59 protein-coding genes (2 of these 59 only partly in view) are annotated in these 56,474 nt (G+C 48.0%); 18 read left to right on the top strand and 41 right to left on the bottom strand.

The features are described from left to right. From secA to fdxA, 13 genes are all read right to left on the bottom strand, one after another. Positions 1–1,407: the 5' portion of a preprotein translocase subunit SecA gene (secA, locus tag A1sIIB142_RS04655; protein ID WP_095693856.1), read on the bottom strand. It extends 1,266 nt beyond the left edge of the window; the window shows 1,407 of its 2,673 coding nt (coding positions 1–1,407); it begins with the start codon at positions 1,405–1,407; its stop codon lies beyond the left edge, outside the window. A 60-nt stretch (positions 1,408–1,467) separates the two neighbouring features. After that, positions 1,468–2,106 (bottom strand): ComF family protein, encoded by a 639-nt coding sequence (locus tag A1sIIB142_RS04660; RefSeq protein ID WP_095693857.1) that lies wholly within the window; start codon positions 2,104–2,106, stop codon positions 1,468–1,470. Between the two features lie 31 nt (positions 2,107–2,137). Continuing rightward, positions 2,138–3,706 (bottom strand): MtrAB system histidine kinase MtrB, encoded by a 1,569-nt coding sequence (gene mtrB / locus A1sIIB142_RS04665; protein WP_095693858.1) that lies wholly within the window; start codon positions 3,704–3,706, stop codon positions 2,138–2,140. Position 3,707: 1 nt separating this feature from the next. Next, a complete protein-coding gene (gene mtrA, locus A1sIIB142_RS04670; RefSeq protein WP_095693859.1) occupies positions 3,708–4,388 on the bottom strand; it encodes an MtrAB system response regulator MtrA in 681 nt (226 codons plus the stop codon). A gap of 17 nt (positions 4,389–4,405) precedes the next feature. Continuing rightward, complete coding sequence (ahcY, locus tag A1sIIB142_RS04675) at positions 4,406–5,686, bottom strand: adenosylhomocysteinase (protein WP_095693860.1); 1,281 nt, start codon at positions 5,684–5,686, stop codon at positions 4,406–4,408. 138 nt (positions 5,687–5,824) lie between these two features. Beyond that, positions 5,825–7,177, bottom strand: a complete 1,353-nt coding sequence (locus A1sIIB142_RS04680) for a phosphomannomutase/phosphoglucomutase (protein WP_095693861.1) — start codon at positions 7,175–7,177, stop codon at positions 5,825–5,827. A gap of 37 nt (positions 7,178–7,214) precedes the next feature. Further along, complete coding sequence (locus tag A1sIIB142_RS04685; protein WP_095693862.1) at positions 7,215–7,586, bottom strand: DUF3499 domain-containing protein; 372 nt, start codon at positions 7,584–7,586, stop codon at positions 7,215–7,217. A gap of 31 nt (positions 7,587–7,617) precedes the next feature. Then, positions 7,618–8,919 carry a DUF5719 family protein gene (locus A1sIIB142_RS04690; protein ID WP_095693863.1) on the bottom strand — a complete coding sequence of 434 codons (1,302 nt, stop codon included), beginning with the start codon at positions 8,917–8,919 and terminating at the stop codon, positions 7,618–7,620. Continuing rightward, positions 8,916–11,951, bottom strand: coding sequence for a glycosyltransferase family 2 protein (locus A1sIIB142_RS04695; protein WP_095693864.1), 3,036 nt, complete (start codon positions 11,949–11,951; stop codon positions 8,916–8,918). The genes A1sIIB142_RS04690 and A1sIIB142_RS04695 overlap by 4 nt, the downstream gene beginning before the upstream one ends. Positions 11,952–12,005: 54 nt before the next feature. Further along, positions 12,006–12,314, bottom strand: a complete 309-nt coding sequence (locus A1sIIB142_RS04700) for a WhiB family transcriptional regulator (RefSeq protein WP_223298131.1) — start codon at positions 12,312–12,314, stop codon at positions 12,006–12,008. A 142-nt stretch (positions 12,315–12,456) separates the two neighbouring features. Continuing rightward, the gene (locus A1sIIB142_RS04705; RefSeq protein WP_095693865.1) at positions 12,457–13,413 is read right to left on the bottom strand and encodes a nucleotidyltransferase family protein; all 957 of its coding nucleotides are present in this window, start codon (positions 13,411–13,413) and stop codon (positions 12,457–12,459) included. Beyond that, entirely contained in the window at positions 13,413–14,504 is a 1,092-nt protein-coding gene (gene dapC / locus A1sIIB142_RS04710; RefSeq protein WP_095693866.1) for a succinyldiaminopimelate transaminase, read from the bottom strand. The genes A1sIIB142_RS04705 and dapC overlap by 1 nt, the downstream gene beginning before the upstream one ends. Continuing rightward, positions 14,473–14,793 carry a ferredoxin gene (gene fdxA, locus A1sIIB142_RS04715; RefSeq protein WP_095675100.1) on the bottom strand — a complete coding sequence of 107 codons (321 nt, stop codon included), beginning with the start codon at positions 14,791–14,793 and terminating at the stop codon, positions 14,473–14,475. The genes dapC and fdxA overlap by 32 nt, the downstream gene beginning before the upstream one ends. 81 nt (positions 14,794–14,874) lie before the next feature. Here fdxA and cysS point away from each other — a divergent pair, with 81 nt between their 5' ends. Then, positions 14,875–16,449 (top strand): cysteine--tRNA ligase, encoded by a 1,575-nt coding sequence (gene cysS / locus A1sIIB142_RS04720; protein WP_095693867.1) that lies wholly within the window; start codon positions 14,875–14,877, stop codon positions 16,447–16,449. Position 16,450: 1 nt separating this feature from the next. On the opposite strand, the gene A1sIIB142_RS04725 is transcribed toward cysS, so the two are convergent. The 3 genes from A1sIIB142_RS04725 to moeZ are packed head-to-tail and all read right to left on the bottom strand — an operon-like array spanning position 16,451 to position 18,812. After that, positions 16,451–16,762: a hypothetical protein gene (locus A1sIIB142_RS04725; protein ID WP_095675102.1), complete on the bottom strand. Its 312-nt coding sequence runs from the start codon at positions 16,760–16,762 to the stop codon at positions 16,451–16,453. Then, positions 16,759–17,631: an N-acetyl-1-D-myo-inositol-2-amino-2-deoxy-alpha-D-glucopyranoside deacetylase gene (mshB, locus tag A1sIIB142_RS04730; RefSeq protein WP_095693868.1), complete on the bottom strand. Its 873-nt coding sequence runs from the start codon at positions 17,629–17,631 to the stop codon at positions 16,759–16,761. Before mshB ends, A1sIIB142_RS04725 begins: the two co-directional genes overlap by 4 nt. Continuing rightward, the gene (moeZ, locus tag A1sIIB142_RS04735; protein ID WP_095693869.1) at positions 17,631–18,812 is read right to left on the bottom strand and encodes an adenylyltransferase/sulfurtransferase MoeZ; all 1,182 of its coding nucleotides are present in this window, start codon (positions 18,810–18,812) and stop codon (positions 17,631–17,633) included. Before moeZ ends, mshB begins: the two co-directional genes overlap by 1 nt. 46 nt (positions 18,813–18,858) lie before the next feature. On the opposite strand from moeZ, the gene A1sIIB142_RS04740 reads away from it, so the two are divergent. Genes A1sIIB142_RS04740 through A1sIIB142_RS04750 form a run of 3 tightly spaced genes read left to right on the top strand, consistent with a single transcriptional unit; the run spans position 18,859 to position 21,096 of the window. Continuing rightward, a complete protein-coding gene (locus tag A1sIIB142_RS04740; protein ID WP_095685223.1) occupies positions 18,859–19,503 on the top strand; it encodes a TetR/AcrR family transcriptional regulator in 645 nt (214 codons plus the stop codon). 15 nt (positions 19,504–19,518) lie between these two features. Continuing rightward, entirely contained in the window at positions 19,519–19,770 is a 252-nt protein-coding gene (locus A1sIIB142_RS04745; protein WP_095675105.1) for a DUF3107 domain-containing protein, read from the top strand. Continuing rightward, positions 19,771–21,096, top strand: coding sequence for a DEAD/DEAH box helicase (locus A1sIIB142_RS04750; protein WP_095693870.1), 1,326 nt, complete (start codon positions 19,771–19,773; stop codon positions 21,094–21,096). Here A1sIIB142_RS04750 and A1sIIB142_RS04755 read toward each other — a convergent pair. From A1sIIB142_RS04755 to A1sIIB142_RS04765, 3 genes are read right to left on the bottom strand one after another with little or no spacing between them, the layout of a single operon-like run. Further along, the gene (locus A1sIIB142_RS04755) at positions 21,093–21,704 is read right to left on the bottom strand and encodes a MarC family protein (RefSeq protein WP_095675107.1); all 612 of its coding nucleotides are present in this window, start codon (positions 21,702–21,704) and stop codon (positions 21,093–21,095) included. The genes A1sIIB142_RS04750 and A1sIIB142_RS04755 overlap by 4 nt on opposite strands. Beyond that, positions 21,701–22,546 (bottom strand): PHP domain-containing protein, encoded by an 846-nt coding sequence (locus A1sIIB142_RS04760; protein ID WP_095693871.1) that lies wholly within the window; start codon positions 22,544–22,546, stop codon positions 21,701–21,703. The genes A1sIIB142_RS04755 and A1sIIB142_RS04760 overlap by 4 nt, the downstream gene beginning before the upstream one ends. Then, on the bottom strand, positions 22,543–23,463 hold the full coding sequence (locus tag A1sIIB142_RS04765) for a DMT family transporter (RefSeq protein ID WP_190283250.1): 921 nt from the start codon (positions 23,461–23,463) through the stop codon (positions 22,543–22,545). Before A1sIIB142_RS04765 ends, A1sIIB142_RS04760 begins: the two co-directional genes overlap by 4 nt. A 41-nt stretch (positions 23,464–23,504) precedes the next feature. On the opposite strand from A1sIIB142_RS04765, the gene A1sIIB142_RS04770 reads away from it, so the two are divergent. Further along, positions 23,505–24,824 (top strand): magnesium transporter MgtE N-terminal domain-containing protein, encoded by a 1,320-nt coding sequence (locus A1sIIB142_RS04770; protein ID WP_095693872.1) that lies wholly within the window; start codon positions 23,505–23,507, stop codon positions 24,822–24,824. A gap of 2 nt (positions 24,825–24,826) precedes the next feature. Beyond that, complete coding sequence (locus A1sIIB142_RS04775) at positions 24,827–25,321, top strand: DUF1003 domain-containing protein (protein WP_095694156.1); 495 nt, start codon at positions 24,827–24,829, stop codon at positions 25,319–25,321. Here the strand turns inward: A1sIIB142_RS04775 and A1sIIB142_RS04780 are convergent. The 9 genes from A1sIIB142_RS04780 to A1sIIB142_RS04820 all read right to left on the bottom strand — a co-directional run bounded on the left by A1sIIB142_RS04780 (position 25,292) and on the right by A1sIIB142_RS04820 (position 31,496). After that, entirely contained in the window at positions 25,292–26,410 is a 1,119-nt protein-coding gene (locus A1sIIB142_RS04780; RefSeq protein ID WP_095693873.1) for an Mrp/NBP35 family ATP-binding protein, read from the bottom strand. The two genes, A1sIIB142_RS04775 and A1sIIB142_RS04780, sit on opposite strands and share 30 nt — an antisense overlap. Then, positions 26,407–26,712 (bottom strand): sec-independent translocase, encoded by a 306-nt coding sequence (locus A1sIIB142_RS04785; RefSeq protein ID WP_095675112.1) that lies wholly within the window; start codon positions 26,710–26,712, stop codon positions 26,407–26,409. The genes A1sIIB142_RS04780 and A1sIIB142_RS04785 overlap by 4 nt, the downstream gene beginning before the upstream one ends. Before the next feature lie 20 nt (positions 26,713–26,732). After that, positions 26,733–27,851: a S1C family serine protease gene (locus tag A1sIIB142_RS04790; RefSeq protein WP_223299175.1), complete on the bottom strand. Its 1,119-nt coding sequence runs from the start codon at positions 27,849–27,851 to the stop codon at positions 26,733–26,735. A 27-nt stretch (positions 27,852–27,878) separates the two neighbouring features. Further along, a complete protein-coding gene (locus A1sIIB142_RS04795; RefSeq protein ID WP_095693874.1) occupies positions 27,879–28,505 on the bottom strand; it encodes an O-methyltransferase in 627 nt (208 codons plus the stop codon). After that, a complete protein-coding gene (locus tag A1sIIB142_RS04800) occupies positions 28,502–29,773 on the bottom strand; it encodes a leucyl aminopeptidase family protein (protein ID WP_236849853.1) in 1,272 nt (423 codons plus the stop codon). Before A1sIIB142_RS04800 ends, A1sIIB142_RS04795 begins: the two co-directional genes overlap by 4 nt. Before the next feature lie 224 nt (positions 29,774–29,997). Beyond that, positions 29,998–30,177: a DUF3117 domain-containing protein gene (locus tag A1sIIB142_RS04805; RefSeq protein WP_020045748.1), complete on the bottom strand. Its 180-nt coding sequence runs from the start codon at positions 30,175–30,177 to the stop codon at positions 29,998–30,000. Positions 30,178–30,275: 98 nt separating this feature from the next. Beyond that, on the bottom strand, positions 30,276–30,467 hold the full coding sequence (locus tag A1sIIB142_RS04810; RefSeq protein ID WP_223298135.1) for a sigma factor-like helix-turn-helix DNA-binding protein: 192 nt from the start codon (positions 30,465–30,467) through the stop codon (positions 30,276–30,278). Positions 30,468–30,507: 40 nt separating this feature from the next. After that, a complete protein-coding gene (locus A1sIIB142_RS04815; protein ID WP_095693875.1) occupies positions 30,508–30,957 on the bottom strand; it encodes an SRPBCC family protein in 450 nt (149 codons plus the stop codon). After that, positions 30,948–31,496: an LOG family protein gene (locus A1sIIB142_RS04820; protein ID WP_095693876.1), complete on the bottom strand. Its 549-nt coding sequence runs from the start codon at positions 31,494–31,496 to the stop codon at positions 30,948–30,950. The genes A1sIIB142_RS04815 and A1sIIB142_RS04820 overlap by 10 nt, the downstream gene beginning before the upstream one ends. 30 nt (positions 31,497–31,526) lie before the next feature. On the opposite strand from A1sIIB142_RS04820, the gene dapD reads away from it, so the two are divergent. Next, the gene (gene dapD / locus A1sIIB142_RS04825; RefSeq protein ID WP_095693877.1) at positions 31,527–32,444 is read left to right on the top strand and encodes a 2,3,4,5-tetrahydropyridine-2,6-dicarboxylate N-succinyltransferase; all 918 of its coding nucleotides are present in this window, start codon (positions 31,527–31,529) and stop codon (positions 32,442–32,444) included. A gap of 10 nt (positions 32,445–32,454) precedes the next feature. On the opposite strand, the gene A1sIIB142_RS04830 is transcribed toward dapD, so the two are convergent. From A1sIIB142_RS04830 to A1sIIB142_RS04845, 4 genes are all read right to left on the bottom strand, one after another. After that, entirely contained in the window at positions 32,455–33,522 is a 1,068-nt protein-coding gene (locus A1sIIB142_RS04830; protein ID WP_125898853.1) for a SpoIID/LytB domain-containing protein, read from the bottom strand. 109 nt (positions 33,523–33,631) lie between these two features. Further along, entirely contained in the window at positions 33,632–34,438 is an 807-nt protein-coding gene (locus tag A1sIIB142_RS04835; RefSeq protein WP_223298137.1) for an ABC transporter ATP-binding protein, read from the bottom strand. Then, the gene (locus A1sIIB142_RS04840) at positions 34,416–35,243 is read right to left on the bottom strand and encodes an ABC transporter permease (protein ID WP_095693879.1); all 828 of its coding nucleotides are present in this window, start codon (positions 35,241–35,243) and stop codon (positions 34,416–34,418) included. The genes A1sIIB142_RS04835 and A1sIIB142_RS04840 overlap by 23 nt, the downstream gene beginning before the upstream one ends. Before the next feature lie 30 nt (positions 35,244–35,273). After that, complete coding sequence (locus tag A1sIIB142_RS04845; protein WP_095693880.1) at positions 35,274–36,275, bottom strand: glycosyltransferase family 2 protein; 1,002 nt, start codon at positions 36,273–36,275, stop codon at positions 35,274–35,276. Positions 36,276–36,311: 36 nt separating this feature from the next. On the opposite strand from A1sIIB142_RS04845, the gene A1sIIB142_RS04850 reads away from it, so the two are divergent. Both A1sIIB142_RS04850 and A1sIIB142_RS04855 read left to right on the top strand, forming a co-directional pair. Then, a complete protein-coding gene (locus A1sIIB142_RS04850) occupies positions 36,312–37,412 on the top strand; it encodes an LCP family protein (protein ID WP_095693881.1) in 1,101 nt (366 codons plus the stop codon). Positions 37,413–37,457: 45 nt separating this feature from the next. Then, a complete protein-coding gene (locus A1sIIB142_RS04855) occupies positions 37,458–38,768 on the top strand; it encodes a UDP-glucose dehydrogenase family protein (RefSeq protein WP_095693882.1) in 1,311 nt (436 codons plus the stop codon). Here A1sIIB142_RS04855 and purE read toward each other — a convergent pair. The 3 genes from purE to A1sIIB142_RS04870 are packed head-to-tail and all read right to left on the bottom strand — an operon-like array spanning position 38,765 to position 41,157. Next, positions 38,765–39,280, bottom strand: coding sequence for a 5-(carboxyamino)imidazole ribonucleotide mutase (gene purE / locus A1sIIB142_RS04860; protein ID WP_095675122.1), 516 nt, complete (start codon positions 39,278–39,280; stop codon positions 38,765–38,767). The genes A1sIIB142_RS04855 and purE overlap by 4 nt on opposite strands. Then, a complete protein-coding gene (locus tag A1sIIB142_RS04865) occupies positions 39,273–40,433 on the bottom strand; it encodes a 5-(carboxyamino)imidazole ribonucleotide synthase (protein ID WP_095693883.1) in 1,161 nt (386 codons plus the stop codon). The genes purE and A1sIIB142_RS04865 overlap by 8 nt, the downstream gene beginning before the upstream one ends. Further along, positions 40,390–41,157, bottom strand: a complete 768-nt coding sequence (locus A1sIIB142_RS04870; RefSeq protein WP_190283251.1) for a biotin--[acetyl-CoA-carboxylase] ligase — start codon at positions 41,155–41,157, stop codon at positions 40,390–40,392. Before A1sIIB142_RS04870 ends, A1sIIB142_RS04865 begins: the two co-directional genes overlap by 44 nt. Before the next feature lie 12 nt (positions 41,158–41,169). On the opposite strand from A1sIIB142_RS04870, the gene A1sIIB142_RS04875 reads away from it, so the two are divergent. The 9 genes from A1sIIB142_RS04875 to A1sIIB142_RS04915 are packed head-to-tail and all read left to right on the top strand — an operon-like array spanning position 41,170 to position 50,970. Beyond that, the gene (locus A1sIIB142_RS04875) at positions 41,170–42,747 is read left to right on the top strand and encodes an acyl-CoA carboxylase subunit beta (RefSeq protein WP_095693884.1); all 1,578 of its coding nucleotides are present in this window, start codon (positions 41,170–41,172) and stop codon (positions 42,745–42,747) included. 2 nt (positions 42,748–42,749) lie between these two features. Beyond that, positions 42,750–42,932 carry an acyl-CoA carboxylase subunit epsilon gene (locus A1sIIB142_RS04880; RefSeq protein WP_095675125.1) on the top strand — a complete coding sequence of 61 codons (183 nt, stop codon included), beginning with the start codon at positions 42,750–42,752 and terminating at the stop codon, positions 42,930–42,932. After that, a complete protein-coding gene (locus A1sIIB142_RS04885; protein ID WP_095693885.1) occupies positions 42,932–43,534 on the top strand; it encodes a Maf family protein in 603 nt (200 codons plus the stop codon). The genes A1sIIB142_RS04880 and A1sIIB142_RS04885 overlap by 1 nt, the downstream gene beginning before the upstream one ends. Beyond that, positions 43,531–45,249, top strand: coding sequence for an acetyl/propionyl/methylcrotonyl-CoA carboxylase subunit alpha (locus A1sIIB142_RS04890; RefSeq protein ID WP_095693886.1), 1,719 nt, complete (start codon positions 43,531–43,533; stop codon positions 45,247–45,249). The genes A1sIIB142_RS04885 and A1sIIB142_RS04890 overlap by 4 nt, the downstream gene beginning before the upstream one ends. After that, the gene (locus tag A1sIIB142_RS04895) at positions 45,246–46,076 is read left to right on the top strand and encodes a purine-nucleoside phosphorylase (RefSeq protein ID WP_095693887.1); all 831 of its coding nucleotides are present in this window, start codon (positions 45,246–45,248) and stop codon (positions 46,074–46,076) included. Before A1sIIB142_RS04890 ends, A1sIIB142_RS04895 begins: the two co-directional genes overlap by 4 nt. Beyond that, complete coding sequence (locus tag A1sIIB142_RS04900) at positions 45,994–47,712, top strand: phospho-sugar mutase (protein ID WP_223299177.1); 1,719 nt, start codon at positions 45,994–45,996, stop codon at positions 47,710–47,712. The genes A1sIIB142_RS04895 and A1sIIB142_RS04900 overlap by 83 nt, the downstream gene beginning before the upstream one ends. Next, positions 47,709–48,656, top strand: a complete 948-nt coding sequence (gene deoC / locus A1sIIB142_RS04905) for a deoxyribose-phosphate aldolase (protein WP_095693889.1) — start codon at positions 47,709–47,711, stop codon at positions 48,654–48,656. The genes A1sIIB142_RS04900 and deoC overlap by 4 nt, the downstream gene beginning before the upstream one ends. Positions 48,657–48,669: 13 nt before the next feature. Continuing rightward, positions 48,670–50,118: an aldehyde dehydrogenase family protein gene (locus A1sIIB142_RS04910; RefSeq protein WP_095693890.1), complete on the top strand. Its 1,449-nt coding sequence runs from the start codon at positions 48,670–48,672 to the stop codon at positions 50,116–50,118. Continuing rightward, positions 50,119–50,970, top strand: coding sequence for an aldehyde dehydrogenase family protein (locus A1sIIB142_RS04915; RefSeq protein WP_095693891.1), 852 nt, complete (start codon positions 50,119–50,121; stop codon positions 50,968–50,970). A gap of 5 nt (positions 50,971–50,975) precedes the next feature. Here A1sIIB142_RS04915 and A1sIIB142_RS04920 read toward each other — a convergent pair whose 3' ends face one another. The 6 genes in view from A1sIIB142_RS04920 to A1sIIB142_RS04945 are tightly spaced (each overlapping or abutting the next) and all read right to left on the bottom strand, a layout consistent with a single transcriptional unit that may run on beyond the window. Continuing rightward, a complete protein-coding gene (locus A1sIIB142_RS04920; RefSeq protein WP_095693892.1) occupies positions 50,976–52,070 on the bottom strand; it encodes an adenosine deaminase in 1,095 nt (364 codons plus the stop codon). Continuing rightward, positions 52,067–53,356: a thymidine phosphorylase gene (locus A1sIIB142_RS04925; RefSeq protein WP_095693893.1), complete on the bottom strand. Its 1,290-nt coding sequence runs from the start codon at positions 53,354–53,356 to the stop codon at positions 52,067–52,069. Before A1sIIB142_RS04925 ends, A1sIIB142_RS04920 begins: the two co-directional genes overlap by 4 nt. Then, complete coding sequence (locus A1sIIB142_RS04930; protein ID WP_095675135.1) at positions 53,353–53,751, bottom strand: cytidine deaminase; 399 nt, start codon at positions 53,749–53,751, stop codon at positions 53,353–53,355. Before A1sIIB142_RS04930 ends, A1sIIB142_RS04925 begins: the two co-directional genes overlap by 4 nt. After that, complete coding sequence (locus A1sIIB142_RS04935; RefSeq protein ID WP_095693894.1) at positions 53,751–55,040, bottom strand: ABC transporter permease; 1,290 nt, start codon at positions 55,038–55,040, stop codon at positions 53,751–53,753. The genes A1sIIB142_RS04930 and A1sIIB142_RS04935 overlap by 1 nt, the downstream gene beginning before the upstream one ends. Continuing rightward, positions 55,028–56,197: an ABC transporter permease gene (locus A1sIIB142_RS04940; RefSeq protein ID WP_095693895.1), complete on the bottom strand. Its 1,170-nt coding sequence runs from the start codon at positions 56,195–56,197 to the stop codon at positions 55,028–55,030. Before A1sIIB142_RS04940 ends, A1sIIB142_RS04935 begins: the two co-directional genes overlap by 13 nt. After that, positions 56,194–56,474, bottom strand: the 3' end of a protein-coding gene (locus A1sIIB142_RS04945; protein WP_095684954.1) for an ABC transporter ATP-binding protein. 1,219 nt of this gene lie beyond the right edge of the window; only the last 281 of its 1,500 coding nucleotides appear in the window; the start codon falls outside the window, past its right edge; the stop codon is at positions 56,194–56,196. Before A1sIIB142_RS04945 ends, A1sIIB142_RS04940 begins: the two co-directional genes overlap by 4 nt.

Genomic DNA, 56,474 nt, shown 5'->3' on the forward strand with positions numbered 1-56,474 from the left:
CGCTTCCCGCTCGTGATGCTTAGCATTGAGAACTTCGTGAGGGACGCCTGCTTTTTTGAGGAATGCAGAAAGTTCTTCCGATTTTTCAACGCTGACGGTTCCAACCAATACCGGTTGGCCCTTGCGATGACGCTCAACGATGTCGCGAGTAACAGATGCAAACTTTCCAGCCTCAGATTTGTAGACTAAATCAGCTTCATCAATACGTTGCATCGGGCGATTTGTTGGGATAGGAACAACACCAAGCTTATAAATTTGATGAAATTCCGACGCTTCTGTAACAGCTGTTCCAGTCATTCCAGAAATGGTTTCGTAGAGTCGGAAGTAATTTTGAAGTGTAATTGTGGCAAGGGTTTGGTTTTCATCTTTAATTTCAATGCGCTCTTTTGCTTCAAGTGCTTGATGTAGACCTTCGCTATAACGACGACCTGCCAGCATGCGGCCAGTGTGCTCGTCAACAATAAGAAGTTCGCCATTCATTACTACATAATCTTTATCGCGCTTAAAGAGTTCTTTCGCACGGACTGAGTTATTGAGATAGCCAATCAGGGTTGTATTAGCTGCTTCGTATAAATTCTCAATCCCAAGCAGCTCTTCCACCTTGGTAACGCCGTCTTCCAGGATTCCTACGGTCTTCTTCTTCTCATCAACTTCATAGTGTAAATCGCGTTGTAGTTTAGTTGCAATATTGGCAAACTCGACATACCACTTCGTTGCCTTATCAGCCGGTCCACTAATGATTAGCGGTGTGCGTGCCTCGTCAATAAGAATCGAGTCAACTTCATCGACAACTGCGAAGTAGTGATCACGCTGCACACAGTCTTCGAGTGACCATGCCATATTGTCGCGAAGATAATCAAAACCAAATTCATTGTTTGTTCCATAAGTAATATCTGAAGAGTATGCCGCACGACGTTCTGCAGATGTCATGCTATTAAGAATTACTCCAACACTTAGACCAAGGAATCGGTGAACACGACCCATCCATTCGCTGTCACGTTCAGCCAAGTAATCATTGACTGTAACAACGTGGACTCCACGTCCTGCTAGTGCGTTCAGATAAGAAGGAAGTGTTGCAACGAGAGTCTTTCCTTCACCGGTGCGCATTTCTGCGATATTGCCACGGTGAAGCGCCGCCCCACCCATGATTTGAACGTCATAGTGACGTTGGCCAAGTGTGCGCTTTGCGGCTTCGCGAACAACGGCAAATGCCTCAGGAAGTAAATCATCGAGTGTTTCGCCTTGCGTTAGGCGTTTCTTAAATTCTTCAGTCTTTGCTCGCAGTTGGTCATCAGCAAGTGCAGAGATTGAACTTTCGAAGGCGTTGACCTTTTCGACGACCTTGCTTAAGTCACGAAGAATTTTTCCTTCGCCGGCTCGCATGATGCGGTCGAGAATTGAAGCCATTTGCCTACCTTCCACTTGCCAATCCCAATCACTTGCAATGGGCGCCCTATTCGAGCCCCCTTATCGTAGAGGTTCTGCCACGCAAGCTGTAATCGCAGCCGAAACCTCAATGCCTGCAGCACGCAATGCGCGGGCCGCCTCCTGCAAAGTCACCCCCGTTGTGACGAGGTCATCGACAATGATTGCCTTTCCACTGTGATAACGCAGGGATGCCAGTGACCCTTCCAAATTTTCTACTCGCTTCTTTGCATCGAGCTTTGATTGATCTTTGACGACTCTGGTGTGAGTCAACAATTCACGGGTTGGCACCCGTGCACTACCACCAATTTCTCTGGTTAATTCGTTAATGAATTGTCTCCCTCGTAATCTCGCAACGGATTTTCGCGAAGGAATTGGCACTAAAAATCCCAATCCTTGCTCATGTAAACAGAGCGAAAGCGAATGAGAAAGTGCGCTCACCATTAGCTCATCTGCTCGTCGCAATGCATGTTCTTTTGCAGCTAATAACACTTTTCCTGCAATCGGTGAATAGGGAATGGAAGAATAAATCGGGAAATGTGGTTTCTGGCGAGAGCGGGACCTATAAATTCTCGGCTGCCAGAATTTTCTGCACTGCGAACAGATCTCCAAACCTAGGGCGCCACAACCTAAACAACGAACTGGGAAAATTAGCTCCTCAAGTGATGAGAGCAAATTCATCTAGCCATCATGCTGCAATGACGGCTAGCGGTTATTGGTAAAAAGCCTCCTGGTGGAAATCTTTTGGCGTGGCCTTAATTGGTCTTGAATTTATTAACTCGCCAGCCTTGCGGGGCAAGGTGAGAACAAAATGAGCTCCTTGGTTAGGACGTCCCCACGCATCTAATTCTCCATTGTGAAGTCGTGCATCCTCAAGTGCGATGGAAAGACCCAAACCAGTTCCACCGCGCACTCGAGCACGTGATGGATCTTCTCGCCAGAACCGGTCGAAGACGCGAGTAAGGGCAGATTCATCAAGTCCTGAGCCGTAATCTCGAACACCAATACCGACCTCAGTATCGGTAGCAACGACGCTCACAAGAACCTTCTTTCCTTCAGCATGATCGAGTGCGTTTGAAAGAAGATTGCGCATAATGCGCTCAACTCTACGGATATCGGCGTTAATACTGACTAGCTCTTGATCGGCTACCACCTGTATTTGCTGTGTTGGAACATTGCTAGCTAAATCTAAATCAGTGGCACAACGATTAATAAGGCCAATGACATCAAAATCAACAGGTTCGAGAACGGCAACTTCGGCATCAAAACGACTTACCTCAAGTAGGTCTTCGAGCAACCGCTCAAATCTATCTAGTTGAGCAACCAGCAACTCTGAACTTCGGGCGACGAGTGGATCAAAAGAGTTGCGCTGGAGATGAATTACCTCAGATGCCATACGCAGGGTAGTCAAAGGAGTTCGTAGTTCGTGGGTGACATCGGAAACAAAACGCTGCTGGACACGTGAGAGGTTTTCTAGGCGAGTGATTTGCTCTTCAATAGATAAGGCCATTTCATTATAAGAAATTGCCAGCGTTGCCATCTCATCGGTTGAAACGACTTTCATCCGCTGCGTGAAATCTCCTTGGGTAAACTGATTAGCAATACGTGCTGCTTCACGTACGGGTCGCACCACTTGTCGGACTACAAGCCAGGTAATGAGTCCGATGAGGAAAATTAGTGCAACTCCGGTGATGAGTAGTGAGTTCAAAATGAGGTCTACTGTAGCCGTCTGGTTCTTGAGAGAAAAGACGATGTAAACCTCGTATCGCCCCCCAGTCGGAATAATAATTCTCTGACCCACAAAGAGGGAGTCAATTTTCTCCCCATTGTTATATCTCGCAGGTCCGTATGCATACTGAAGTTTGGAATTCTTCCTGACCTGCACCCGTAGATCTTTAGGGATGGATGAGTTCTTTATGACATTGGAAGACATCTCATAAGAATTGGTCGTAGTGAAAGCTCCTGGAGACTTTACAAATATTACTTCTCGCCGCTCCTCATTAATTCCTTGGGTAGAGGTACTCACGACGAATTCAGCAAGTGTGCGCTTTCGGTCTTCAACTGACATCGACCGCGAAGCAAGAACTTGGTACTCGGCGTTGTAAAATGTGTATTGAGCTTCGGCCAGAGAGGAGTTCAAACTAGTAGCAAGAATTCCATCTGCCAGACGTGAATACAGCGCAGAACCGGTAAGTGACACGACAATTAAGGACAGAAAGAGAGTTGAGAGGATCACTCGTGTTGCCAGCGAATGTTTGAGTGACCGTCGTAAACGGTTCATGTTAAGCCGCTCCGCCCGCCTTATAGCCCACGCCACGAACCGTCATGATGATCTCTGGACGGTCGGCGTCGTGTTCAACCTTTGAACGAAGTCGCTGCACGTGCACATTGACCAATCGCGTGTCAGTTGTTTGTCGGTAGCCCCAGACCTCACTTAAGAGCGCGTCGCGTGTAAACACGCGTCCTGGATCTTTTGCTAGAGCGACAAGCAAATCAAATTCAAGACGGGTTAGCTGAATGAGAGTCGCACCGCGACGAACTTCGTGGGCTGTCACATCGATAGTGATGTCACCGATGGAAAGAAGGCCGGTCACATCAGAATTGGTGCGACGCAAGCGAGTGCGAATACGAGCAATGAGTTCAGCCTTGTCCCTAAATGGTTTCTGCATGTAATCATCGGCACCTGCTTCAAGCCCCCGCACAACATCTTGGGTCTCCCCCTTGGCGCTGAGCATCACGATTGGAACCATTGACTCTTTTCTAATTAATCGACAGACCTCTATGCCATCTATTCCTGGCAACATGACATCGAGTAAGACGAGGTCCGGAGGATTATTTCTAAATACCTCCAGCGCCTCATCTCCTCTACTCACCATATCTACATCGAAGCCAGAACTTGTAAGAACAATTCCCAGCATTTCGGCGAGATCTTGATCGTCATCGACGACCATGATGAGTGTCATGCAATATCAACCATCATTTATGAACCGTGCTCCCAAGAATTAAGGTACATATCTTGAGCTGGTGTGAGTACATCGATACGTCCACCCATTGAAATGAGTTTCAACGCCGCGACTTCCTTATCGATATACGTTGGAACTTCGTGTACTCCGGCAGGAAGATTCTTTGCTTCCTTGACGAGGTATTCCGCAGTAAGGGCCTGATCAGAGAATGACATATCCATCACTGATGCTGGGTGACCTTCAGCTGCACCGAGGTTTACCAAGCGACCTTCAGCGAGAAGAAGTAAGCGGCGACCATCTTTCATCACGTATTCATCGGTCTGGTGACGCATCTTGGCATTCTTCTGTTTTGAGTTCTGCTCTAGCCAAGCAACATCGATTTCGATATCAAAGTGACCTGAGTTAGCCATGATTGCGCCATCTTTCATCGCTGCGAAGTGTTCATCGCGCAATACATCGCGGTTACCGGTGACTGTAATAAATACATCGCCAACTTTGGCTGCATCTAACATCGGCATCACACGGAAGCCTTGCATCATTGCATCGAGTGCCTTAGTTGGATCAATTTCTGTCACAACTACGTCTGCGCCCATGCCCTTTGCGCGCTCTGCAACACCTTTTCCGCAATAACCAAATCCTGCAACAACGACAATGCGTCCTGCAAGTAAGAAGTTTGTTGCACGGAAGACCGCATCAAGAGTTGATTGACCTGTGCCATAGCGATTATCAAACATGTGCTTTGTGTCTGTGTCATTGACTGCAATCATCGGAAATGTGAGTGCACCATCTTTTGCCATCTGGTTAAGGCGAATAACTCCAGTAGTAGTCTCTTCGCAACCACCAACGATATTTGGTAGGAGCTCCTTACGAGTTGTGTGAAGAGTGTTTACTAGATCGCAACCATCATCGAAGACTTGGTGAGGTTCGATATCGAGGGCAGCGTTGATGTGCGAGTAGTACCCATCACGATCAACTGCATTACGTGCAAATACAGAAATTCCGTATTCGTGAACAAGTGCTGCTGCGGTGTCATCTTGAGTAGACAATGGGTTAGAAGCACAGAGAGCAATTTCAGCGCCGCCAGCTTTAAGAACACGCATCAAGTTAGCGGTCTCAGTTGTGACGTGCATACATGCTGCGATTCGTACGCCGGTAAATGGTTGTGACTTTTCAAATCGTTCACGAATTTGTGCAAGGACTGGCATGTTGCGCTCTGCCCATTCGATGCGCTTGCGCCCCTCGGCAGCAAGTGAAGCGTCGGCTATATCGTGCTTTGGAATTGTTGTTACTTGTGTCATGAAAACATATCTCCCTAGGTAGTTCCTCAATTGACTATGAGGATTGTCTTTTTCGCTTGACCTTCGGCGTAGGGCTCTACTGTGCTAGTCGGCTAGGGAATTAGTTTAGTGGACTCCGGGAAAAAGGGTGAAACAGACTTAGCTTCGTATCGCCTTGAGAACTTCATCGCGAACCTTCTCCATGCGCCCTTCGGTAGAAGCCTCAACGTTGAGTCGAAGGAGTGGCTCAGTATTAGAGGACCGAAGATTAAACCACCAGTCTTTGGCGCTGACAGTCAGACCATCAAGATGATCCATTTCTACATCACTATCTGGTTCAAATTTTTGCTGGATAGTTTCCATCGAGGCTGCTGCATCAGAGACTGTCGAGTTAATCTCTCCACTTGAGTGATATCTGTTAAATGGCTTGAGAATTGTGGAGAGTGACTTCTTGCTTTCACCGAGTGCGGCAATTGCATGAAGAGCTGCCAGCATTCCAGAGTCTGCCTTCCAGAAATCTCTAAAGTAGAAATGGCCTGAGTGTTCTCCACCAAATACGGCATCTGTTTCGGCCATGAGCTTTTTAATGTATGAATGGCCCACACGCGAACGAACTGCTGTTCCGCCGTTTTCTTCCACAACTTCTTTCACCGCACGCGAGGAGATGAGGTTGTAAATAATATTTGACCCGGGATACTTAACTAGCTCGCGAGATGCAATCAGTGATGTCAAAGAAGATGGATTGACAAGGGCTCCCTTTTCATCAACAAGGAAACAGCGATCGGCATCACCATCGAATGCGAGCCCGATATCTGCGCCATGTTTCTTCACCGCCTTCTGTAGATCTACTAGATTCTTTGGATCAATCGGGTTTGCTTCGTGATTAGGGAAAGAGCCATCTAATTCAAAGAAGAGTTCAATTACTTCTGCGTTAAGTCTCTTAAAGACAGCTGGTGCTGTGTATCCGCCCATGCCGTTGCCCGCATCGATAACTATTTTCAAAGGGCGAATCTGTGAAACATCGACCAAGGTCAGTAAATGATCGACATATTCCTCCAGCATATTCTTCGATTTCTCAACACCGACATTTCTCATCGCCATGGGAGTGCCTTCATAAACGAACTTTTCGATTGTTAACAAGCCCGATTCTTTACCTATGGGACGTGCACCGCTAAAGCAGAGTTTGATTCCATTGTATGCAGCAGGATTATGGCTTGCCGTAAACATCGCACCTGGCAGATTTAACTTTCCGGCGGCGAAATACAACATATCTGTGGAGGCAAGTCCGATACGAATGACATCTAGGCCTTGCGAAGTAACACCTGCTGAAAATGCAGTTGCCAGCGTGGGTGAAGATGGACGCATATCTTCGCCAATGACAACGGTTCCTGGTTCACGTTCAATTTCTAAGAAGCGAGCGAGGGCAACGCCGGTGGCAAATGCAAAATCTGGCGTGAGTTCTTCATCTACTAACCCACGGATGTCATAGGCCTTAAATATCGATGCGCTCATGAAGGTATCGTAAAGAATTGAGTATGCAGAAGTGAAATTAGGAAGGCACTGCGCGCAAATGCCCGCGTCTTCCCACGCTTGATTGTGAAGTAGTTGTTGAGACATCATTAGTCGTGGCGTGAGAATTCAGAGCTACCTCACGGACAGCATCAGCGATTGCCATGAGATCGTCTTCACTTGGTCCACTCTGATTTTCATCTACAGCTTGCTTGATGACATTCCAACCTTGCGGAACGGTAAGCCGGGCAGAGTGTTTATCGCAGAGATCATATGAATGAGGTTCAGAAAAAGTTGCCAGCGGTCCAAGGACGGCAGTGGATTCAGCATAAATATAGGTAAGGGTCATCGATGCCGAAGAATTGCAACTCACACGAGAGCAACTGCGCCCAGAACGTACCGAAGAACTCATGTGTATAAGGCTATCGGTGTAGCTATAAAAGTCAGGGATTTAACACACGGATATTTGAATCTGGAATTGAAGACTTTGTCAGAACACTGCCCGGAGTCAATGGAACATATCCGTATCCACTCTTGGATGAAATCAGAGCCGCGCCAGAAGTTCCGGGCGAGATTGCCGAAAAGCTGACAGACCGGGCTGAGTCAGAAAGTACGTAGGTAGCTATGTCAGTACCTTTGATATCAATTGTTCTAGATTTGCCACCGGCCTGCATCACTGTGAGTCTGACTTCGATTTCACTGCCTGTGAAAACCAAAGTGGGGGCTAAGCCAGTGGTAGCCAAGGTGAACTCTTGCAAGTCCGGAACGGCAGTACTCCATACGAAATCACTCTTTCCTTGCGAGAGCGTCGGTGAAAAAACAGATCCAAGAATTGGTTGATCGGAAGAAATATGTAGTGCAAATTTTCCGGATGACATCAAGATATTCATGGGAATCTCAACGACTTTCTTATGGGCAACAACCCTGCCGTTTATCCCAACCGGAGAAAAAGTTCCATCGGTAGAGCGAATCTCAGCGCTGATACGCGCATCAACATCACCAGGGACTAAGAGTCGTAATGTGTGAGGGCTCGGGGTCTTCCTCTTCACTTGTTGCGGGATAGCCGGAATCTGCAACTTCTTACCAGGATCATCCGTTGAATTAACGATATCTCCGCCCAGTGATCGCAGGCCCTTGCCGCGTTCATCTACAAGAAAACCATTGACACGGCCAGACTTTGCTTCAATTTGGATAGCAATTGATTTCGCACCTGGTGCCAAAGATGGCAGTGAGATCTGCTTAAATGAATTCGCACCCACAATTAAATCTCTAGGGGTCAGTTCACCGTTTTCGCTAAAGACAGAGACGCGAACAAGTGCTTTACCTAGCCCGCTATTTACTAAGTTCAGCGAACCCTTCGAAGTGATATCTGCAGTTGCGCCCACAAACCACCGTGAAGTAATCGGGACCTGACATGCAGATGCACCAGCCCACACACCCTTTCGGACCTGCCACACAACAGGGGTGATTGCTCCGGCATCGATGACAGCAGACTGGGAAGCGATTGCATAACGGCTAATTCCTGCCTCACGAGTGTTCATTGCGGAGGTGCCAGTTTTTCTGATCTGAGTCTTAGAACTTGTCAGAGAAATTGCTGTGGTTAATCCCGATGTATTAGGTGGGCAAATAACAGAAGGGTATGACTGATTAAATCGAGATGTTGAGACGGTGAAGTTAAGCAAATTGCTAATCGCTAAAATCGAGATTGTCACGAGGAAGAGAAGGAAGCCACGGTTGCGTTTCATGCCAGCTCCTTTTCAGATATCTCACTCTTGCGGCGACCAGAGGGCAGCGCAAGAACAATGACAGTGACCAGCACAATCATGAAGAAGGAGATCCAGGCCCTTCGCTGGGTTCCATCATGGAAGATGGTGACTTCGCCAGCGTTGGTGATTTCAAAGGTGGGAAGACCATCGCGATCTTCAATACGAGCTGCAGTAAATCCGTCTTGGTAAATTCTCCACCCTTTACTAAAACTTTCGGTAAGTGTGAGTGTTCCGGGACGCGGCACAATGGCGCTAATTCCAGTTGCTTCGATGATGGAAACTTCTCCGGCGTAGTCGGTAAGAATGATGCGTCCAGTTGGCTCATTTACCTTCCAGACAACTCCAGCTTTTGTCGCAGAGGTTCTAATGAAGCCGCCTAAGCCATCAATAGTTTGAACAACCTCATCAATAATCGGATTCTTTAAGTAAACGTATTTGATTCCGTATGTTGCTAAGACTGCACTTGAAGTCACCCCAGTATTGTCGATTAAGCCTTCAACTGCTCGGGAAATTACTTCCGTGTCCGCTGGCGCAACATCTACTTCACCCAGTGTGATGTCTTGTCCTCTGGAAATGTAATAGGACAGAGTTTGCTCACCATTTCTGGTGTATGGACGAAGCACGAGTGACTTGGCGCTCTTCTCTATTGCAAGGTAGGCCGGTAGCACGTTCTTCTGCCCCGTACGAAGTGGTGAATCAGCTCCCGCAGAAACCAACCAGGAAAGAGATGTCGCACTATAAACCAGGGTGAAAGCGAGAATGAGTGCAACCGAAATATGCCGGAAATTAATGTGGGATTGTTCAAGTCGAGATCTAATTTTATCGAACATCACAACACCAGAAGTTAATGAGAAGAGCGTGGCAATTGCAATAAAGGTTCCAACAGATACTTGGGTATTTAACGGTGTTCCATTACCCGGTATGACTGCAACGCTAATCAAAGTTCCGCACAGCAAGAAAGTAATTCCTGGGACTGCAAATTTTCGGGCGGCGGTAGTAGAGAAATAGGCAACGAGCAAAATTGCCACTACCGGACTGGCACACCACCACGGAAGAGATCCCGGCCCACCTGGATTGGCAAAAATTGCTAGGTTCGGACCACCGCCAGAAACGGACAGTCCAATCTCTCGAAGAATTCGGGTTGGGTTGAGTAATACACCGAAGGAAGCCGGCGCGGATAACAAGAATGGAATTATGAGAAGAGTCAGGCGACGCTTGAGTCGTTCGAGGAAGAGTTGATCCTGGTAATTATTTGATGCTTTCCTGAAGTCGCCGAAAATTGTAAGGACTATTCCCACGAAAAGGATGAGCAGCACCGATGGATTAAATGAAAGCAGGAACCAGATAAAAAGTGAGTATCCAAAGATACTTCGCCAACTCCAACGGTCGATTTCCGCCCAGGCATGAAATTGCCCTATGAAAAAGGGCAGTAACGCCATAAAGACAAGTACTCCGAGTCGCCCGGCGTTCACCGATGCAATCGCCACCGGCGATAAGGCATAGAGCAAGGAAGCACCGGCTGATAGCCACTGGTTATCTGTAAATCTCTTTAAATATCGGTGTGCTGAAAGCAGAAGTATCAAGGGAGCGATGAGAAAGAAAATAGTGATAAATACTGAAACATTTCCGAAGAAGAGCAGAGATGCGATTGCGATGACTAAGACCCAAGTAGGAGTGGATTGCGCACTGCCCATACCCACGTCATGCCAACTAGAGATATAGAGCTTGATTAAATCTCGGAAACTAGCTGGAGATTCGGCAAGAGCTCCTCCAGCTAATGGCCCAAACCTATGTCGTGCCCAGGAAAGTGAGACAAGTGTGATGATTGATGCGGCAATAATCATGGGTCTATAGAAAAGTGATTTCCATGGAGTTCGTGACACCGGGGTGAGAAGATCTTCATCCTCATTTATTTCTAAGTCACTAACAATTGGTAACTCTCGTGATGGTGAATGAGGAAGCACCGCTGAACGTAGCGTCGATGCCAGACGAGAAATAGATGAACGAAGTTGGGATATCCGCGATGGAACAAAGGCATTGACCACTCTCGGAGAAATCAGTCGGTGCTGTTTACGAAATTTTCTAGCTGAAAGTAATTCGGTGGGATGAATAATGAGTGAGCCAATTGCCAAGATTTCATCCGATGCATAGCCGGGGAGTTTGGCAAATAGATATCCGACAGAACGCAAGATAGCCCCGGCAAATAGTGTGATGATGAGTCCAGGTAGTGACCACACACTTGAGTTAGCAAGTAAGACATAGGCTGCATTGCGCCGATCTAGTAAAAGCGGCCGGTGAAGAAACGCTCCTTGCACATCAACACTTCTTCGTTCGGTCGCCGATGCTTGTGCGTGATACCCAATCGCATCAGAGACGGCAATCACCGAGTGTCCCGCAACGCGAACACGCCAACCAAAATCAACATCGTCCCGGAATAGCTCTAAATTCTGATCAAAGCCACCGAGTTCTTCAAAGACGTCACGGCGGATGAGGGCACCTGCTGTGCTCACAGAAAGAACTTCTGTTACGCCATCGTGTTGACCTTGATCGTATTCAAGAGGTTCAAGACCTGTCCATCTCGCACCGTTAGTTGCAATACTGATTCCTAATTCAATGAGATGCGTTCGATCATGCCAACCAAGAAGTTTTGGTCCAGCCATCACAACACTTGGTCGATCAGCAATAGCTGCTAATAAAGATTCAAGTGCCGCAGGGTGCAACGCACAGTCATCGTGGAGAATCCAAATCCATTCTTCACTATCTTTAATGAGCGCAGGTAGCTGCGTGATTCCATGAGCTACGGCAGCACCAAATCCACTTTCTCTATCGATTGTTGCTACCGGAATGCGAGCGCCTTTCAGCAACTTCACCGAAGCATCGAGGGAGCCGGTATCAATGGCAAAAACTTGATTAGGTCGCACAGATTGCGAAGCAAGAGAAGCGGCAACTTCAGATAGCCAAGTTGCTCCATCGTGTACAACTAAGAGTGCAGTTACCCGCGGAGCGCTCATGGGAAGAACCTACCTAAAGTAAGGCCCAGGGCCGGAAATTGTTGCTGGTTGCCCTTACGCAGGGCGACGCTTAAGTCGACGACGCTCACGCTCTGAGAGACCGCCCCAGATACCAAAGCGTTCATCATGTGCCAGAGCGTATTCAAGACACTCTTGGCGCACATCACATGAGAGGCAGACTCGCTTTGCTTCGCGAGTGGAGCCACCCTTTTCTGGAAAGAAAGCTTCCGGATCAGTTTGAGCGCAGAGTGAGCGCTCTTGCCAGGAGAGTTCAAAATTCTCGCCATTAGCTAGTTGAATAGTTGGTCCAGCAGTGGGGGCTGATGGCTTGCCAGTCGATGTTCCTTCTGGGCGGATTGGCATCTAGAAATCTCCTCAAGTCATTAGGGGCGGAATTCGTTGTGAATAACCTGCGCTCTAGGTATTAATTACACCGGTGTAATCCCTTGGAGTCAACTCCTAAGTCGAGACTTTTGGCGCTTTTTTTAGGACGAAAAGTCGATTTTTAGAGAGAAATTGGTAAATCTGAGCTATTTGAGAGGTAAGTGCGGGCTTTTTCGGTGCCTCTATTCACATGTGTTCCCTCTGCAATGAAGCATTGTGACAATTTCACATCAGATTCGATTACCACGTTATCGCCGATGATGCAGTCATCGATGCGGCAGCCAGATGCAATCGTTGTGTTGGCACCGATTGCGGTACCGCCAGTGATCTGGGTGCCATTGCCAATCGTGGAGCCAGCCATCGCAAGAAAGGGTGCAGCTACTAGATCGCGTGAGCCTTGAAAGAGTGCTGCCGGGGTTCCGACATCGAGCCAATAAGCAGCTTGCTTATATCCAAAGACCGGGCGGCTCTGTGCAATCAGTGATGGGAAAGTTTCGCGTTCAACACTGACCACGGATCCCAGCGGAATCTCCTTGATGACATCGGGGCTAAAAACATAGCAGCCGGCATTAATAAATTTGGTTACCGGATTTTCCATCTTCTCCAAGAAGGCGGTAACTCGTCCTTCTGAGTCTGTCGGCACGCAGCCAAATGCACGCGCATCATCGACTTCAATAAGGTGCAGTGTGACATCAGCTTTCTTCTCTTGGTGAAATGCAATTTGGTCTGCAATCGAATGCCGGCTTAAAACATCGCCATTGAAAATGACAATGGGTTCATCGCCTTCTAATAGCTGCGCCGCATTTCTTATTGCACCGCCGGTGCCAAGGGGCTCATCCTCAACTGCGTAGCGGATTTTGATTCCCCATTTACTTCCATCACCGAAATACGGTGTAAAGACTTCTGCCAAGTAGGAAGTGGCAAGTACAAGGGTGTGAATGCCGGCGCGCTTAGCGGCAAGTATTTGATGTTCGGTCACTGGCTTTGCAGCAACTGGCAACATCGGTTTCGGAGATTCATTAGTTAGTGGCTTTAGGCGGGTTCCAAGACCGCCTACCAATAAAATTCCAACAGCCATTAGGGTGCACTGACTTTCGCGAGAATGCGCTCTGCCGCTGTTGCTATCTGTTGATCGGTTGCAGTCAGCGCAATCCGAATATGGTTTTCTCCTGCTTGGCCATAAAAAACGCCGGGAGTAGCAAGAATTCCCAGTGCTGCCAGCCAGGCAACTGAGTCCCATGAGCTTTCATTTCGCGTCGCCCAGATATAGAGGCCGGCTTCTGAATGATCGATTGTAAAACCGGCCGAAATCAGAGCAGGTGCCAGGCGAGTGCGACGTGCGTTATAGCGCCCGCGTTGTTCAGCAACATGTTTGCTATCAGAAAGTGCGGCGACCATGGCGTGCTGCACCGGTAAAGAGACCATCATGCCGGCGTGCTTACGTACTTCAAGAATTCTGGCAATCAATTGTGGATCCCCCACTACGAAAGCTGCGCGATAGCCAGCCATCGAAGATCTCTTGGAAAGTGAGTACACACCCAAAACATTGGTGTTATCACCATCTGTGTATCGCAAAATGGAGGTGGGAGTTTTGGTATCGCCAAATTCCAAGTAGCACTCATCTGAAACTACAACGCTTTTATTCTTGCGTGACCATTCAATGGCTGCACGTAATTCAGATTCGGAGTGAACTCTTCCGGTTGGATTAGAGGGTGAATTCACCCATGCCAGATCAGCCTTAGGCCATGTGGTTGCAGCAAGGTCAACGGCAGTCGGCGTTGCCTGAGCAAGGAGGGCGCCGACTAAATATGTTGGGTAGGCAATACGTGGATAAAGAACAGTTGCCGATTCAAGAAAGGTGGGTAACCAAGCAACGAACTCTTTAGATCCAATAAGGGGCAACACGGCAAAGTCGCCACTGGCACCAAGAGTTGTTGTAGCCCATTGATGAATTGCAGTGCGCAGTTCTTGAGTTCCCATTGTTACCGGGTAACTTGGCGAATCAGATGACTGACGTAAAGCTTGCTGAATGAATTCAGGAGTGGGATCTACTGGAGTTCCCACTGATAAATCAATGGCACCTTGCGGGTGCTTGCGCGCTATCTCGCCATAGGGAGCGAGCGCGTCCCATGGAAAATCAGGTAGTTTTTGGCGCAAGAGCAGTGACATCGGTGTGATCAGAGTTTGTCTCTCCGACCTTTGATGCTCCCCCAGGTGATCCAAGTTCTATGAAAAATTCAGTATTGATCTTCTTGTAGTTCTGCCACTGACCCGGAACATCATCTTCATAATAAATAGCTTCGACCGGGCATACCGGCTCGCACGCACCACAATCGACACATTCGTCGGGTTGGATATAGAGCATCCGAGCACCGTCATAAATGCAATCAACGGGGCACTCTTCGCGGCAGGACTTATCTTTAACGTCCACGCAAGGTTCGGCGATTACATATGTCACGAAAGATCCTCCAGAAGGCTTGAAGCGGTAGGCGATAAGTCTAACCCTGCAAGAGACTGATTACATGATTAAGGTTGCCACGTGAACGCCGAGACTTTACGGGCTGCCGTTGGCAAGCGAGCCACTATTCGCCTGCGAGATTCGGATGGCGGATTCCGTGACATCGTCGGCGTTCTACATAGTGAGACACGCCTCATCAATCGCCGGGGTGAGTTCATTGAATTTGAACTCGCAGATATTGCTTTCTTTCGTGTCATCCCAGTCTTTAACCGCCGAGATGCCGCCAGCGGTCAGCTTCACATTTATGACACCCGCACTCGAGAAGTTCAAGAAATAGCCAGTCGTGATGGTTATATCTCCATCTACTGCTGTGGTCCTACCGTCTACCGAGATGCTCATGTAGGAAACCTTCGTACCTTCTTACTTGCAGATCTGATCTCCCGCACACTAACCATGACCGGTGTGGACGTGGAACTCATTCAAAACATCACTGACGTTGGACACATGGCCGATGACTTCGAAGGTGAAGATAAATTATTAGCAGAATCTAAACGCACCAAGACTGACCCATTTGCCATTGCTCGCGAATTTGAATCCCGCTTCCACAAAGATTTGGCCTTACTCAATGTCAGAAAAGCAGACAGATATCCACGAGCATCTGAGAATATGAATTCAATGATTGCTGCCATCGAAAAACTTATCGAAAGTAAGAACGCCTACATCGGAAGTGATGGCTCGGTCTACTTTGATGCAACATCTATTGAAAGTTATGGTGCAATTAGCGGCAACAAATTAGCAGCGCTCAAACCCGGCTATCGTCATGAACACAACGATGAAAGCGGTAAGCACTTCCATGCCGATTGGGCGCTCTGGAAATTAGCCGGCAAACGCACGCAAATGATCTGGGAATCCCCATGGGGGCCAGGTTTTCCTGGCTGGCATATCGAGTGCAGCGCAATGTCAATTGATTTCCTGGATTCAAAGGTAGATATTCACGTGGGCGGAATTGACCTTAGATTTCCACACCACGAAAATGAAAGAGCTCAGTCAAACTCGTTAACCCATTCTGAAGTTGTAGCTACCTGGGTCCATGGAGAACATCTGCTCTTTGAAGGTCGTAAGATGTCAAAAAGTGCCGGAAATGTTGTACTTCTTAGTGATGTGCAGGAACGTGGTTTAGATCCACTCTCACTCCGTTTCTCATTCCTGGAAAACCGCTATCGATCACAGATGGATCTCTCTTGGGCAGCACTTGATGCTGCGCACTCAACGCTTCGCAAGTGGCGCGCGCTGATGTCTGAATGGGGAATATCAACAGAGATTAAAATTGATCAAGAGATTACAGATGCACTCACCAATGACCTTGACACACCGCGGGCCATGCAAAGGTTGCGCACCATTGAAAAAGATTCTGCCATGGGCTCACAAGATAAACGTGCCATTTTCTTATATGCAGATCAGGTGCTCGGACTCGAACTCAATCGAGTTCCTGAGTCAAAACCACTTACCCCAGAGTTGGAACAACTTCTGAATGATCGAGTTGTTGCCAGAGAAGCTAAAGAGTGGGATCGAAGTGATTCCCTGCGCACAGAGCTAGAAGCACGCGGCCTGGAGATCAGCGATGGACCCACCGGGCAGAGTTGGCGCTGGAAGTAAGTTAGGCGCGTTGTAGGACTGCAATTACTCCAATAATAAATCCAATAAACAAAAGTGCCGTCCCTGAGTTATCTCCTAGAATCAGCAGTTCTTTTCCCACACCAAATGTTCCGGCGCGAACGATGACGATAAACCAGCCAAAGAGCGCGATGAGCTTGTATCTCTTCTTACCAAAATATCGACCCACCCAGCGAATGCACATGTAAGTACCAATGAGTGCAAGTATCACTCCAATGGGTGGACGGGTTGGGTGAATCAGAGTTGCACCTAGTGCTACAACTGCTCCAAAGAGAAGCGAAAACAGCGCTCTCATGATGTGATTGATATGCCGGCAAAGAGATCGCTCTCGTGGCCCTGCGCATCTAGCTCTCCACTTTTTTCACCCTTAACTAGCGTGTAGTACTCATTACCCCAGATCTCGAGCCCAAGATTATTTGAGAGCGAAAAGAAAGGGCCATCGATTGCTATTTGTGTGCCATGCGCAGCCATCGCAGCCATCTTCTGATGAACGTAATCACCACCATTGATGCATGCATGAACAAAGGAGTCATCTTTTGCGAAAGGCAAATCATCGGCACTCTCTGCTCCGAAGAAATCTGAGCCAAGTGATTTCATCTTTTCGATGCCCGCTTGAATAACAGATTTGGGCATCACATTCCAATAAATTTTGGGGATATTCCAAGTAGCGCGCTCAGCCGCCGCCATCGCAACGCGATGGGCTTGGATGTGATCGGGGTGACCATAGCCACCAAATTCATCATAGGTAATCATCACGTGTGGCTTGATTTCATCAATAATTGCAACCAGTAATTGACTAGCTTCATCGAAGTCTGCGCTCCAAAAAGTATCAGCGCGATTGTTGGGTTCTGTTCCCATCATGCCGCTATCGCGATAGCGCTTTACTCCCTCACCAAGAAACCGATGATCTGTAACACCGAGTTCGGCCATTGCTTGCGCCAACTCTTCCACGCGGTGATCACCCAGTGCGTCGGTTTCATTTGCTGCTAGGTGGGCAAGAGCTGGAATTAGAACTTCACCTTCTTCACCACGGGTGCAAGTAACCAGTGTTACCTGCGCACCTAACGCTGCATAAAGTGCCATCGTGCTGCCATTGTTAATAGTTTCATCATCAGGATGGGCATGCACAAGCAGGGCTCGATAGCCGTTGTAATTAGCAAGCATTAATAGACCGGAAGTGATGTATCAATCTGCTTCGCCCATGCCACCACGCCACCAAAGACATGTGATGCATCAGAGAATCCGGCATCCTTAAGTATTGCTAGACACTCGGCAGATCGCACACCGCTCTTGCAATGCAAAATGATTGGTCGGTCTTGCGGCAAGGTTGCCAATACTGATCCATCAATAAATCCTTGTTTTGGAATCAGATGCGCAGTCGGAATCTTCACGATCTCGTATTCACTTGGTTCGCGCACATCGATGAGGTAATAGTTCTCTTGCGCATCAATCTTTGACTTCAACTCTTGCACTGTAATTGTTGAGCCAGCACTTGCTTCTTGCGCAGCATCAGAGAGCACCCCACAGAAGGCTTCGTAATCAGGCAGTAGCGCGGTCTGGGTAGGGTTTTGGCTACACAGTGGGCAGTTAGGATCTTTACGCACTTTAATCTTTCTAAAGCTCATATCAAGTGCGTCATAAACCATCAAAGAACCAATAAGTGGTTCACCGACTCCAGTGAGAACCTTGATTGCTTCTGTAGTTTGGATTGAGCCAATTGTTGCGCAGAGAACTCCAAGAACTCCGCCTTCAGCACAACTTGGAACCATGCCCGGAGGTGGTGGTTCTGGATAGAGGCAGCGATAGCAAGGACCATACTCAGCCCAGAACACACTTGCCTGTCCGTCAAAGCGATAGATAGAACCCCACACATATGGTTTCTTTAAAAGTACACATGCATCGTTAACTAAGTAGCGAGTTGCAAAATTATCTGTGCCATCAACAATAATGTCGTATTGAGAAAAAATCTCCATCACATTCGAATTATCAAGTCGTGTTTCATGGGTAATGACATTCACATACGGATTTATCTCAGCAATTTTCTCTTTCGCACTCTGTGCTTTGCTTTTGCCGATATCTGATTGGCCATGAATAATTTGTCGCTGCAGGTTTGACTCATCAACTGTGTCGTATTCAACGATTCCAAGAGTTCCAATACCAGCTGCAGCTAAATACATCAGGGCTGGAGATCCGAGGCCTCCTGCGCCAACGCAGAGTACTTTGGCATTCATCATGCGCTGCTGACCCGCCATTGCAACATCAGGGATGATTAAGTGACGGCTATATCGACGAACCTCAGCAACGGTAAGCGCAGGACCTGGCGTAACCAGCGGCGGAGTCTTCATGGGAGTGATTCTGCCGTACTGTGCCTTTGCCTGCCAATTCTGTACGATGCGCATAATGACTACCGAAACTGCATCTGCACATAATTCGCGTTCAGATAAATCACGCCTGCCGCGCGACGAGCGACGAGCGATTTTGCTCTCAGCAGCTCTTGAAGTCTTCACTGCTGCTGGATATCACTCAGCGGCGATGGATGAGATAGCAGACCGAGCCAATGTCAGTAAGCCAGTTCTCTATCAGCACTTTCCCTCAAAACTAGATCTCTATCTCGCCGTTCTTGACCTTCACATTGATTCTCTGGTCTTTGAACTTCAGAAAGCTATCTCTTCAACTCCAGATAATAAGCAACGCGTGCATGTCACGATTGATGCTTACTTTAATTTTATTGAAAATGAGGGAGAGGCATTTCGCCTCCTCTTTGAAAGTGATATGAACGTTGAGCCTCAAGTTCGCGAGCGACTTAATCGCATGACCTATGACTGCGCGGCCGCGGTCAGTGGTGTGATCGCCAATGACACCGGACTTCCTCGTGAGGAAGCGATGATGCTCGGCGTTGGATTAATTGGCTATGTTCAAGTCACAGCTCGTCATTGGCTGGAAAGAGATGGAAAACTCACTCGCCAACAAGCGATAGAACTCGTTGAGAACCTCATGTGGAGGGGAATTTCTGGATTTCCCCGTACTGAACTCTGACTCTAAGATAGGGCTATGAGCACAAAGAAAACAGATAAGGCATCACAAGTTCGCATCTCCATTACGCATGTCAGCAGCGAGCTCTCCTTTGAATGTCCAATGGCTCCCGAAGAGATCAAGGCCGCAGTCACTGCCGCCCTTACATCCGCTACTCCCCTTGTTCTCTCAGATGTTCGCGGCCATGAAGTTATCGTGCCGGCAGAGAAAATTGGCTATGTAGAAATCGGGCAACCAACCGAGCGTCGCGTCGGTTTCGGTGCCAACTAAGTGTCGATAACTTTCGCAGACTTACCACTTCGCAAAGAGACAATCGATGCGCTCAATGAACATGGCTTCACTTCACCTTTTCCTATTCAAGAGATGGTCATGCCTATTGCACTTGCCGATGGCGATGTGATCGGTCAAGCAAAGACCGGTACCGGAAAGACCCTCGCATTTGGAATTCCAGTCATTGAGCGCGTGATTGCTCCCAATGATGCTGATTGGCCACAACTAGCTAATCAGGGTCATCCGCAAGTTCTCATTGTTGTTCCAACGCGTGAGCTCTGCGTTCAGGTCACCAAAGATATTGAAGAGCTCTCCTTCAACCGCGGAATTCGCACTTTGGCTGTCTACGGCGGCCGGGCATTTGAACCACAGATTGAAGCGCTACAAAAGGGCGTCGAGATTGTGGTGGGAACCCCAGGTCGCTTATTGGATCTATATCGTCAAGGACAACTCACACTGAAGAACGTTTCGCGAGTAGTTCTCGATGAAGCTGATGAAATGCTTGATCTCGGTTTCTTACCTGATGTTGAGAAAATCTTTACTAGTACTCCTGCTCGCCAGCAGACGATGCTCTTTTCAGCGACCATGCCTGGAGACATCATTGCTTTAGCACGTCGCTTCATGAACCAGCCTGTGCACATTCGCACGCAAGATAATGAGGATGAAGGCGCAGTTGTCTCTCGCATTGTGCAGCACGTGATCCGCGCGCACGCCATGGATAAAATCGAGCTACTTGGACGCATTCTTCAAGCCAATGGTCGCGGGCCAACTATTGTCTTTTGTCGCACCAAGCGCACCGCACAGAAGACATCAGATGAATTAGTAGAGCGTGGATTTAACGCGGCAACTATCCACGGTGATCTCGGGCAATCTGCGCGCGAAAAGGCGCTCAATGATTTCAAGGCTGGTAAATCAGATGTCCTGATTGCAACAGATGTTGCAGCACGTGGAATTGATATCGATGGCATTACACACGTCATTAATTACCAATGCCCAGAAGATGAGAAGACATATGTGCACCGCATTGGTCGTACTGCGCGAGCTGGCGCCCACGGTATTTCAGTAACCTTCGTTGACTGGGATGATCTCGCGCGTTGGAAGATGATTGATACCGCACTCAAATTAGGTCTAGCTGAACCACTTGAGACATATTCCTCTTCAGATCACTTATATGAAATGCTCGACATTCCGCGCGATTCAACTGGAAGTCTCAAAAAGGTACGTGCACCCAAGGTTGAGAAAGCAGCGCCGGCAAAGAGTTCTCCAAAGAGTTCAGCTCCGCAGGTAAAACGCGAACGCACTCGGACTAAGCGAATATCTAGCTAATTTGCGGTAAATGCTTTAATTGCATTTGCCAACATTTGTACAGCAATTGCCGCAAGTAATAACCCAGCGATACTTGCCAACAATGTGACCCCAGCATCTTTAATTACACCAACAATCTTGGTCGATGCCATCAGAACTGTTCCGATAATCAGGTGCACCGCAACAATTGCCACGGCTAATCCTATGAACTGCGCAGTCGAATCTGCTTTCTGCACGTAAATCATCGTTGCCACGATTGCTCCAGGTCCAGCAAGGAGTGGAGTACCAAGTGGCACCATTCCGATATTGGAGCTTTTCTGATCAGCTCCGCCTTTTGATGTGCCAGTGAGAAGTTGCAATGAGACATAGAGGAGAAGTAATCCTCCAGCTGCCTGCAGCGCCTCGATAGAGACATTCATATATTCCAGAATGAACTGTCCGAAGAAAGCAAAGCTTGCAATAACAAAGAGTGAAACAGCTGCTGCCTGCCATGCTAATCGCACTCGCTCGCGCGGAGTCTTGTCTCCCACTAAACCAAGAAATATTGGCGTAGCTCCTGGTGGATCCATAATGACAAAGAGTGTGACAAATGCCTGTGTGGCAAAGGTAATTGTTCCCATTGAATTCATACTCGTACCACCCTTCGTGCATCTGCTTGCGCTTCTAAGGCTTCCCATTGTGCCGCAAGTGTTGTGTTCTCTGCCATTGCATTAAGTTTTCCGGTGCCGTGATAATCACTTGATCCAGTGATGACAAGGTTGAGCTCCTGTGCTATTTCACGCAGAGTTTTGCGCTCCTCTGCATTTTGATCACGATGGTCTACCTCAATGCCATTAAGCCCCGCAGCAACCAAATCAGCAAATGTCTCTGATGTAATGATTTGCCCTCGGCGCGATGCAAAAGGATGAGCAATGACTGCCACTCCCCCCGCTGCATGAATTGCGCGAATTGCTTCGACCGGAGTGGGCGCAGCGTGAGTTACATAGTATTTGGATTCATTGTTGAGCAAGTTTAAGAAAGCTTCATCCCGGCTTGCGACTACTCCTTTGCGCACGAGCGCATCAGCCAAGTGTGGTCTACCCACTGTGGCACCTGCTGGAGTCTGCGCCTGCACATCCGCTAGCGAAATATCAATGCCATCAGCACGCAGGAGTTCAACCATCTTACGCATTCTAGGTATGCGGGTATCTCGTGAATCAGCAAGAATTTGTTGCATCGCAGCGTTCTCGCCATCAAAGAGAAGTCCGAGCATATGCACGCTAATTCCATCTGAAGTCAGGCAGGAAATTTCTGCACCTAGGACAAGTTCAATCTGAGGTTGCAGCGCGGTAATTGCTTCACTCCATCCGGCAGTCGTATCGTGGTCGGTGATAGCCAAAGTTGTGACACCAGTAGAAAGAGCTTTCTTAACTAGGGCAAATGGTGAATCAGTGCCGTCACTACACGTAGTATGAGTATGAAGATCAATCATTGTTCTACGCCGATTTCTTTATTATTTCGTAGTACAACAAGAGCACAACCAAGCAGAATCAGAACTACTCCAGGAATAATACTTAAAGTTGGTTGCTTGCCAATGTCAAAGATGAACGCGAGCAATGCTGCCACGGGTACTTCAAAAAAGACAATCATCGAAACAATTGCAGGAGATACCCGCTTGAGTGTTGAGTTAAACATGGTGTGACCAAGGAGTTGTGCTCCCAAAATCAGACCCAACAGGATCCACCATTCTCTGGCTGAAAAATGAATCACGTCATAGCCGAGCAGCAGTGCCATCGGTAGTGCGGTAATTGAACAGATGAAATAACAAATAGTGGTGTACGACGTTGTTTCCATTTGCTGCTGTGCACGCGAACCTACCAACATATAGGCAGCAGCGAGTGCGCCCGAGATTAGTGCTGCTAAATCTCCTAGGAATGATCTCTTATCTAGTTGTAGGTCAACGCCCGTTACAAGCAGAACACCGAGAAAACTAATAAACATTCCGGCCCATGATTTGCCTGGGATATGCCCTCCTGTGAGCTTTACAAAGAAGGCGGCATAAATAGGTTGTGTTGCAACCAGAGCCGTACCTGCTGCAACGCTTGTCATTCGCATTGACAAAAAGAATCCGACAAAGTGCAGAGCAAGCAACACTCCTGCAACTGCAGCTAATTGAACGCCATTGCGAGTGACTTTATGTCGTAGCGCAAATGGCAGAGTAAGAAGTGCCCCACCAAAATTTCGCCAGAAAATCAATGTGGGTACCGGCATCGCACTCATTGCAATCAGAGGTCCTGAGGAGCCGATTCCGAATACTCCAATAATGAGGCGAATTAAGTCGGGGCGCGCAGGCATCTGAGTGTGGTTATCGATACCTATGCCGGCCGATGATTTCCCAGATGACTCCATTGCGCAAACCTAGCCGATAGGTCACCCGTTACTCTTATCCCATGAGCGGAAATAACAGCAATCGAATATTTCTCGCCCGCTTAGCCGGAACTGCAGTTTTTGACCCTAACGGTGATCCAGTCGGCAAGGTGCGCGATGCTGTGGCGACCCTGCGTTCTAATAACCAATCACCGCGCATTCTAGGTTTAGTAGTTGAAGTACCACTTCGCCGTCGTGTATTCGTTCCAATCACCCGTGTGACATCAATTGAATCAGGCGCCGTTGTGATTACTGGGCTTCTTAATATGCGCCGCTTTGATACCCGCACTGGTGAATTACTCGTACTAGGTGATCTACTCGACCGCACCATCACAGTGATTGAAGATAATGAAGCTGTGCTTGTGGAAGATATGGCGATGGAGCAGAACCGCACAGGTGATTGGCTCATCACTCGTGTTCACATAATGCGCAAAGGCCATGGCTTCCGCCGTAAAGGAGCAACATCAACTCTTGCGTGGGAAGATGTCACTGGCTTTGCGCAACACGAATCAAATCAAGGTGTTGCAAATTTGCTTTCAACGTTAAGTAATCTGCGTGCGGCAGATTTAGCTGCCGTGATTCAAGACTTGGCACCTAAACGCCGGGTTGAAGTTGCGCGCGCACTCAATGACGAACGTCTTGCCGATGTTCTAGAAGAAATGGATGAGGCAGAGCGCGTGGCGCTCCTTGCTGAACTCGAAGGTGAACGTGCTGCCGATGTACTGGAGGAGATGGATCCTGACGATGCAGCCGATTTGTTGCGCGAAATCGGTGAAGAACGTGCACAAGAACTAATTAACTTGATGGACCCAGAAGATGCGGAAGATGTATTGCGGTTAATGACATATGAGGATTACTCAGCCGGTGGAATGATGACAACTGAACCAATCGTGATGTCAGCTGATTACACCGTTGCAGATGCACTGGCAGCCGTGCGTCAGAGTGAAATCTCACCTGCGCTAGCATCACAAGTATTTATCGCCCGCCAACCACTAGAGACACCTACTGGGCGATTTATCGGAATGGTGCACTACCAACGATTACTGCGTGAGCGTCCATCAACGCTCTTGGGATCAATCGTTGATACCAATACCCAAGGGGTAAACCCCGATGCCTCTTTACATGCTGTTTCCTCATACTTAGCTAGTTATAACTTGCTCTCCCTGCCGGTTATCGATGCAAATGATCGCCTGCTTGGCGCAGTAACGGTCGATGACGTCCTAGACCACTTGCTTCCTGAAAACTGGCGACATGAACACCGAGATTCAGCAACAACAACTGCCGCCCTTGAAAGTATTGATACAAGTTTTGAAGATTCACACGATGTACCGAAGGAGCTCTGATGATGGCACGTAACAATGGTTTAGATACCCCACGCGAGACCCGTCGATCCCTTCGTGCCAATTACGATCCCGAGGCATTCGGCCGCCTTTCTGAGAAGTTTGCGCGTTTCTTAGGGACTGCTCGCTTCTTGGTATACATGACAGTATTTGTGCTTAGTTGGGTTATTTGGAACGCACTGGCACCACGTGATTTGAGATTTGATGATTATCCGTTCATCTTTCTGACTCTCATTCTCTCTTTGCAGGCTTCTTACGCTGCTCCGCTCATTCTTCTTGCGCAAAATCGCCAGGCAGATAGAGATCGCATCTCACTTAATGAAGACCGCGCACAGAATGCTCGTAGTATCGCCGATACTGAATATCTCACCCGTGAACTTGCAAGCTTGCGTATTGCACTTGGTGATGTTGCTACGCGCGATTACTTACGCAATGAGCTGGGCAATCTTGCCAAAGAGATTGTGGAAGAGTTACGCAAGCCCGAGTCTGACGCCAAGTAAAGATTTCTCTCGCACAATCAGCTTGCCAACGATTTCGTTGATCACTTGAGCACTTGGACTTGCTGGAGCCGAAATAACTACCGGGCTTCCGCCATCTCCACCCTCGCGAAGTTCAGGGCTAAATGGAACTTTGCCGAGCAGTGGAACATCTGATCCAACCAATTGCGATAGCCGTTTAGATGTTTCTTCTCCCCCGCCTTCGCCAAAGAGTGATGTCAGTTCACCGCACTTGGCGCATGGATAGGCTGACATATTTTCAATCACGCCAATAACTCGTTGATGAATCTGATGGGCAATTCGTCCTGCTCGCTCTGCAACTTCGGCTGCGGCAATTTGCGGAGTTGTTACGACGACAATCTCTGATGTGGGAACTAATTGCCCCAGTGATATCGCAAGATCACCGGTTCCAGGCGGAAGATCGATAAAGAGCAGATCAAGATCGCCCCAATAGGCATCTGATAAGAGTTGTTCCAGAACGCGATGTAGAAGTGGTCCGCGATAAGCAATGGCATCAGAGCGTTCAGGTTTAAACATCTCCATCGAAACAGTCTTCACACCGAAGGATTCAAGTGGAATAAACATTTGATCTATCGCTGTGGGGCGTTGGCCTATTAATCCCATCAAGCGGGGAATTGAGTGGCCGTAGACATCAGCATCAAGAATGCCGACACGTAGCCCTTTCTGGGCAGAGGCGACTGCCAAGTTTGCTGTCAGTGATGACTTTCCGACCCCGCCTTTTCCAGATGCAACACCAATGACACGAGTAAGTGAATCAGCTTGCGCAAATGAGATAAAGCTTTCACGGCCATTACGAAGTAACTTCTTTATGTTTGCTCGCTGCTCTTCATCCATCACTCCAAAAGTAATGGAAACTTCTGAAACTCCATCAACTGCCAGAACAGCCTTCTCAATATCGGTTGTAAGGCGATCCTTCATCGGGCACCCAGTAATAGTGAGCAGAATTTCTAACTCGGCTTTTCCTCCATTGTGCGCAACTGATTTAACCATGCCCAAATCAGGTAGAGCTCGGTGGAGTTCCGGGTCTTGCACGGTGGCAAGTGCTGCGTGAATGAGTTCTAAGGTGCTCATAGGAGATCGGGATCAATCTGTGCTTTTGTCTTTAATTTCTTTGGATTGCTATCTTCTTCGAGAGCATTGGCCAACTGTTTTTTAATAAATGTCTTAGGGTGTAAATCAGAGGGCTGTAAATCTTCAAAACCTGGGCCTAGATTTTCTTTGAGTTCACTTGTGGCTGTGGATGCAAAATTCTTGATTTTCTTGACCATCTTTGCTGCATCAACGGCGAATTGTGGCAACTTGTCAGGACCCAAAAGAATCATCGCAAGGAGAGCGAGCCCGATTACTTCACCAGCGCCAAAGTCAAAGAACATAATGTGGAAAGCCTATCTCTTTACTCTGATGCAGTCAGAACCAGTATGGCGCTCTTACTCTCAGATCCACGCTTAAAGATTATCTCTACCTTATCGCCCACATTCTGCGCACGAATTGCAACAATTAACTCTTCAGCTGACCCAATCGCGCGTCCGCCAAATTCAGTGATGATATCCCCAGCCTTAAGCCCAGCCTTATCTGCGGCTCCACCTTTAACTATTGCAACGCCTGTCTTTGCAATGAGGGCACCCTCGCCCCTGTAATTCATCTCAACTGAGACTCCAATAACTGGATATGTCGCTTTGCCATTCTTAATTAACTGCTCCGCAGTCTTACGTGCCTGATTAATGGGAATCGCAAATCCAAGACCGATAGACCCGGTTTGAGAACTTGCTGAATATCCAAGGGAGGCGATTGCAGAATTAACACCAATGACTGAACCTGTTGCATCGACTAGTGGTCCACCTGAGTTTCCAGGGTTAATTGCCGCATCGGTTTGCAGCGCGTTGATAAATGAATTGTCTTCTCGCGATTCTCCGGCAGTTACTGCGCGATCCTTAGCGCTAATAATGCCGAGAGTTACTGTGCCGGTGAGTCCCAGTGGTGAGCCAATAGCAATTACTGAATCGCCCACGGCAACTTTATCGCTATCTCCGAATTGCAAGGCTTTGAGAGTTGCACCAGTAATTTTAAGAACTGCCAGATCATATGAACTATCTCGACCTACGACTTTCGCCGAGTACTCAGACCCATCATTGAGACTGACTGAGATATCCCCACCGCTTTCAACTGATCCAGCAATCACATGGTTATTTGTCAGGATGTAGCCAGTACTGTCGATAACAAATCCAGAACCAGTTGCGCCACCATTTTTTGAGTTTGCCGCAATGGAGACAACTGATGGAAGAACGCGTTGGGCGATTTCGGCGACAGATCCAACCGGGCGTTCGATTGTCGATGAAGATTTAACAAGATTTACCGAGCGGCCAAAGAGTGACCCGGTAGAGGAAGCTGTGAATGTACCCGCAATGAGACCCACACCGAGGGCAAGAACGATTGCAGATTTTAGAGAGATTGTTTTATTCAAGCCTTTTGGTGCGGGCGCTTCCCACCACGGCTTGCTATCGAAATCACTCACTTGATAAACCTCACTCTATAAATTCTGCTACAACTTCGTTGCAAGCAACAATCCATCCCCGATTGGAATTAGTGATGTCACCCACGAATCAGTATCGGCCTTTACAGCTTTTCCTGCCTCACGCAGAGCAATGGTCTTCGGATCGCGCTGGGCTGGGTCCGGAACCTTGCCACCACCATAAAAATTATCAATGACAAAGACGCCACCACTTCGCAAGATTCTATGAGCCTCAGAGATGGCAAAGCTTAAATCTTCTGGGTTATGTCTAAAGACAACCAGGTCATAGGCGCGATCGGTGAGCTTTGTCATGACATCCATAACCGCATTGGTAATAAATCTAATTCGAGTCTGCGCGATTTCTGCTTCGGCTAGAGCGATTTTTGCAATCGATGTATGTTCCATCTCATCATCTATCGAGGTCAGAGTTCCGCTTGCAAGCATTCCCTCAAGTAGCCAGAGTGAACCAACTCCAGATCCTGTTCCAATTTCAACAACTGACTGTGCCTTAATTTGATGAGCAAGTTGGCGCAGATATGCACCTGTGCCTTGGGAGACATCGATGACTCCATTTTCTTCTCCTCGCGCACGCGCCGCACTTTTCACAGTGCCTTCTGCAATAAAAGTCTCTGCATAGGTATGCGGGTCAATGTTCATGAGAGAGACACTATCCAATCAATGAATAAACGCACGCCGAAACCAGTGCCGCCTTTCACATTTTCTCCAGAGTCATTTTCACTGCGCCCTGTTCCGGCGATATCGAGGTGCACCCAGCGACTATCTCCAACAAAATGTTCGAGATATAAGGCTGCGGTGACTGATCCGGCAGAGTAATCGCCCTTATCTGCTGCGTGATTTAGGTCTGCCACATCACTGTCGAGGGAATCGGCGTAATCATCGATGAGTGGCATATGCCAGACACGTTCGCCACTTTCTTCGCCGATCTCCATCAATTTCTTAGCAAGTTTTTCATCGCGCGAATACAGGGCGGCATATTGGCGGCCTAGCCCAAGGGTTGCCGAACCTGTCAGGGTTGCAATATCAATCAGGTAATCCGGGTCGAGGTTTGCCACCGCATAAGCAAGCCCATCAGCAAGAACGAGTCTTCCTTCGGCATCTGTATTAATGATTTCGACAGTGGTACCGCCATATTGCGTGATGACATCTGATGGTCGCTGCGCGCTACCCGAGAGTGCATTTTCGGCGCACATCATCAAGACAGTTACTCGCACCTTGGGTTGTAATTGTGGAAGTGCGCTGATAGTTGCAAGGGCGGCAGCCGCCCCCGCCATATCACTCTTCATCGCTGTCATAAATTCATAGGGGCGCTTAAGTGAAACACCACCGGTATCAAAGGTGATTCCTTTGCCGACAATGACAATATGAGGTAGCGCCGCGGCTGAATTGCCACGCATCCTTGGAATATAGGAAAGTTCAATAAAGCGTGGTCCAGGTGTTGGCGAGGAATTTCCTACGGCGCGTAGTCCACCAAATTCAGCCAGTTGCTTACCGGCTAATACCTTGATTGCCAATCCACATTCATCTGCAATCTTCTTCGCTTCTTGCGCCATCCACAGCGGATTCTTAATATTTGATGGCGTATGGACTAGGTCTCGCGCGGTATAGAGCGCTTTTGCAATGACCGATGCGCGAGTAACAGTTTTTTCATCAAGAGTTGCAATACCAATTCGAGGAATCTCAACTTCTTTACCTGTCTTTAAGCTCCACGAATAGGCACCTAGAAGAGCGGAAACTCCATGCGCTTTAATTTCAGGAGCGCTTTCGGCACAGAGTGAAATGATTTCTATTGCTTTTCCACGCACTTTGCGCCCGATAGCTGCGCCAGCTGTGCGATAAGAAGTAAGGGATTGATCTCCGAGACCGAGAAGATAAAGGCGATCAACGGTGGCATCATCGTGAAGCACGGGAATTTCGTTTACTTCTCCTGCTTTACCAGTCGGTGTAAAGAATGAAACTTCATCAACTAGGTTTATCTCAAAGAACTTTTCGATTTTACTGAGCAGCTTCTTACTTCCAACAAATGTGATTTCGCCATCTTTGGATTGAATGTATCCCAGTACAAGAACATCTGCTCCGATAAGAGAATCTAATTCAGGAGCAACTGCGTGAAGAATTTCTTCGGTCCGCTCTACTTCTTAATAAGAGCAACTGCGGCCTCAAGGGCTGCGCTCAGGTTGTTAGCTTCCTGAGGATTAAGTTCAACAACTAGACGGCCTCCACCTTCGAGCGGAATACGCATGACGAGCGAGCGCGCTTCCTTGGTGACTTCCATGGGTCCATCACCAGTACGAGGTTTCATAGCTGCCATAGTGAGGACTCCTTGAGACGACGGGGTGATGATGCGCACGGGCGTGAACAGTAGGGAGAAGTATCTCGCAGAATGAGCCCGGGGTGAAATCGAGGCAATTACATGCCCAAAAAGGCGGTGAGCCGCTTCTTTCCGCTTTCAATCACGGCGATAACCGATTTCTCAGGAACTGATAGGAGCGCTGCAATTTCTGCACTGCTCTTGGATCGAAGGTAGTGCAAGGTGAGGATGAATCGCTCTTCCTCAGGTAGCGAGGCGAGCAATTGCGCCAGTGTTTGAGGGTTGCTCACGGGATACAGATTACTCGGTGAGGTAGTAATTGTTGAGTGCTTAGTGAAATGAACGTGCGAATCGTGCGAGGGATATGCGTACACCCACATATAGAAAAGGGGCAATCAGCAAAAAGAGCGCTCGCGGTGCCACGATTGTTTCTGACCAATCAAAGCGCGTGGAATGTGAACCCTCTTCGGTGAGAATGAAAGAACCGCTTCCCTTAAGAATTTTTCCATGATGATCAACATCGCATCGAGCTGGCTCCTCCCAGCGAGTAACAGTCATGAGGTCCAGTAATCCTGGTGACTTAATTCGAGGATAGAACTTGTGAAGTGGCCCAGTGAATGCAGAAATGGAAGTGCCAACTCCTGAAGTGCGCTCTGATGTTACCCAGACTTTTGTTTGCAGCATCCACTGTCCTTGTGAAGGCCAATCCGCAATCGCCTTCCACACTTCTATCCGAGGTGCTGGAATCGCGAGCGAAATTGCTAGCGTATTTATCGCCATCTACTTTTCCCGTGTGCATAATCAAGTGCTTGCTCAACCGTAGTTGTCCAATGTAAGAGATCGCGCATTCCAGGTTTCACAAAATTCTCATTCTCTAGATGCTCCACCAATGTATGTAGTGGCTGATAAATACCATGTGGGTCAAGAATGATCACTGGTTTATCGTGGAATTGAAGGTAGCGCCCAACCCATATTTCAAAGAGTTCTTCTAGAGTGCCGAGCCCACCTGGGAGGGTAATGAAGGCATCGGATAAGTCTTCTATCTTTGCCTTACGGGTGCGCATAGAGTCGACCACAATTAATTCATCGCTCTCATGATCTGCAAATTCAATATCAACTAACTTCTGCGGTATCACCCCGATGGTGCGCCCTGCTTTACTGCGAGCTCCACGTGAAATTGCGCCCATGGCAGAGATATGACCGCCCCCTGAAACCAATTCGGCGCCGCTCTCGGCGATACCGGCGCCAAGTTCAAAGGCTAGGTCTATATATTTCGAATCAATCGACGGTGATGAAGAACAAAACACTGCAATGCGCATGACACACAGGATAGGGGTTAGGCTTGGAACATGTCTTCATTAGCTCATGGCCACGGAATCGCAACTCTTGCCGGCACAACTGTGCTCGATGTCTGGTTTCCTGCGCCGGCACTTGGAGCCATTGCTGGCGCCCCTGATTCATCATTGCAATCAATGGTGGGCTCAGATGATGCACGAGGAGTAACTCGAGAGCTAGTCTCGATTGAAATTGATTTAGCGGTAGCACCGAAAGATGCACGCGATGCGTACCTGCGACTGCATTTACTTTCACACCGCTTGGTTAAGCCACATGGTGCATCACTCGATGGAATTTTTGGATTACTTGCCAATGTTGTCTGGACCTCAGTTGGACCGTGCGCCGTTGAAGGATTTGAACTTACCCGTGCGCGTTTGAAAGCCCAACATGGTCACGTGAGTGTTATCTCGGTAGATAAGTTCCCGCGCATGGTTGATTACGTCGTGCCAAGTGGTGTGCGCATTGCAGATGCTGATCGCGTTCGTTTAGGTGCCCACCTAGCACCTGGCACAACCGTGATGCACGAAGGATTTGTTAATTTCAATGCTGGAACTCTTGGAACGTCGATGGTCGAAGGTCGCATCTCTTCAGGTGTAGTTGTTGGAGATGGCACAGATGTTGGCGGTGGCGCTTCGATTATGGGAACGCTCAGCGGCGGCGGCAAAGAAGTAATTTCTGTAGGAGAAAAGTGCTTACTTGGTGCTAACTCTGGTTTAGGAATTTCACTAGGCAATAACTGCGTCATTGAAGCCGGTACCTACATCACAGCAGCTGCCAAGGTGAAGTTACCTGATGGTGAAGTTGTTAAAGCTGGCACACTTTCAGGTGCAAATGATCTGCTATTTCGTCGTAACTCACTAAGTGGCGGCCTTGAAGTTGTGATGCGCACCGGTACCTGGGGCGGCCTGAACTCCGTCTTACACGCCAATTAACTATCGAGCGTTAACCCGCTAAATTAAAGTAGGGCGAAGGAATCTTTACTCTACTTCTAAAAGTATCGCCCCTCAATAATTTGGTTGACCCATCACTTGCTGTGCCCTTGATGTAGGTAACTGCCCCTGCAGTATTTCGGGAGATTATTTCAAGAGTGACGATGTCTGCGAGCAAGAAGGCGGTGGCAACCAGAGATTGATCTGCCGATGCGCTCCAGGTAGCAAAGCGAGGATTGTTTTTAGGATCTAGCCCCGCAGGATCAACTACTGATTGCGTATAACTCGTTGCCTGCCCCCAGGCATCGAGGGTTGTCTGCGTTGCACCACCTGAGGATGAGAAGAAGTAAGCCTGTATTGGTTTTCCATTACTTAGAATTGCCAGACTTGTGGAAGTGTCCATGATTGTTCGCGAAACTGCCGCTTTCCAGAACTGACCGAACCTCGGTTCAGATTCTTTAGAAAAGCCCACAAAGTTCTGATCTGCAATGTGTGAATAAACCTGACAGTCACATGCAGAGTTAATTTTTCCAAGCTTTGACATTGCATATGATCGCGAAGCAATTGCCTGTGCTTCAAGTGCAGCTGCAGGCCAAGATGACGGAACTTCGCTAATCCCCCATAAGTACTCATCGCGAAGGGCCAGTGTGTTAGTGACCTCCATTGCGTTTTTTACTACCTTCACTTGAATCTGCCCATACTTGTATTTCACGACACTACCTGGCTGTGAAAATGTAATGACTGACGAAGGTCCACTCCACCTTATGGTGAAGGCTTTGGCGCGCAGCCCTTCACCCGTAGCGAATGCACCATCAACGTTGAAAGTTATCTTCTTCTTGGCACTTAAGGTCAGTGCGGGTAGAGCATCTTGTGCACTTGCAATGTCACCGCTAAAGATCTGCACTGCTGAATCTGGTGTAGCGCTGACAAATGAAATTGACTTTAGAGCGCGACCAATATTTACTCGAATCGTTTGGGTATCTACAATCGGCGCAATCTGCACATTTTTGTAATAGTAATTAAGAATTGCCGTGGCACTTTCACCTGAGAGAGCACGAGCCTTGGCTCCAATCTGACTCATTCCAACGCCGTGGCCGTATCCGGAACCCGTAAAAGAAAATTGGAGAGGTGCGGTTGCTGTGGCGGTTGATATTGCAGCAAATGAGATGGAGAAAACTAAGAGTAAGGCTTTAAACGTCCTCATCAGATGATGCGCTCTTTCTAGCGTTAACAAATTCACGATAGGCAGTAATGACTTCCGTAGGGTTTCCACGCATCATAAGCTTGCCCTTATTAAGCCAGATGACCTCATTGCAAATATCTTCGATAGTGGCAAGTGCGTGGCTGACAAGAATGAGCGCGCGATCTGCGCTGCGCAACTCCTTAATTCTGTTCAGACTCTTCTCTTTAAATTTCGCATCACCTGTGCTGAGCGCTTCATCGATAATCAAAATATCGGGTTCAACTACGGCAGCTACTGAGAAGGCTAGGCGAGCAAACATTCCAGAAGAATATGTGCGCATCGGAGCATCGATTGCTTCCCCAAGTTCTGAAAAATCGGCAATCGCATCAAAATGGTTATCGATCTCTTCCCGAGACATTCCTGCTGCCAGACCACCGAGATAGACATTATCGCGGCCGGTCATTGATGGATTAAAGCCAACGCCGAGTGCAAGCAGTGTGCTGACACTTCCATAGACCTCAACGCGCCCCTGTGAGGGAGGAATGATTCCTGAAATCACACGCATCAACGTTGATTTACCCGCTCCATTAGAGCCAATAATTCCAAGCACAGCGCCATAGTGAACATCAATGTTCACATCGGTGAGTGCAGGAACAATTCGGGTGTATTTCTTGCCTCGACCAAGAGATTTGAAGCGCGCCTTTAACGTTGGTTTCTTTTCGATTGATGTTGTGTACGTGAGTCCCAGGTCTCGCACCGAAACAGCAATGCCATGCTGGGCATGTTCGTGGTTAAAGTCGGACAGCGAAATCACGCTCCCTCGATAGGAAGATGTAGGAGCCAATCAATAAAAGTCCGAGTGCCCACAACGATGCGTGTATTAATCCATTCATTGTTGGAGCCTCTGCATGCACGACAACTCGAGACCAAGAATCTAGGAGATAGAAGAGGGGGTTAAGAATCTCAAATTTCTTGATGCTTTCAGAAATACTGTCTGCCTCATACAAAATTGGAGATAAATACAGAAGGCTTCGCGTCAGATAAGGCAAAATACTTGAAATATCTCGGAAATAGACATTGATGCATGAAATAAGAATTGACATCCCAAGTGCCATCACAACTGCAATAAACAGGATTGGAACTGCCCAGAGCATCTGCCACGAAAATGGCAAACCAATGAGAAGGTGAATTACCGTGAAGACTACGACGGTAGGTAAAAATTTAAAGAGGGCAATTACAGTGGCTGAAATTGGAAGCATGATGCGAGGAAATGATGTGTTGAGAATCAGACGCTCTCCCGAGGTAATTGCTTTGACTCCACCTGTGAGGCTATTTGCAATTAAATAGAAGAGAAAAAGCGTAGCGGTGAGGTGTCCAAACCGAGTCGCATCACTACTGCCGCCAATAACGTAGATAAGTAAGAAGTAGACCGCGGATAAGAGCAATGGATTGAGAATCAACCAGAGCTGACCAAAGAGAGATCCATAATTTTGTTGGCGTAGCCCTGATCGAGAAAACTCTGAGATAAACGCACGCCGGCTCCACAGGGAGGCGAAGTATTCCCACATCGGCGGCAAGCCAGCGCGGAAAGGTTCGTAAATTACAACTGGTTTATCCACGTGCGAAAGGCTACCGCAGCCTGTTGCTACTTACTCCGATGAAGGCACGAGAGTCTTTGGGGAAGATATGAATCCAGCACCCCACGCGAAGTGCATTGTGGGTAACACAAGTAGTAATAGAAAGAATTCGCGAATTGAAGACGAAATCTTTACTGCGGCTCCCAGGACAAAGAGCGTATAGATCGCAGCTGGGAAAAAAAGAAATGGCGAAAGGAGTAGTCCAAGTATTACTGAGGCTAAGAACCCAACGAGTGCAACCGGTGGCGCCAGGTAACGATAATTGATTGTTCCCTTATGTCTCCTAGAAACTACTCTGCGCCAGCGGCCGTATTCAAAGTATTGTTTTGCAAGAGCGCGCACTGTTGACCGTGGGCGATACGTCACGTGAAGTCGGGGATCAAAGTAAATGACTCCTCCGTTTTCACGTAAGCGAAAATTGAGTTCCCAATCTTGAGCGCGTGTAAATCGTTCATCGAATCCGCCGATTGCAATCAGGGCCTCTCTGCGAAAAGCTCCGAGGTAGACAGTATCTACAGGCCCCGCTTCTCCTCCAGTGTGAAAACGTGATGCACCAACTCCGAATGCACTGCGCATTGCACCTGCAACAGACTTTTCAAAGATCGTTTTCCCAACAGCGGCCATAACACCGCCGACATTGACAGCGCCTGTCTTATTGAGCACCTCAACTATTAAGGAGAGGTAATTCTGGGGAATCTCAGCATGGGCATCGACTCGCACCACAACTGGATTCAATGATTGCCGAAGTGCAAGATTCAGACCCATCGCTGTCTTGCCCGTGGGGTTTTCTACAATCACAACTCGTGAATCTGCCGAAGCTATGCGCTTTGCAATTTCTAGTGTTCTATCTTTTGATGGACCGATTGCCAAAATGACTTCTATGGGGCCTTGGTAATCTTGTGAAAGTATCGAGCGAACTGAGCTCTCCAGATGTGATTGCTCATTGAGCACAGGCAAGATCACGCTAATTGATGGGTGCGGTGAGCCAATTAACTCTTGCATTGGTGTCGCCATAACCCCTCCACGCTATCGTGCAAGTAATCTACGTATGTGAAATCTACTCGGGCGATTCGGATAATTACATCACTCTCTTTAGGTGTTGTAATACTAGCCTCGCTTTCATGGGTTGGATTGGGTCAAGTCAGTGGTCAAATCTCGCGTATCGATGTTTTTGGAAAGCTCACAGACCGTCCTGAGAAAACTTCTCGGGCCCTTAATTACTTGGTTGTGGGTTCTGATTCTCGCGAAGGATTGAGTAAGGAAGAAATTCGAGCACTACGTGTAGGTAGTACAGCAGTTGCTGCCGGTGGACGTTCGGACACAATGTTCTTGATTCACATAAGTAAGAGCAGAGATGCCGCATTTATCGTCTCCCTGCCTAGAGATACCTTGGTTCAAGTTCCCGCACATAAGAGCCAAGATGGAACGACAGATATTTCTGAACGCCCTGGAAAGCTCAATGCAGCATTTGCCTTCGGTGGCGCCCCTCTACTTATCCAAACTATTGAGACCAAAACTAATTTAAAGATTGACCATTACGTCGAAGTAAACTTTGCCGGATTTACTCGTGTAGTTGATGCCCTGGGTGGAATTGAAGTCTGTACCAGCGTTGATATCGATGATCCAAAGAGCCACTTAGTACTGAGCGCCGGCACGCACACCTTGGGTGGAATTGAGGCACTTAAGTATGTGCGAACACGTGATTACGATGGTCGCGGAGATATTGGGCGCATGGAGCGTCAACAGAAGTTTGTCAGTTCGGTCTTACGCAAAGCCACAAGCAGTGGCGTATTGCTAAACCCAATTAAATTAGCAAATTTCTATAACGCAACTATTTCAACGGTGAAGATGGATTCTGGTGTGAGTAAGAATGACCTGCTCACCTTGGCAAAGCAGATGCGTAATCTCTCTTCCGGCAATGTGCGCACGCTAACCGTTCCACTTTCGGACCCCAATGGAAGAGATCCAGTTGTTGGTTCAGTTGTGATTTGGGATGAAGAGCTAGCCGCAGACTTATGGACACGTATTCGTGATGATAAAGCGCTGATAGATGAGGTAAAGCCTTCACCAAGTGCTACAGCTGCGCCAATCAAAATCGATAAATTTAAGACGAAGACGGCGGCGGAGAATCCCTGCGCTCCTAAGAAGTAGTCAAAATGGAGAGATTTCAATTATGGCTGCAATAGACTCCTGCGCATGACCCTTAAGCTCTCGGTGATTGGCTGTGGTTATCTTGGCGCCACTCACGCAGCATGTATGTCCTCACTCGGTTTCGAGGTTGTTGGAGTTGATACAGATCAGAGCAAGGTTGATCTTCTCTCTCGTGGAGAACTTCCATTCTATGAACCAGGTTTAGATACCCTGCTTGCAGCAGAGATGAAGACTGGCAAGCTCTCATTTACAACAGATTTCTCTGCAGTAAGCGATGCCGATGTTCACTTTATCTGCGTGGGAACCCCACAGAGTAAAGATGGGCTGGCCGCAGATCTGACCTATGTGAAGTCATCGGTTGCCGCAATAGCCCCACATCTTAAAGAGGGTTCACTTGTTGTAGGTAAATCAACTGTTCCAGTAGGAACTGCTCAACTATTACGCGATCAATTAGCAATATCTGCCCCACAGGCAGACCTTGCCTGGAATCCAGAATTTCTTCGGGAAGGTTTTGCTGTTGAAGACACTCTGACCCCCAATCGCCTTGTTGTTGGTGTTGTAAATGATCGTGCCGAACAAATTCTTAAAGAGGTCTATAAACCAATCATTGATCTTGGCACTCCGTGGATACGCGCAGACCTACCAACAGCAGAGCTTGTCAAAGTTGCCGCTAATTCATTTCTTGCGACAAAGATTTCATTTATTAACGCAATGGCTGAAGTCTGCGAGGCAGCAGGCGGAGATGTCACAGTTCTTGCAAAAGCAATTGGATATGACCCACGAATCGGTAATCGATTCTTGCAAGCAGGAATTGGTTTTGGTGGTGGATGTTTACCAAAAGATATCCGTGCCTTTATGGCGCGCGCGCAGGAACTTGGCGCAGATCAAGCACTTGAGTTCTTACGCGAAATCGATGCAATTAACATGCGAGCCCGTCAACGAGTCATTGATGTTGTTCGCGCCGACCTTTCAGAAGACCTCACTCAATACAAGATTGCAATATTGGGTGCAGCGTTTAAACCCGATAGCGATGATGTGCGCGACTCCCCAGCACTTGATATAGCAGCTCAACTACAAGCAGCTGGTGCAACTGTTGTCGTTCATGACCCTAAGGGAATAGAACCTGCACGTAAGCGTTTTCCAAACCTTGATTACCAAGAAAAGGTAGTCGATGCAGTCAAAGGCGCTGACGCTATCTTGCACCTGACGGAATGGAAGGAGTATCGCGAACTAGATCCTTCAGTAATTGGACAACTTGTGAAATCTAAATTCTTAATTGATGGTCGTAATATGCTCGACCGTAATCTCTGGCGTGCAGCTGGTTGGCGCGTACACGCACTAGGTCGAACTGACTAGAACCCAGTTTTTTGATTGCGACGGGCGCTTAATTGAGCGCCCTTTGCTTTTGCCTCTTCATTGATTGCTTTGAGAGATTCTGAAACCTTGGCAGAGATAGCTGCATCAGAAATTCCAAGAATGCGCGCCGCAAGTATTCCCGCGTTCTTTGCATTTCCTACTCCAACAGTTGCAACCGGAATTCCAGCAGGCATCTGCACAATTGAAAGTAGCGAATCCATTCCATCTAAATTCTTCAGTGCGACAGGGACTCCGATTACCGGAAGTGTTGTGAGCGATGCAACCATGCCAGGTAGATGAGCTGCCCCACCAGCACCAGCGATAATTACCTTAAATCCTTTTGCTTGCGCCTTTTGTGAAAAATCAACCATCTCGAGCGGCATGCGATGGGCAGAAATAACATCTACTTCATAAGAGATACCAAATGAGTCAAGAACTTTGGCAGCTTCTTCCATGACTGGCCAATCAGAGTCAGAGCCCATGATTATCGCTACATCTTTAGAATTACTCATCGATTGCCCCGCTCATGTAGTCCCGTGCATGCTGCACATCTGTGGTTAATTGTAGAAGGTCGGAGCCGATTGCGGTGACATGACCAATCTTGCGCCCTTTTCGAACTTCCTTCTTATATTGATGAAACTTAAGGTCTGGGTTTCGAGCCATCAGGTGTAAATATGGGCGATACATATCGGTTTTATCGCCACCTAGAATATTTCCCATCACAGCAAACTCGTGAGTCATGGCAGGTTCACCAAGTGGCAGATCGAGTATTGCTCGCAGGTGTTGTTCAAATTGGCTTGTTCGAGAACCATCGATGGTCCAGTGTCCAGAATTATGTGGACGCATTGCGAGCTCATTAATGAATAAGTGATCACCTTTTACAAACATCTCAACTGCCATCACGCCAATGACACCTGCTTCTGCTGCAATATCTAGCGCCAGCTTCTGCGCTTGTTCTGCAATCTCGTCAGAGATGCAGGGTGCGGGCGTGATGGTCATGGTGCAGATTCCATCTTCTTGCACGGTCTGTGTTGGGGCCCACGATGTTGCTTGACCATGAGGGGAACGTGCAACCATGACGGCAATCTCAGAATCAAATGAAATCAGCTCTTCAATCAATAATTTTGGGGTGTGCTTTAACACTTCAGCCAATTCACCCTGAGAATTAATCTTCCATACTCCACGCCCGTCATAGCCGCCTGAAATGGCCTTTGCAATCAATGGGTACTGATCTACTTCAGATGTGGCAGTGATTACCTTCCACGCTGGTGCTTGATAATTTGCTAACTTCTTACGCATCTCTGCCTTATCTTGTGAATAGACAAATGCCGATGATGCTGGATACACACGTACACCTGCTGCCTCAAGTCCTTTAATGACTGGTAGCGGCACAAGTTCGTGTTCAAAGGTAATGACATCACAGCGCGCAGCAAAACTCTTGAGCGCCTCTAAATCTGTGTAATCACCAATCACATGGCTATTAATTTGAGCCGCTGAATCATCTGCACTTTGTGCGAAAAGAAGGAGATTGATTCCGAGCGCCGAAGCTGGTGCAACCATCATGCGTGCTAATTGGCCAGCGCCAATGACGCCAACTGTTGGGAATCGCTCGTTCACTGCCTTATCGTAGATGAACGATGTCTCCAACAGTAATTCGTGAGCCATCTTCTAGAATCAACTCCCCGTTTGGGCTGATACCGACTGCGACTCCGCTCTTGATAACTCCACCTGGAAGTTCTGCCTGGATCTTCGCACCGATACTGCTACAGCGTTCGAGATAGAGATGGCGGAGATCCTCACCGGCTTCCCAGCGTTCTAAAAGATTAGCGAATTCGTTAAGGAATGCTGCCAAGATGACATTGCGATTGAGTTCGCAAAAATTTTGCAACGACAGTGAAGTTGCATGGGTAACAGGAAGTTCTGATTCTTGCATCGCGACATTAATTCCGACTCCAATAATGATGCCATCATCAGCCGTTTGAGCAATCATTCCGCCAGCTTTCAATCCATTGATTAAAAGATCATTTGGCCATTTCAGCGATGTGCTCATTCGAGGATCAAGTGTTGAGAGTGCGAAACTTGCACTGAGCCCAACAATGAGAGGTAAGAGCGACCACTCACTCTGATCTCGCTTTGGTTGAATGTAAAAAGAGAATAGAAGTGCTGATGCTTGCGGTGCTTCAAATGTTCTATCAAGTCTTCCGCGTCCGGCACTTTGATAATTGGTAACAAGAACATCGCCGGTACGTGCCTCTGCTCGCTGTACAAGATTGAGTAAATCTTCTTGCGTGGAACCCGTGACTTCGACCACGCTTACTCGCCAGTACCGCGAGATTTTTTCAGAGATCTGCACGGTATCCAGCGGTGGTCTTGGCGTATCTGTACTCACGACTAGTACCTTATGTTCATGAGCCCAGATCTGCACACTACCGCGGGGAAAATTGAAGACCTCCGTGAGCGAATTGATGAAGCCGTTGACGCTGGTTCGACAAGAGCCCGAGAGAAACAGCATGCCAAGGGCAAAGGAACAGCTCGCGAGCGAATTGAGATGCTCGTTGATGCCAATTCATTTACTGAGATAGATGAGTTCGCACGTCATCGTGCGCAGAACTTTGGAATGGATAAGAACCGTCCATATGGCGATGGTGTCATTATTGGAACAGCAACTGTCGATGGTCGCCCAATCGCTCTGTACTCGCAAGATTTCACCGTCTTCGGCGGATCACTCGGTGAAGTTCACTCTGAAAAGATTGTGAAGATTGCAGAGTTTGCACTCAAAGCAGGTATCCCACTTATCGGTATTAACGATTCAGGTGGAGCGCGAATTCAAGAAGGTGTTGCATCGCTCAATGGTTACGGAAAGATCTTCCGTCTGAACACTCGCTCATCAGGAGTCATTCCACAAATATCTCTCATTCTCGGACCTTGCGCCGGTGGCTCTGCCTATTCACCTGCCCTCACAGATTTCACCGTGATGGTTAAGGAAACTTCGCATATGTTCATCACCGGACCAGATGTCATCAAGACTGTCACTGGCGAAGATGTTGGAATGGAAGAACTTGGTGGCGCATTTACTCACAGTACAAAGTCAGGAAATGCTCACTACATGGCAGATTCTGAAGCTGATGCGATTGATTATGTGAAAGCGCTTCTGTCTTATCTTCCATCAAATAATATGGATGGTTCTCCAGTTTTGCCTCCAACACAGAACCTTGATAAGAACTCATCTGATGTTGCACTCAATACTTTGATTCCAGACAGCCCTAATCAGCCATACGATATGAAGTCACTGATTTCAGCTCTTGTCGATGAAGGTGAATTCCTTGAAGTCCACGCTCTCTATGCGCCAAATATTGTTGTGGGTTTTGCACGTATTGAAGGACAATCAATCGGTGTTATCGCCAACCAACCTTCACAGCTAGCTGGAACACTCGATATTAATTCATCTGAAAAAGCAGCACGATTCCTGCGTTTCTGCGATGCTTTTAATATCCCAATTCTTACCCTCGTCGATGTTCCAGGATTTATGCCTGGCACTGAACAAGAGTGGGATGGAATCATTCGTCGCGGTGCAAAACTACTTTATGCGTACGCTGAAGCATCAGTTCCGCTTGTCACACTCATTACCCGTAAGGCATATGGCGGAGCATTTATTGTGATGGGCTCCAAATACCTTGGCAGTGATATCAACTTTGCCTGGCCATCGGCAGAAATTGCAGTGATGGGGGCACAAGGCGCGGTCAATATCTTGTATCGCAAAGAGTTATCTGAATCTAAGGATCAGAACGCCAAGCGAGCCGAACTCATTACTGAGTACACCGAGAAGTTTTCAAACCCATACTTGGCTGCAGAGCGCGGAACTATCGATAGCGTGATTGAGCCTGAAGATTCACGTCAGTACATCACTAAGGCTTTCCGTACCTTAAAGACAAAGCGCGATACCTTGCCGGCACGTAAGCACGGAAACATTCCGCTTTAGCAATGAAATTCACGGTCATATCTGGAAATCCCACTCCAGAGGAACTCCTCGCGCTGCAAGCAGTTTTGGTCAACCATAAATCTGTTGATCTCACACCAGTGATTAAGCGAAGCATCTTTGGGCGGCCTCAACTACGACAACCACTGCCTCATCACATTGCCTTTGGCCCAAGAAAGATGAATTAATGCCGCGTATTGTTCTTGCTTCCCAATCAACTTCCCGCCGTAGGCTCTTAGAAGATGCGGGACTTAAGCCAACAATTATTGTGAGTAATGTTGATGAAGAGACTGACTTTTTCAACGCTATGAGCCCAACGGATATGGTGATTGCGCTAGCTGTTTCAAAAGCTCAAACGGTGCGCGAGATGATTGATTATCCAGCCATCATTATCGGTTGTGATTCAACATTTGATGTTGATGGAGTTTCATTTGGAAAACCTGGAACCACAGATATTGCCATTGAACGAGCAAAGAAAATTAGTGGGCGCACCGGACTACTTCATACAGGTCACTGCATTATTGATACTGAGAAAGGTATTGAAATTGCAGATCGCGTCACCACGAAAGTGACATTCACCGATATGACCGAAGAAGAAATCACCGACTATGTTGCATCCGGTGAGCCCCTTCACGTCGCCGGTGGTTTTACTCTCGATGGCTTCGGTTCTCCATTTATTCCGGTAATTGAAGGCGATTACACTAATGTTGTCGGTATATCGATGCCCTTTCTTCGTGGCGCAATGAAGCAACTTGGATATTCTTGGCCACAGGTAAAGGAGATGTCATGAAGCGCGTTCTGATTGCTAACCGAGGCGAAATCGCCTTACGCGTTATTCGTGCCTGCAAAGACCATGGCCTTGAAAGTGTGGCCATGTATTCAGAAGAAGATCGCGATGCGTTGCATGCACAGAGTGCCGACTTTGCTTATTCACTGAATGGAACACTTGCCAAAGATACTTACCTGAATATTCCAAAGATCATCGCACTTGCCAAAGAAGCAAAGGCTGATGCGGTACATCCTGGCTATGGATTCCTCTCTGAAAATGCCGACTTCGCACAAGCAGTCCTTGATGCAGGCCTCATCTGGATTGGACCTCCCCCAGCGGCAATCAGTGCGCTCGGCGATAAAGTCTCTGCTCGTCGCATTGCAGCAGCTGCTGGTGCGCCACTTGTTGCAGGTACAAAAGATCCAGTTACTGGTCATGGCGAGGTATTGGCATTCGCGAAAGAACACGGGCTTCCTGTTGCAATTAAAGCTGCCTTCGGCGGAGGAGGGCGTGGTCTCAAAGTTGCTCGCACTATGGAGGAAATCCCAGAGCTCTATGACTCAGCCGTGCGGGAAGCGATTGCAGGTTTTGGACGCGGTGAATGCTTTGTAGAGCGCTACCTTGATAAGCCGCGCCACGTTGAGACTCAAGTACTAGTTGATAAGCATGGCCACGCAGTTGTTGTTTCAACCCGAGACTGTTCATTGCAACGCCGACATCAAAAACTTGTAGAAGAAGCGCCAGCACCATTTCTAACAGATGCTCAGAATGAAGAGCTCTACCGCTCAAGTAAGGCGATTATGAAAGAGGCAGGCTATATCGGTGCCGGCACATGCGAATTCCTTGTTGGACAAGATGGAACAATTTCATTCTTAGAGGTAAATACTCGTCTGCAGGTAGAACATCCAGTCTCTGAAGAAGTCACCGGCATTGACTTAGTGCGTGAACAGTTCCGAATCGCAATGGGTGAAAGTTTAAGTTTCGATGATCCTGTAGTGCGTGGGCACTCAATTGAATTCCGTATTAATGGTGAAGATCCAGGGCGTTCATTCTTGCCAGCTCCTGGTCGCATTACTGTGTGGAGTATCCCCACTGGTCCTGGCGTTCGGGTTGATGCAGGTTTCCGTAACGGTGATGTTATTGGTGGAAACTTCGATTCACTTCTTGCCAAACTCATTGTTACCGGTGCAACTCGTGAACAAGCCATTGAACGTGCTCGTCGCGCTCTTGCCGAGTTTATAGTTGGTGGACTAGCTACAGCACTTCCGTTTCACCGCGCAATTCTTGAAGACCCTGCCTACACAGAAGATTTCAAGATCTATACCGGTTACATTGAAAATGAATTTATCAACGAGATTCCAGCATTTAAATCTGTTCCTTTAGATATTCAGACGAAGGTTGCTGCTGAGAAATTAGTTGCTGAGGTTAATGGAAAGCGGTTTGAGATTCTCGTTCATGCACCAGAACCAGTCGTAAAGCGCCACCGTGCAAAGCAATCTTCTGTTACTGGCGCAGCTGGCACCGGACTCGCATCCCCGATGCAAGGAACGGTGGTAAAGATTGCCGTGGAAGAAGGACAGAGCGTTGAAGCGGGTGACCTTGTTATTGTGCTTGAAGCCATGAAGATGGAGCAGCCATTAACTGCCCATACCAGCGGTGTGATTAAGAACTTAAAAGCTGTAATTGGTGAGACTGTGGCTAGTGGAACAGTTCTCTGTGACATTATTCAGGCATGACCTCAACCGATCTTCTCTACTCCGATCCTCTCTCCGCCGCTACACAAGCGGCGAAAGAAATCGCCCAGCGCACGGGTGTGCCATCGCACGATGTTGCACTGGTGATGGGTTCGGGTTGGGTGGGCGCAGCTGATGCACTTGGCACTCCGGCCTTTGAATGCAATGCAGATGAACTCACTGGATTCTTAGCTCCAGCAGTAGAAGGTCACTCCGGAAAAGTTCGCTCATACGAAATCAGCGAAAATGGCAAGACGATACGAGCGCTAGTTTTTCTTGGTCGCACACACTTGTATGAAGGCAAGGGCATGGAGCCAGTTGTGCACGGTGTACGCACTGCAGTCAAAGCCGGTTGCAAGGTTGTCATTTTAACTAATGCCTGCGGTGGAATTAACACCTCCTACAAGGTTGGTCAACCAGTCATTATTCGCGACCATATTTCACTTACTGCCGCCTCACCCCTTTCAGGTGCAACATTTATTGATCTCACAGATCTTTACAGCAAGCGAATTCGCGAGATTGTAAAGAAGGAAGATTCATCTCTCGCTGAGGGCGTCTATGTTCACTGGCGCGGGCCTACTTATGAAACTCCGGCAGAAATTCTCATGATGCGCACCATGGGTGCCGATTTAGTGGGCATGTCTACAGTTCCGGAAGCAATTGCAGCTCACGCACTCGGCGCTGAAGTTCTAGGCATTTCCTTGGTAACAAATGCTGCAGCTGGTGTGACTGGCGAGAAGTTAAACCATGAAGAAGTCATTGCCGCAGGTAAAGCTGCTGCGAGTCGCATGGGATCACTTCTTAAAACCACAATTCCAAAGCTCGTATAAGGAAAGTTACTTTCTTCTTATGGATGCATCACTGAAGGCAGAAGTAGAGGCATGGATAGCCGATGACCCGGATCCACAGACAGCCGGCGAACTTCAGAAAGCACTTGATGCCGGTGATGAAGAATTACTTAAGAAGTATTTCAGTGGATTTCTCCAATTTGGTACGGCAGGTTTACGTGGGCCGGTAGGACCCGGTCCTTCAGCTATGAACCGCGCCGTAGTCGGCCGCACAGCAGCAGGAATTGCTGCCTATATGAAATCTCATGGAATGAATTCAGTTGTCATTGGTCAAGATGCACGTCATGGATCGGCTGAATTTACCCAGGAGAGCGCATCAATCTTCAGCGGTGCCGGCATGGATGTATACGTTCTGCCTCGTCCGCTTCCGACGCCAGTATTGGCTTTTGCTACGCAGTATTTGAAGTGCGATATCGGAATTATGGTGACTGCTAGCCATAATCCTCGACAAGATAACGGCTACAAGGTTTATGTCGGACCGAGCGCCGATGGAATCAACTACGCCTGCTCGCAAATCATCAGCCCCACCGATCAGTTGATTACCGATCAGATCACTTTAGTGAAATCCTTGAAATCACAGCCTCGCAGCAAAGAATGGAAAATCGTTGGTGAGGATTTAATTACCGAATACGTAAGGCGCACTGCACAGTTAGCCCCCCGTCCCGGTGATCTCAAGATTGTCTACACCGCGATGCATGGCGTTGGAACCGAGACTGTGCAAAGAGTCTTTAACCATGCGGGTTTCGCCACCTTAATTCTAGTTGATGAGCAATGCACTCCTGATCCAGATTTCCCAACACTTGCTTTCCCAAACCCGGAGGAACCTGGCGCAATTGATTTAGCACTGAAGAAAGCTCGCGATTTTGGCGCTGAGCTGGTAATTGCTAATGACCCAGATGCTGACCGATGTGCGGTGGCAATTAAAGATCCTAAAGTCGGCTGGCGAATGTTGCGCGGAGATGAGCTTGGAATAATCTTCGGCGAATGGATTGCACGCACCAAGCCATCTGGAACATTCGCAACTTCTATCGTCTCTTCCTCAGCACTGGGCAAGATTAGCGCGCACTATGGAATCAAATACAAAGAGGTGCTCACGGGCTTTAAGTGGCTGGCAAAGATTGAGAACCTGTCCTTTGGATATGAAGAAGCGATTGGTTACGCAGTTGACTCCGAAAATGTTAACGATAAAGATGGAATATCAGCTGCAATCTTCATCGCTCAGATAGCAATCGATTTAAAGCGCGATGAACTCACAATTTCTGACCTGCTCGATGAAGTATGGGCCCGACATGGTTTCCATGGCACGGAACAGATTTCAATTCGCGTCGCTGATCTATCGGTGATTACTGGTCTACTCGCACGGCTACGCCAGCACCCACCACAAGAGATTGCCGGACGTGGCGTTGAAGCTATCGATGATTTAGCTGCTCCTATAAACGGATTACCACCAACAGAAGGGCTGCGAATCTGGCTTGCGGGGGGAATTCGAGTCATTGTGCGCCCCTCAGGTACGGAGGCGAAAATCAAGTGTTATATCGAAGTCGTGACAGCAACGTCAGGTGAGTCACAGAAAATACTCGACGAGATTCGCCAACCTCTGAAAGAATTCCTTTCATGAGTTTCTATGGCCTAGTTGATGGATCTGAGAAATCTCTTCTTAAATTCTTAGAACAACTATCTGGTGTTGATCAAGTGGGTGCAGATTCTCGAGCTGCAATGCTGGCAACTCGTAGTATTAAGACAACAAGCAAGAAATGGGCGATTGATACCGCAATATCCATGGTTGACCTAACAACTCTCGAAGGTGCAGATACACCTGGGAAAGTTCGCGCCTTGTGTTCAAAGGCAGTCAGGCCTGATCCAACGGATCCAACAGTTCCTAGCGTAGGCGCAATCTGTGTCTATAACGATATGGTTGAAATAGCTCGCACACATTTAGATGCAATCGGTGGCGAACATGTTCCAGTTGCCGCTGTCTCCACTGCGTTTCCATCTGGCCGAGCTTCCATGGAGGTGAAGATTCAAGATACTCAAGATGCAATCAATGCGGGTGCAGCTGAAATTGATATGGTGATTGACCGTGGAGCATTCTTGGCAGGTAAGTATGGAATGGTCTTTGATGAGATTGTAAAGATTCGAGAAATTTGTGGCCAGAAGGCCCATCTTAAAGTTATCTTTGAAACTGGCGAACTCGTCACCTATGACAATGTTAGAAAGGCTTCCTACCTTGCAATGCTTGCAGGAGCTGACTTCATCAAGACTTCCACAGGAAAGGTGGCTCCTGCTGCTACCCCGCCAGTTGTGCTTGTGATGCTTGAAGCTGTGCGTGATTTTTACACACTCACACAACGAAAAATTGGAGTCAAGCCTGCCGGCGGAATCCGGACTACGAAGGATGCAATTAAGCAATTGGTTCTGGTAAATGAGACTGCAGGACCTGACTGGTTAACTCCGCAGCTATTTCGAATCGGGGCAAGCGCGCTTCTCAATGATTTACTGATGCAACGCATGAAAATGTCAGATGGCTACTACGCTAGCCCTAACTACGTATCGATTGACTAGGAATGGGCGCAAGATGACCTTCGAATATGCACCGGCGCCGGAATCTAGGGCGATCGTCTCAATCAAGCCTAAGTATGGTCACTTCATCAACGGCTCTTTTGTTGCCGGAAAGAAGCACTTCCCAACCATCAATCCTGCGACCGAAGAGGTGTTGAGCCTTATTTCTCTGGGTGGTGTGTCAGATGTTGATAAGGCGGTTGCAGCGGCACAAAAGGCTTATACAAAAACCTGGTCAAAGCTTTCAGGTAAAGAACGTGGAAAATATTTATATCGAATTGCTCGAATTCTGCAAGAACGTGCACGTGAGTTTGCCGTCCTTGAGACTCTCGATAATGGAAAGCCAATCCGTGAAACTCGCGATATTGATATTCCACTCGTTGCAGCACACTTTTTCTATCATGCAGGGTGGGCCGACAAATTAGATTACGCAGGTCTCGGTCACTCCCCTAAAGCCTATGGCGTTGCGGGACAGATCATTCCTTGGAATTTCCCACTGTTAATGCTGGCTTGGAAAGTTGCACCGGCACTTGCCACCGGTAACACCGTGGTTCTAAAGCCAGCAGAGACAACCTCGCTGACTGCTCTTCTTTTTGCCGAAGTCTGTCAGCAAGCTGAATTACCAGATGGAGTAGTCAATATTGTCACCGGCGATGGCTCTACTGGCGCAGCGATAGTGAACCATCCAGGAATTCATAAGATTGCATTCACCGGATCTACGGAAGTTGGGAAGAAGATTGCTCGCGCTATTGCAGACACGATGACGAAGGCAACCCTGGAATTAGGTGGAAAAGGTGCCAATATTGTCTTTGATGACGCCCCAGTAGATGAAGCAGTCGAAGGAATCGTCAATGGAATCTTCTTTAATCAGGGACATGTCTGCTGCGCGGGATCACGGTTGATTCTGCAAGAGAGTATCGCTGATGAAGTGATTGAAAAACTAAAGGTAAGAATGTCTAAGATTAGAGTCGGAGATCCTCTCGATAAAAATACTGATCTCGGTGCCATCAACTCAAAGGAGCAGTTGGTAAAGATTAAAGAGCTCTCAGCAATCGGAGATGGCGAAGGCGCGCAACGTTGGAGCCCACAGTGCAATCTGCCTGATAAAGGTTTCTGGTTTGCTCCAACAATCTTTACTGGTGTCACTCAGGCTAACCGAATCGCGCAGGAAGAAATCTTCGGTCCAGTTCTGTCAATCCTAACTTTTAGAACTCCCCAAGAAGCTATCGACAAGGCAAATAACACTCCCTTCGGATTATCTGCCGGTATCTGGAGCGAGAAAGGCTCACGAATTTTCTGGGCTAGCCAACACCTCAAAGCTGGAGTTATCTGGGCAAATACCTTTAATAAATTTGATCCAGCATCGCCATTCGGAGGTTATAAAGAATCTGGATGGGGTCGCGAAGGTGGCAAGCATGGCCTTTCTGCATATTTAAAAAATGGCAAAGAGACTGGGGCGAAGTAAATGACTACTAAGAAGCAGCCTCGTGTTGATGTGAAGAAGACTTACAAACTCTTCATCAACGGCGCATTTGCTCGCAGTGAATCTGGTCGCGTATTTGAAGTAACCGCCAAGAATGGGGATTTCATTGCTAACCCTGCACTGGCATCACGTAAAGATCTACGTGATGCAGTGACAGCGGCGCGCGCTGCGCAATCAGGGTGGGCAAAAGCCACTGCATACAATCGTGGTCAAATTCTCTATCGCATCGCTGAAATGCTTGAAGGCAGAGCAGAACAGTTTGAATCTGAAATTGCACTTACTTCGCAGATAACCGCGGCTAAAGCCAAGGCACAAGTAACAGATGCTATTGATCGTTGGGTTTGGTATGCCGGCTGGAGTGACAAACTTCAAGCAGTCAGTGGAGCCACAAATCCAGTCTCTGGTCCATTCTTCAATTTCTCAATCTCTGAGCCGCAAGGCGTGATTGCCATCGCATCTGATGTGAGTTTTATCGATTTCATCGATGCTATCGCCGCCGCCGTAGTCTCAGGTAATACAACTCTTGTTCTTGTTCCTGGTTCACTTGCAGTACCAGCCATGACTTTCGCCGAAGTGTTGGCAACAAGTGACCTACCGGCTGGTGTCATCAATATCCTGACCGGATCACTTGATGAACTTGCCCCCTGGGCTGCATCTCATATGGATATTGATGGTTTTGATATCTCTGGTATTAACAAGAAAAAACATGGAGAACTGAAGGTAGCTGGAGCTGAAAACTTAAAGCGGATTCATGCATTTAGTACTGGTCAAAGCCCGTCAAGAATTCTTGCCTTTATGGAATCTAAAACTGTCTGGCACTCAGTCGGGGTATAGCGAACTTACTCCTCTGAAATCTTTGCATACTGCGGTTTCACAACGCTTTCGATAATCGATAGCCGTTCCTCAAAAGGAATAAACGCACTTTTCAGGGCATTAATTGTCACTCGCTGCAAATCTTGGAAGGTCCAATCACATTGATTGACCATCTCTGTCATCTCACGTGACATCGAAGTTGCAGACATCAAGCGATTATCAGTATTGATGGTCACTCTAAATCGAAGCTTTGCCAGCTTTGCTAGCGGATGGTGGGCAAATGAATCTGCAACACCTGTTTGAATATTGGAAGATGGGCACATTTCAAGTGGCACTCTGCGATCTCTGACATAGGAGGAGAGTCGACCAAGGCGGGCTGGTGTGTGATTGAAATCGATATCGTCGGTAATGCGAACACCGTGACCTAAGCGTTCTGCTCCGCACAATTGAATTGCTTCCCAGATAGATGGCAGGCCGTAGGCCTCACCAGCATGAATTGTGAAGTGCGCATTCTCACGGCGCAGATATTCAAAGGTATCTAGCTGATCACTCGGTGGGAATCCATCTTCTGGCCCTGCAATATCAAAGCCGACAACTCCTTGATCGCGATACTTCACTGCCAGTTCTGCGACTACTTGTGAGAGTTGATTTTGGCGCATTCCACAAAGCAGTGACATGACGCGAATCGTGTTCCCTTCACTCTTTGCTTCAGCTTCACCTTCGCGGAAACCCTCGAGGATCGCTTCGATGGCTTGTGCAAGTGTCAGTCCTTTTTCGGTAATCAGTTCAGGTGCCATGCGAACTTCAGCATAAACAACACCATCGCGCGCAAGATCTACAGCGCATTCGCGCGCAACTCGGACGATATCTTGCTTGCGTTGCATCACGGCAACGGTGTGAGCAAAAGTTTCTAAGTAGAGAACTAGTGAGCCAGAATCACAGGATGATCTAAACCATTCAGCAAGCTCTGCCGCGTCATAAGTTGGGAGTTCATGGCCAATCTCTTTGGCAATGTCAATAATTGTTTGGGGGCGCAGTCCGCCATCGAGGTGATCGTGCAGCAACGCCTTAGGTAAACGCTTTACCTGATCAGCTGTTGGCTTCTTGGTGATGTTACTCATCCTTCGATTCTCTCCAAAACTAGTGGCAGTCGGTTGACTGTTCCACCTTCTACTATTGTGACAGCACCTTCTAGAATCTCTAAAGCGCGCTCGAATCTCGCTGGCTCATCGGTATGTAAGGTCATAAGCGGTGCACCTGCAGTGATGTAATCCCCTGGCTTTGCGTGTAACTCGATTCCAGCTCCCGCCTGGACCTTCTCGCCCTGCTTAGAGCGCCCCGCACCTAAGCGCCAAGCACTGACACCCACCTTCATGGCATCCATAGTGGTCACTGTGCCGCTGTGAGCGGCTGCAATCAAATGTTTTTCTCGCGCTACTGGCAGCGCAGCATCCGGGTCACCCCCTTGGGCGCTAATCATTCTGCGCCAATGATCCATTGCACTGCCATCTTTCAGTGCAACTTCTGGATCTTTTCCAATAATTCCAGCAGCATCAATCATCTCGCGTGCAAGCAAAATTGTTAATTCAACAACATCGCTGGGGCCACCCCCTGCTAATACCTCAACAGATTCACGCACTTCAAGTGCGTTGCCTGCAGTTAAGCCCAGTGGCACATCCATCGCAGTAACTAACGCGCGAGTCTTTACTCCGGCATCCGTTCCCAGGGCCACCATGGTGCGAGCGAGCTCTGATGCCTTCTTGGGATCTGCCATAAAGGCTCCGCTGCCAGTCTTCACATCAAGAACAAGAGCGGAAGTTCCTTCGGCAATCTTCTTGCTCATGATTGATGATGCAATCAGCGGAATCGCCTCCACCGTTGCAGTGACATCACGCAGTGCATAAAGCTTCTTATCTGCCGGTGCTAACCCAGCACCAGCTGCGCAAATGACTGCGCCCGTCTCTTGTAATACCTTGAGCATCTCATCATTAGAAAGTGATGCGCGCCAACCAGGAATTGATTCAAGTTTGTCGAGCGTTCCACCTGTGTGGCCCAGTCCGCGACCAGAAAGTTGAGGGACGGCGCCGCCACATGCTGCCACAAGCGGTGCCAACGGAAGTGTGATCTTGTCGCCAACACCGCCGGTTGAGTGTTTATCTACAGTTTTGCGATCGAGCATCGACCAATCAATACGCTCGCCACTATTTATCATCGCATTGGTCCAGCGTGATATCTCACGCGAGTTCATACCATTTAGCAGAATTGCCATGAGAAGTGCTGACATCTGCTCATCTGCAACAACACCACGGGTGTACGCATCGATGACCCAATCAATCTGTGTGTCGTTTAGTTCGTTTCGGTCACGCTTAGCTGCAATGATTTCTACAGCTGCAAAAGGTTCAATCATGAAAGGCGATTCTCAATTTCCTCGGGTCCAAAAGCCCATGGAAGTAAATCTGCCAAAGTCTTTACTCCCTGATCAGTCATCATTTGTAGTGTGGAACCACCATGTTCTTGCAGTAATTGGCGACAGCGACCACACGGCATCAGTGCATTTCCTGCGATATCCACGCATACAAATGCCACGAGACGGCCCCCACCTGTTGCAATCAGTGAGGAAACCAAGCCACATTCAGCACACAAGGTCAGTCCATAACTCGCATTTTCAACATTGCATCCAGAAACAATTCGCCCATCATCGACAAGTGCTGCCACACCCACCGGAAACTTTGAATACGGCACATATGCCTTCTTCATCGCAGTTAGCGCCTCTGCGTGCAGTACATCCCAATAAATATTCATTAGTGCGAGCCTCCGCCACGTTTATACGGAATTCCATCTGCCGCCGGCGCTCGAACTTTTCCAATAAATCCTGAGACGGCAATGATTGTCGCAATGTATGGCGCCATCAACATAAATTCAGATGGAATTGGGGTACCAATAATTGTCAGTAATCCTTGGAGATTATCGGCGAAGCCAAAGATCAAAGCAGCTGCTACTGCGCCCATGGGGCTCCAGCGGCCAAAGATGAGCGCTGCCAAGGCGATAAAGCCCTTACCTGCAGTCATCTCTTTACTGAAAGATCCAACTGCACCCAAAGTGAAGAAGGCGCCACCAAGACCTGCGATGGCACCAGCTAAAATTACGTTCTTAAATCGAATTGCGTTGACATTGATTCCAACGGATTCTGCAGCAGTTGGATGCTCACCTACAGCGCGTGTACGAAGACCCCACCTGCTCTTGAATAGCGCAATGTGAATAATAGTTACGAAAATATACATCAGGTAAACAATTATGCTTTGGGCAAAAAAGATTGGTCCAATCACTGGAATCTGGGAAAGCAAAGGAATCTCTATGGGAGCAAATGCCGTTGCTGAATTCCATTCGCTTTGATATGGAATAAGAAGTTTCTTGTAGAGAAAGCTAGTCAATCCAATTACCAAAACATTGAGAACAAAACCAAGAACTACCTGATCAATTCCGTATCTAATTGCAAAAATCGCAAGAAGGACGGAAATTAGTGCTCCAGCTATGGGAGCAAAGAGTAGTCCCCACCAATTATTATTTAGCAGTGAAGCAATAACACCTGAGGCAAAGGCCCCGGCTAGAAGCTGTCCCTCGATTGCAATATTGATAACTCCTGAGCGTTCTGATAGCACACCAGCCATTGCCCCAAAAATAAGTGGAACGGAAAGTAGTAAACCTCCTTGTAAGAGACCTGTAAGAGGAATGAACTTCCCTGCAGCTGCCCAACAGAGGAAGGACATAAGAAATGTAGATCCGAAAACAAGGCTGATGACTCTTGAATGTTTCCTCATCGTAAAGAGACCCAATGCCACAAGCGCAGTAACTACTGACAGGACGGCGAAGAGTAAGGCGCCAGATTTGGAGTCAACGACCCACTTCTCGAGCAGTACCCATTCCTTGCCTAAGATAAAGCCATACGTGACAGGCTGGCCTTTATCCGGAAGAAGTGCAAAAACTACAAGTGCAAAAATTCCTAGTACACCCATTGTGATTACACCACGGAATTTTCGTCTCTCCGGAACAGACATTGTGCGCAAACTAATCTTTGCCATCATCCATTCCATCCCTTCGAAGAGATTGTTGCTCCTTGGTCTAGATTCTTTAATCTGAAAATTGCCTTAACCAGAGCTGGTGCCGCAATAAAGAGGACAACGAGAGCTTGAATTACTAGTACTAGATCCAGCGGTGTTTCCGTGCTCGCCTGCATCTCTAACCCACCAGCTCGAAGAGCACCAAAAAGTAGAGCAGCAAATACTGTTCCTATAGGGGTTGCGCGTCCAAGTAAGGCGACAGTGATTGCATCGAATCCAAAAGTTCCACCAACCCCAGCTGTGAGTGCTGGTTCCGAGCCAAGTATCTGCACTGCACCACCCAGACCAGCAAGAGCGCCAGCGATAAACATCACCGTCGTCGTAGTTCGCCCAACTGATATACCCGCAGTCTTGGCTGCGACTGCATTAGCTCCAACTGCGCGAAATCGAAATCCCCAAGTGCTGCGTTGCAAAAGCCACCAGACCAGGGCTGCTACAGCTAAAGCGATAATAAATCCTAAATTTGCTCTGAGGTCGGTGCCAAAAAGCTTAGGCAATCTCGCCGTGAGCGCAACTTCGGGTGCAAGTGGATCTTGACGACCTGGTCGTAAAAAAGTTTCAGTGCTTAAAAGCCAAAGCAAAAAGTATCCTGCGACATAATTGAGCATAATTGTGACGATAACTTCGTGCGCACCAGTACGTGCCTTTAGTAAGCCCACAAATCCACCGTAAATTCCGGCAGCAATTACTGCAGCCAGAATGGCCGCAAGTGCATGAATTACAACCGGAAGATCGAAATAAAATCCAACAAAACTTGCTCCAATTGCGCCTGCAATAAATTGTCCTTGGGCTCCAATATTAAAAAGTCCTGCACGAAAGGCTAGTGCCACAGAAAGTCCTGTGAGAATTAAAGGTGAAGCGGCAACGATTGTCTCTGAGAGTGGATAGAAGCCATTCCAGTATCCATTTCGAGTCAGATTTGGATCGAAAACTGAACCTTGCCATAGCGCGGCAAAAGCACCCCCAGCTGTAGCAAAGGCCTTTACCAGCATCTGTAATGGAGAGGATTTAAGGGCCAACACTTCTGAATCAGAGAATGCAACAAGCAGGCCACTGACTAGGAGCGCCAAAGCAAATGCCAGCAATGGAAGGGCTAGCTTCCTGGAGACTCTTTGCCAAAGGTTCTTCATCTCTTTACCCCCGCCATCAATAATCCAAGTTCTTCTCTTGAAGTTGTTGCAGGTACGATTGCAATAAACTTGCCTCGATACATCACTGCAATTCTATCTGCTAAAGAAATCACTTCGTCTAGTTCGGTGCTGAAGAGAAGAACTGCGCGCCCCGAATCACGTTCTGCTATGACTCTTTCGTGTACAAACTCGATTGATCCAACATCTAATCCACGCGTGGGCTGTGACGCTACTACTAATTTCACTGGCCGAGATAATTCACGGGCAAGGACCACCT

The sequence above is a fragment of the Candidatus Planktophila versatilis genome, assembly GCF_002288345.1.
GTDB lineage: Bacteria > Actinomycetota > Actinomycetes > Nanopelagicales > Nanopelagicaceae > Planktophila > Planktophila versatilis_A.

What these genes read in the sequence shown, in the direction of transcription:
- dapD (WP_095693877.1), top strand. Translation starts at nt 31,527, where the DNA reads ATGTCTTCATTAGCTCATGGCCACGGAATCGCAACTCTTGCCGGCACA.
- A1sIIB142_RS04680 (WP_095693861.1), bottom strand. Translation starts at nt 7,177, where the DNA reads ATGAGCGCATCGATATTTAAGGCCTATGACATCCGTGGGTTAGTAGAT.
- purE (WP_095675122.1), bottom strand. Translation starts at nt 39,280, where the DNA reads ATGAGTAATTCTAAAGATGTAGCGATAATCATGGGCTCTGACTCTGAT.
- A1sIIB142_RS04770 (WP_095693872.1), top strand. Translation starts at nt 23,505, where the DNA reads ATGAGCGGAAATAACAGCAATCGAATATTTCTCGCCCGCTTAGCCGGA.
- A1sIIB142_RS04685 (WP_095693862.1), bottom strand. Translation starts at nt 7,586, where the DNA reads ATGAGTTCTTCGGTACGTTCTGGGCGCAGTTGCTCTCGTGTGAGTTGC.
- A1sIIB142_RS04940 (WP_095693895.1), bottom strand. Translation starts at nt 56,197, where the DNA reads ATGAAGAACCTTTGGCAAAGAGTCTCCAGGAAGCTAGCCCTTCCATTG.
- mtrB (WP_095693858.1), bottom strand. Translation starts at nt 3,706, where the DNA reads ATGAACCGTTTACGACGGTCACTCAAACATTCGCTGGCAACACGAGTG.
- A1sIIB142_RS04795 (WP_095693874.1), bottom strand. Translation starts at nt 28,505, where the DNA reads ATGAACATTGACCCGCATACCTATGCAGAGACTTTTATTGCAGAAGGC.
- A1sIIB142_RS04920 (WP_095693892.1), bottom strand. Translation starts at nt 52,070, where the DNA reads ATGAGTAACATCACCAAGAAGCCAACAGCTGATCAGGTAAAGCGTTTA.
- A1sIIB142_RS04855 (WP_095693882.1), top strand. Translation starts at nt 37,458, where the DNA reads ATGACCCTTAAGCTCTCGGTGATTGGCTGTGGTTATCTTGGCGCCACT.
- A1sIIB142_RS04660 (WP_095693857.1), bottom strand. Translation starts at nt 2,106, where the DNA reads ATGAATTTGCTCTCATCACTTGAGGAGCTAATTTTCCCAGTTCGTTGT.
- A1sIIB142_RS04740 (WP_095685223.1), top strand. Translation starts at nt 18,859, where the DNA reads ATGCGCATAATGACTACCGAAACTGCATCTGCACATAATTCGCGTTCA.
- A1sIIB142_RS04875 (WP_095693884.1), top strand. Translation starts at nt 41,170, where the DNA reads ATGTTCATGAGCCCAGATCTGCACACTACCGCGGGGAAAATTGAAGAC.
- A1sIIB142_RS04755 (WP_095675107.1), bottom strand. Translation starts at nt 21,704, where the DNA reads ATGAATTCAATGGGAACAATTACCTTTGCCACACAGGCATTTGTCACA.
- A1sIIB142_RS04695 (WP_095693864.1), bottom strand. Translation starts at nt 11,951, where the DNA reads ATGAGCGCTCCGCGGGTAACTGCACTCTTAGTTGTACACGATGGAGCA.
- A1sIIB142_RS04930 (WP_095675135.1), bottom strand. Translation starts at nt 53,751, where the DNA reads ATGAATATTTATTGGGATGTACTGCACGCAGAGGCGCTAACTGCGATG.
- A1sIIB142_RS04845 (WP_095693880.1), bottom strand. Translation starts at nt 36,275, where the DNA reads ATGGCGACACCAATGCAAGAGTTAATTGGCTCACCGCACCCATCAATT.
- A1sIIB142_RS04830 (WP_125898853.1), bottom strand. Translation starts at nt 33,522, where the DNA reads ATGAGTCAGATTGGAGCCAAGGCTCGTGCTCTCTCAGGTGAAAGTGCC.
- deoC (WP_095693889.1), top strand. Translation starts at nt 47,709, where the DNA reads ATGAGTTTCTATGGCCTAGTTGATGGATCTGAGAAATCTCTTCTTAAA.
- A1sIIB142_RS04890 (WP_095693886.1), top strand. Translation starts at nt 43,531, where the DNA reads ATGAAGCGCGTTCTGATTGCTAACCGAGGCGAAATCGCCTTACGCGTT.
- A1sIIB142_RS04765 (WP_190283250.1), bottom strand. Translation starts at nt 23,463, where the DNA reads ATGGAGTCATCTGGGAAATCATCGGCCGGCATAGGTATCGATAACCAC.
- A1sIIB142_RS04820 (WP_095693876.1), bottom strand. Translation starts at nt 31,496, where the DNA reads ATGCGCATTGCAGTGTTTTGTTCTTCATCACCGTCGATTGATTCGAAA.
- moeZ (WP_095693869.1), bottom strand. Translation starts at nt 18,812, where the DNA reads ATGAAGACTCCGCCGCTGGTTACGCCAGGTCCTGCGCTTACCGTTGCT.
- A1sIIB142_RS04895 (WP_095693887.1), top strand. Translation starts at nt 45,246, where the DNA reads ATGACCTCAACCGATCTTCTCTACTCCGATCCTCTCTCCGCCGCTACA.
- A1sIIB142_RS04865 (WP_095693883.1), bottom strand. Translation starts at nt 40,433, where the DNA reads ATGGCTCACGAATTACTGTTGGAGACATCGTTCATCTACGATAAGGCA.
- ahcY (WP_095693860.1), bottom strand. Translation starts at nt 5,686, where the DNA reads ATGACACAAGTAACAACAATTCCAAAGCACGATATAGCCGACGCTTCA.
- A1sIIB142_RS04910 (WP_095693890.1), top strand. Translation starts at nt 48,670, where the DNA reads ATGACCTTCGAATATGCACCGGCGCCGGAATCTAGGGCGATCGTCTCA.
- A1sIIB142_RS04925 (WP_095693893.1), bottom strand. Translation starts at nt 53,356, where the DNA reads ATGATTGAACCTTTTGCAGCTGTAGAAATCATTGCAGCTAAGCGTGAC.
- A1sIIB142_RS04805 (WP_020045748.1), bottom strand. Translation starts at nt 30,177, where the DNA reads ATGGCAGCTATGAAACCTCGTACTGGTGATGGACCCATGGAAGTCACC.
- A1sIIB142_RS04725 (WP_095675102.1), bottom strand. Translation starts at nt 16,762, where the DNA reads ATGAGAGCGCTGTTTTCGCTTCTCTTTGGAGCAGTTGTAGCACTAGGT.
- A1sIIB142_RS04935 (WP_095693894.1), bottom strand. Translation starts at nt 55,040, where the DNA reads ATGGAATGGATGATGGCAAAGATTAGTTTGCGCACAATGTCTGTTCCG.
- A1sIIB142_RS04885 (WP_095693885.1), top strand. Translation starts at nt 42,932, where the DNA reads ATGCCGCGTATTGTTCTTGCTTCCCAATCAACTTCCCGCCGTAGGCTC.
- A1sIIB142_RS04705 (WP_095693865.1), bottom strand. Translation starts at nt 13,413, where the DNA reads ATGGCTGTTGGAATTTTATTGGTAGGCGGTCTTGGAACCCGCCTAAAG.
- A1sIIB142_RS04780 (WP_095693873.1), bottom strand. Translation starts at nt 26,410, where the DNA reads ATGAGCACCTTAGAACTCATTCACGCAGCACTTGCCACCGTGCAAGAC.
- A1sIIB142_RS04785 (WP_095675112.1), bottom strand. Translation starts at nt 26,712, where the DNA reads ATGTTCTTTGACTTTGGCGCTGGTGAAGTAATCGGGCTCGCTCTCCTT.
- A1sIIB142_RS04745 (WP_095675105.1), top strand. Translation starts at nt 19,519, where the DNA reads ATGAGCACAAAGAAAACAGATAAGGCATCACAAGTTCGCATCTCCATT.
- A1sIIB142_RS04900 (WP_223299177.1), top strand. Translation starts at nt 45,994, where the DNA reads ATGAAGAAGTCATTGCCGCAGGTAAAGCTGCTGCGAGTCGCATGGGAT.
- mshB (WP_095693868.1), bottom strand. Translation starts at nt 17,631, where the DNA reads ATGCTTGCTAATTACAACGGCTATCGAGCCCTGCTTGTGCATGCCCAT.
- mtrA (WP_095693859.1), bottom strand. Translation starts at nt 4,388, where the DNA reads ATGACACTCATCATGGTCGTCGATGACGATCAAGATCTCGCCGAAATG.
- A1sIIB142_RS04915 (WP_095693891.1), top strand. Translation starts at nt 50,119, where the DNA reads ATGACTACTAAGAAGCAGCCTCGTGTTGATGTGAAGAAGACTTACAAA.
- A1sIIB142_RS04880 (WP_095675125.1), top strand. Translation starts at nt 42,750, where the DNA reads ATGAAATTCACGGTCATATCTGGAAATCCCACTCCAGAGGAACTCCTC.
- A1sIIB142_RS04700 (WP_223298131.1), bottom strand. Translation starts at nt 12,314, where the DNA reads ATGCCAATCCGCCCAGAAGGAACATCGACTGGCAAGCCATCAGCCCCC.
- A1sIIB142_RS04815 (WP_095693875.1), bottom strand. Translation starts at nt 30,957, where the DNA reads ATGGCGATAAATACGCTAGCAATTTCGCTCGCGATTCCAGCACCTCGG.
- A1sIIB142_RS04775 (WP_095694156.1), top strand. Translation starts at nt 24,827, where the DNA reads ATGGCACGTAACAATGGTTTAGATACCCCACGCGAGACCCGTCGATCC.
- A1sIIB142_RS04760 (WP_095693871.1), bottom strand. Translation starts at nt 22,546, where the DNA reads ATGATTGATCTTCATACTCATACTACGTGTAGTGACGGCACTGATTCA.
- dapC (WP_095693866.1), bottom strand. Translation starts at nt 14,504, where the DNA reads ATGTCACTGCTCTTGCGCCAAAAACTACCTGATTTTCCATGGGACGCG.
- A1sIIB142_RS04690 (WP_095693863.1), bottom strand. Translation starts at nt 8,919, where the DNA reads ATGAAACGCAACCGTGGCTTCCTTCTCTTCCTCGTGACAATCTCGATT.